The following is a 57,484-nucleotide window of genomic DNA, read 5'->3' as shown; positions in this document are numbered from 1 at the left end:
AGACGTGGTCGAGGATCTGGACCTTGCTCACCACCTGGCCCGCGTTCGACAGGAGGTAGGCCAGGAGCTTGAACTCGGTTGGCGACAGGGCGATGTACTGCCCTGCGCGGTATACCTCGTGGGCGCCCTCGTCGAGTTCGAGGTCGGCGTAGCGCAACACGCTGTGCACCGCCTGCCATTCGGCGGCCGGCGCCGTGCGACGCAGAATGGCCTCGATGCGCAGCAGCACCTCCTCGATGTTGAAGGGTTTGGCAACGTAGTCGTCCCCGCCGGCGCTGAGGCCGGTGATGCGATCGTTGGTGCCGGTGCGGGCGGTCAGGAACAGGATCGGACAGTCGTTGCCTGCCGCCCGCAGTCTGCGGGTCACCTCGAAGCCGTCCAGGTCGGGCAGCATCACGTCCAGCAGCACCAGATGCGGCTCCAGCCGTTCGACCTCCAGGAGGGCCGCCTGTCCGGTGTCGGTGCTGCTCACCTCGTATCCGGTCAGGCGAAGCGTTGCCTCCAGCAGGGTGCGAATGCTGGGCTCGTCCTCGACCACGAGGAGCCGATGTCGCGGCCGCGCGGCTGCGAGCTGCTCGGTCATGCGTCTGCTGGTCCGTTCTGCCGTGTCGCGACCGTCGTTCGGGCGTCGGTTACTTGGCGGCGCAGTCGTAGAGCACGTTGCCTCCCACGGATCCCATCGCACCGCCGCCGTTGTTCTGTGACGACGTGCCGGAGGTGCCGCCGTATGCCGACGCCGGAACCTTGGTGCAGTGGTCGGCGATCCAGTCGGAGCGCTGCTTGGTGTATCCGCCGGACAGGCCCGGCATGCCGCCGCCGTTCGTGTCGGAGCCCAGGATGTAGCGTAGTTCGCCGTCCTTGGTCCACTTCTCCAACTGGGCCACCGACGGCGCGTTGTCGCTGTTGGTGAAGCCGCCCATGCCGATGACGGTCTCGTCGGTGCCCAGGATGAAGGCGCTGGCGCTGAGGGCGCCGCCCTCGACGGCGAGCTTGATGCGTGCGTCGGGTGCGTGCTCGACGGCGTACTGGATGATCTTGCGCTGGTCGGCGGTGAGTTCCCCATTACCGAAGCCGCCGCCCCCTCCAGGGGCCCTTCCCGAGCCGGCGCCCGGGAACGAGGGTGTGCCGCGGTCGTTCGAGCCCGTTTCCCCGGGTGCACCGGGCATGCCGTTCGCTCCCCCTGTGGGCATGCCGGAAGGCACTCCGCCGGACGGAGGTTCAGCAGTCTGTCCCGAAGAGGCGCCGCCGCCGGGGAGGCCCGGCATGTTCGACGGCATTCCGGACGGCATGCCCGAGGGAAGGTCTCCACCGTTCGAGCCCTGCCGGGGAATGCCACCGCCTCCGCCGAAGCCGAGCGACTGCGGACCGGCCATCGGGTTGGAGCCCCCCATGCTGGTCGAGCCGGGTACGGTCACCGCCCACGCTCCCGGCGCCAGCAGAACCGATGCGACCGCGGCACAACCGGCGGCCGTCAGCAGTCGGCCACGGCGCCGTGACAGCACCAGCAGGACGACCGCGGCGCAACCGACCAGCAGCACGGGCCACACCAGCCAGCCGTTCCAGTCGGGCGCACGGCGGACCAGCTTCACGGCCCAGGCCACGCTCACCACGACCGCCGCCACGCCGACCAGAGGCGCCCAGCGCAGGCCGGCGCGGTGGACGCGGACGAGGGCTGCCGTCAGTCCGCCGCACAGGGCGGCGATCGCCGGGGCGAGCTGAGTGGTGTAGTAGGGATGGAAGATGCCCTTCTGGGTCGAGAACACGGCCCCGCAGACCACCAGCCAGGTCCCCCACAGCAGCCAGCCGGAGGCCGGCAGCACGGCGGAGTCGGACACCGTGCCGCGCCGACGCAGTACCGCGCCGACGGCGGCGACGACCAGAGCCAGCGCGCAGACCGGAAGCAACCAACTGATCTGGCCGCCCACTTGCGCGTCGAACAATCGGCGCAGGCCGGGTTGACCGCCGAATCCGCCGGCGAACCCGCCGCCTGATCCGCCCATCCCCTGGGGCGTTCCGTCGCTGGAGCCGAAGACCCTTCCCAGCCCGTTGTAGCCGATCACGAGGTCCCAGGCCGAGCCGTCCTTGCTGCCGCCGATGTAGGGGCGGTCGCCCGGCCACAGGGCGACCATGGCGACCCACCACAGAGAGGACGCCGCCAGGATGGCTCCCGCGCCCAGCAGACGCCGCACTCGCGGTATCCAGGGGCCGCTTCCTCCCACGAGCCAGGCGACGGCGAACGCAGGAATGACCATCCAGGCGGCGAGCATTTTGGTGAGGAATCCGCACCCGATCAGAAAGCCGCTCGCGCACAGCCACCAGGTCGCGGCCCGGCCCTCGGCCTGCAGCGCACGGGTGAGCGCGTACGCCGCCGACACCAGCAACAGGACCAGCAGGGTGTCCGGGTTGTTGTCCCGGTTGATGGCTACGGTGATGGGCGTCAGGGTGAGCACCAGAGCCGCGACCAGCGCCGCCCCCTCCCCCGCCCAGCGGCGCACGGTGCGGTGCAGCACCAGCACCCCGGCCACACCTTCGAGAACCTGCGGAAGGATCAGCGCCCAGCCGTGCATCCCGAAGATCTTGCTGCTGATCACCTGCGGCCACAGCGCGGCCGGGGGCTTGTCGACCGTGACCACGCCGGCCGGGTCGAAGGAGCCGAAGAGGAAGTTGGTCCAGCTCTTCCCCATCGACTTCACGGCTGCCGAGTAGTAGCTGTTGCCCCACCCCAGGGAGCCCAGTGCCCAGCCGTACAGGACGGCCGCGAGCACGAGGACGGCTCCCAGCGCCGCGGGTGCCGCCCAGGCGGGGAGCGAGCGGACGGACGTGCTCGAGCGGCTCCCGTCGTGTGCCGATGCCGCCGGTGCGGGCCTGATGTGCGCGGAGTTGCTCATGTCGGGATTCGCTCTCATCAACGGGTACGGCTACGGGGGTCGGCGAAGACGGCCATCCGCAGCACGGCGAAGCGCACGCAGGTGACCGCGACGGATGCCGTGGCGAGGACCGCGGTCTCCGCGGCCGGTGAGGCACCGGGATCGAGCCACTTGAACCACAGCACCGCCGCGGAGGTGACCAGATAGCCGAGGACGAACAGACCCCCGGCACCGAGGTGCGCACGTGCGGGCGAGGTGGTGGAGTACCGGAAGGTGAGGCGGCGGTTCGCCTCGGTATTGAGGACGGTAAGGGCGAACAGCGAGATCAGGTTGGCGACAGCCGGAGACCACCAACCGCGCAACAGCCAGTACAGCAAGGCCTGTCCGACCGTGGAGACGACACCGATCGCGAGGAAGCAGCCGACCTCCCACGACAGCACACCCCGTCGTGTGGAGGGGGCGAGGACGGCGTCGGGGTGTTCGGCGGCCGGCTCGGGACGCGTCCGCACCTCGACCCGGGCGGCACCGGACGCCTTGAGCCTCGCCATCCGCCACAGGCCCCGCAGGTCTTCCCTGGCGGTGCTCACCACATCCACCCGGGTGTCGACGTCCTCGACCCAGTCGACCGGGACCTCGTGGATACGCAGTCCGTTGTGCTCGGCGAGCAGGAGCAGTTCGGTGTCGAAGAACCATGCGTCGTCGCGGGTCACTTCCAGCAGTGGCCGGAGCACGTCCGTGCGGGCCGCCTTGAATCCGCACTGGGCGTCGGTGAAGCGGACTCCGTGGGTGAGCCGGATGATGCCGTTGTAGGAGCGGGAGATGAACTCGCGGCGCGGCCCGCGCACCGTGCGTGCGCCGGGGGCCAGCCGGGAGCCGATCGCGAGGTCCGAGTGGCCGCTGGCCAGGGGCGCGACCAGCGGGAGCAGTCCGTCGAGGCCGGTGGAGAGGTCCACGTCCATGTACGCCACGATGTCCGCGTCGCTGGCGCCCCAGACGGTGCGCAGCGCGAGTCCGCGCCCCTTGCGGTCCAGGTGGACGACGCCGACGCCGGGCAGCTCGTCCGCGAGGCGGCGGGCGGTGGCGAGGGTTTCGTCCGTGCTGGCGTTGTCGGCGACGGTGATCCGCCAGGGGAAGGGGAAGCCCTGGGACAGGCGGGCGTGGAGCGTGCGCAGACACCCGGGCAGGGCTCGTTCCTCGTTGTAGACCGGAACGACGATGTCCACCGTCGCGGTGCCGGCGTGTGGGAGAAGCGAACGTTCTACGGGCTGGAAGGGGGCGGGACGCTCCACGCGGGCGGCGAGTTGGGTGAGGTGGGGGGTGGGAGTCATGGCTTCCTCAGGCATGAGGGGACGGCAGACTGCGGCTCACAGGCCCTGGTCCAGGGCCGCGGCCTCACTGTTGCCGTCTCGCCTGTGGGGGTCGGGGGAGAATACCGAGAACTGACGGGGAGTCAGATCAATGGCTGAAAGTGCTCCCATTTCGCCGGGACCACGGCCGCACCAGGGTGTTCCGCAGCACCCGCACGCACCAGGCCCCCGAAGCGGCGGAGGGCGGGAGACAGCCCGGGGCCGCCTCCCGCCCCGACCGGCGGCACGCCCGCCGGGTCGGCGTCACCGAGCAGAGTGCCGAGGAACGACATCCGTGAGGCGCCGACGAGCCCCGGGAAGCCCGGATCCCGCACAGCGCCGAGTCGTGTTCCGGTCGTTAGGCAAAACCGAGTCACGACCAGCGAGGCGCGCCGGACGGGCGTCTTGGGCGCGGCCGGGCGGGCTCCTCCTGGGGGGAGCGTCACGTGAGGCTCCCTTCCTTGCCGCGGCCACGCCCGGCAGGTCCATCACCACGTCGGCCATCCGCTCGGCGGTCGGGACAACCGCGAACTCGCCGCCCTGCACCAGAACGACCCCGGTGTAGCCCTGGTGAGCGCGACAGTCGTACGACGGGAACTGCGCCCGCTGGAGCGGGCTGGGTGCGCGGCGGACGCCATCGCCGCCGGCGACTTCGCCCAGCGGCTGGCCGAGGCCTCCTCCTCGCCGACCACCGAGGTCGGACGCCTCGCCGAGGCGTTGAACGGGATGCTCGACCAGATCCAGGAGGCGCTCGCCGCCCGCGAGCGGTCCGAGGACCGGATGCGGCGGTTCGTGGCGGATGCTTCGCACGAACTGCGCCCGCCGCTCCAATCCCTGTGCGGATACGCCGAGTTGTACCAGAGCGGCGCCCTGCCAGACCGGGCTGCGGTGAACGAGGCGGTGGAGCGCATCTCGCCGAGATCCATCGCATGACGCGGCTGGTCGAGTCGCTGCTCATGCTCGCCCGCTTCGACGAGGAGGACGAGGCGGATCTGGAGCTGGTGGAACTGAGCCGGCTCGTACGCGACTGCTGCCTCGACGCCGCGGCCGTCGAGCCGTCACGTCCTGCCGAGGGCGCGCATCGAGCCGGACGTGACGGTCCTCGGGGACGCGACCCAGCTCCGGAGTCTGCTCGGCAAGCTGCTGCGCAACGTCCGCATGCCCACTCCTGCGGACGTGCCCTGCCACATCTCTCTGGGCACGACGGGAGTCGCTGCAGACCGCCGACAACACAGAGTCACGGCCCTGGCAGCCCCGTGATCGGTTTCTCGGAAATCTTGGAAGAGCCAGAGTTCGGCCGTCGCCGAGAGGCAAAGCCCAGTGCGTCCCAATGGTCTGGCAGTCAAACCCCAAAGGGCTGTTGGTTGAGGACCGCCGGAGCCGATGGACGCTACCGCACCGACGCGATGGCCTGGGCACCTCGAGAGCGACGCCTGTGACGGCGGCCATCACTACCGCCCGAGGGGAGCAAATCGCATCGATCTACCTGATGGCGGAGGAAGGGGACGGAGGGCTAGACTCGCGCAACCTACGCCATGGGGGTGGCCGGTATGCGACGGTGGGCCGAGTTCGTTCTGCGGCATCGCAAGGCGATTGTGGGGTTTTGGGGCCTGGTGCTGATCGCAGGCGTGTTGCTGGCCGGACGGACGACGGATCGGATGACGATCGACTTCTCGCTGCCCGGCCAGCCTGGCACTGTGACGGCGCACAAGATCGAGCACGCCTTCGGCAGCGGCGGCGACACCAGCCCGTACCTGGTCTCGGTCACGCTCCCGGCCGGGCAAACGATCTCCGGTCACGAGGCCGACGTCGGCCGGGTGTTCACGGCAGTCGGCGACGCGGTCCCGAATGTGCGGGTGATCGACGAGGCGAACACCGGTGACAAGGCCTTCCGGACCAAAGACGACCGCACCGCCTATGCGCTGGTGTTCTACCGATTCAACCCGTCACCGAGTCAGAAGCTGTTGACCGAGCCGATCCGCTCCGCGGCCGAGAAGGCCACGTCCTCCGGCGCGACGGTCGGAGTGACGGGTGAGGACGTTCTGGCCTCCGGAGGCGATGACAGTGGAGGGCCGGGAGTGCTCGGCGAGACTCTCCTCGGTGCCGTCGGCGCCCTCGCCGTGCTCGCCTTCGTCTTCGCCTCCTTCCTCGCCCTGCTGCCGCTGGTGGTAGCAGCGGTGTCGATCCTTGCGACCTTCGTGATGCTGCTGCCGCTCACCTACGCCACCGACGTGTCGTTCATCGTGCAGTTCCTGGTCGCCCTCATCGGACTGGGTGTGGCCATCGACTACTCGCTGCTGTTCGTCACCCGCTGGCGCGAGGAGCGCGACCACGGCCGGGACAACCACGAAGCGGTCGTGGTCGCGATGGAACGGGCCGGGCATGCGGTGGTGTTCAGCGGCGTGACGGTGGCCATCGGCCTGCTCGCCCTGGTCGTCCTCCCGGTGCCGTTCATGCGCAGCATGGGCTACGGCGGGGCGCTCATCCCGCTGGCGAGCGTGCTGACGACGCTGACCCTCACGCCGGCGATTCTGGGCGGCATCGGACCGCGGGTCGACTGGCCCAAGATCCGTCACGAGAACCGGGCAAGCCGCGCCTGGAGCCGGTGGACCGCCGCCGTGGTGCGGCACCGCTGGATCGCGGCCGGCGTCGCGCTCGCCGCGCTGGCGGCCCTGATCGGGGTCTTTTTCGGTGTCAAGATCGGCCTCGCCTCCTCGGAATCACTGGCCAAGAACGGCCCGGCGTACGAGACCCTGACCACGTTGGAACGTGGCGGTGTCCCGACCGGTGTGCTGACCCCGATGGAGGTCCTGGTCCGCACCGACCAGGCGCAGCCCGTTGCCGCCGAGCTGGCCAAGGTCGACGGTGTGAAGCGGGCGCTCGTGCCCTCCGGGCCGGCCGGCAACCGGGGCGGACAGAGCATCGTCGTGGTCATCCCGGACGACGAGACCGTGAACTCGCAGAGCATTGGCGTGGTCAAGCGGGTCAAGCACGCCACGGACGACCTTCCCGGGGTCGTCGGCGTCGCCGGCATCGGGGCGGCCCAGATCGACTTCATGCACGCCGTCTACGGCAACTTCCCGCTGATGCTCACGATCATCACGCTGCTGACGTACGTGCTGCTGGTGCGCGCCTTCCGCTCGCTGCTACTGCCCCTCAAGGCGGTGCTGCTCAACCTGATCTCGCTCGCCGCGACACTCGGCCTGATGGTGATCTTCTGGCAGGACGGTCACGGCTCCAACGCGATCTTCGGCATCGAGGCCACCGGCGCCATCACGTTCTGGATCCCCCTCATGGTCTTCGCATTCCTGTTCGGCCTGTCGATGGACTACGAGGTGTTCATCCTGTCCCGCATCCGCGAGGAGTACGACACCCCGCGATCGACCAACGCCGCCGTCATCGAGGGTGTCGGCCGTACGGGCCGGCTCGTCACCAGCGCAGCGCTGATCCTCTTCCTCGCCTTCGCCGCGCTCGCTTCCGGCCCCGGCACCGACCTCAAGACCCTGGCCACCGGCCTCGGCTTCGGCATCCTCCTGGACGCGACCATCGTGCGGATGCTGCTCGTACCCTCGCTCGTCTCATTGTTCGGCTCGTGGAACTGGTACCTCCCGGGCTGGGCAGCCCGTCCCCTGCGCGTCCAACCGTCCCACCCCCACCCAGAACAGGCACAGCCCGCCTCGAAGACACCCGTGGGCTGACCCATCAGCCCCCGGATCACCGACCGGACCTTGCCATGCAACGGCGGATCGCAGCCACCCTGGCAGTACACCCGGCACAATGCCCGCACGGCACCCGCAGCTCGCGTCTGCCTGCTCGAAGACATCCGCAGAAGGGACGACCATCGCCCTTGCCGCATTGCATGAGTGCGGTGATGCCCGCGGCCGTGCCGCCTGCCACGCCCGCACACACGACGACAGCCCCCACGTCCGGTCCCGCACCGTCAGTACCACAACGCAGCCGGCTCACCGACCGACCGGCCGGCCCGCCCAAGCAGCCCGCCCCCTCCACGCCGGAAATCTGCCCCACCACACCGCAGCCAAGGACAGCATCCACCACCCCGGCAACTCGACAGTTGAGGCCCTCGGCGCGAGCGGTGGCGCCCCTTCGGGCCAGGTGCGGGCACCGATCTCCTCCTCGAGCAGGGCCCAGAAGCTGTCCGCGGCGGCGTCCTCGAAGCATCATCCGGTGCGTCCGCAGCTCTGCCGCAGGCCCAACTCCCATATCCGGGCGAGAAATTAGGCCGACATGCATGCGCTTCCGCAATCGCTGTGGACCACGCAGCAGGGCTTCAGGTGGCCGCGACCATGGACCAAGCCCAGGGCGTCCAGGACTGTCGTGGGCAAGGGGCCCGACCGGTTCAACTGCTTCGTGCGTGCTGCTACCGGATTTCGACGGAGCACGAGGCGCCGGGGAACTCCCATCCGTCGGTGCCTTCGCCTATGTCCTCCACGATGACGTCGTCGACGAAGTGGTCCTCGAACTCGTCGTCCCGCCGTTCATGATCGCGATTGTGGTGCCCCTCGTGACTCTGCCGCTGAAAGTGATCCACAACCCCTTGCACGGCAGCTGAGCCCAGCACCCGTGCGAACACTATGACCGCAATGATCACGGCCGTAGCTTTGCCTCCTGCTCATCCTTAGCATCCTCCGCGCAGCGCAACGGTGCGCCGTGTGAGGACAAGGAGTCGCGCCTTGGACAGTCTGAGAACGCTTGCGCACATCCCCCGATGGCTGCGCTCCGGTACGCAGCGTCGGGTGGGGCTGGCCGCCTGCATTGCCACGGTCGCGGTCGGCGCCCTCACGAGCGCGCCGACCGCTCACGCCGACCCGGACAATCCGGTGATCACCGCCTGCCCGGCAAGCCTGTCAGGAACGGCCACGTGCTACACCGGCCAGGACAGCAACGCCGCGTACTACGCCATCGCCATCCCCAAGACGTGGAACGGCTCGCTCGTCGTGCATGCGCACGGCGGCCCCGACCTCGGCGACGGCTCGGACCCCCAACGCAGCATCGGAGACCTGGACCGCTGGGCGGTGATGGTGAAGGAGGGTTATGCCTGGGCCGGTTCGTCGTATCGCCGCGGCGGCTACGGAACTCGGATGGCCGCCAAGGACACCGAGAACGTGCGGCGCCTGTTCGTGAAGGAGTTCGGCACGCCGAAACGAACGTACGTGCATGGACAGTCCTGGGGCGGAGACGTCGCCGCCAAGGTGGTTGAAATGTACGGTTCGAAGCACGGACCGTACGACGGCGCTCTGCTGACAAGCGGTGTCCTGGCGGGCGGGTCGCGCGGCTACGACTACCGCGTCGACCTGCGTGTGGTTTACCAGTACTACTGCCACAACCATCCCCGCCCGACGGAACCGCAGTACCCGCTGTGGGAGGGCCTGCGTGCCGACTCGACGATGACCACCACCGGGCTGCGCGCCCGGCTGCAGGAATGCACCGGATACGCATCGGCCCCGCAGGATCGAACCGCGCTGCAGCAGCGCAATCTCGACGACATCCTGGCCGTGACCGGGATTCCGGAACGCACCCTGGAGTCTCATCTGCGGTTCGCGACGTTCACGTTCCGCGACATCGTGACCAACCGCCTCGGCGGCCGCAACCCGTTCAGCAACGAGGGCGTGTGGTACTCCGGCTCGCACGACGACAAGGCCCTCAACGCCGGCGTCGAGCGATTCACTGCCGATCCGACCGCCGTGCGCGATCTGTCCTACGACAGCGACCTCACCGGGAAGGTGTCGATCCCCATTCTGACGATGCACGCGATCGACGACCCGACGGCGTTCGTGGAACACGAGGCGGCCTACCGCGCCACCCTCGAAGGTGCGCACCGGGACCGGTACCTCGTGCAGACTTTCACCGGGGAGAGCGAGCACAGTGAGTTGAGCAACGCCGAATACGCCAACTCGATCACAACACTTGACCGGTGGGTGCGTACCGGCAGGAAGCCCACCCCGCAGACGATCGCAGCATCTTGCCCGGCGTTCGACCGCACATACGGCACCGGCTGCTTCTACAACCCGGACTTCCGCCCGACCCCCTACGCCTCACGAGTCAACCCTCGGCCGGGCGGCCTGAAATGGCCTGCCATGACCGCTGCCCAGGAAAAGACCTGGAGCCGGATCGACGGCGTCGGCATCGCTCCCTGAGGACCACCCCACTGGGTCGTGTGCTGTTGGCCAGCAAACTGGGCCCCACTCGGACGCGAGTCTCGCCACGGGACGTGGGTGCGTGGTCTCAGTTCGCCGGGTGGCCAGCGGGTTCGGTCCTCCTCGGGGAACTCCTCGTTCCCGTGGCTGCGGGCCAGCGGTCAGGTCGAGGGTCTCTCCCGCGTCGGCCTGGATCGTGGACGGGTAGGAGATCTCCTCGCAGTCGCCCTCACCCCTGCCGACGAGGACCGTGGCGATCCGGCGGGCCTTGGCATCGGTGGAGGACCCAGGTGAACCATGTTTCACGCTGGATGGACGCGATCTTGTCGAGGGGCACAGTTCACTGGGCAGTTGCCCCGCCATCGATGGGCAGCGCCGCGCCGGTGATGAAGGAGGCTTCGTCGCTGAGCAGGAAGGCGACGAGTCCGGCGATCTCGTCGGGGGTGGCGACGCGGCCGGTGGGGTTGGGTGCGTCGAGTTCAGTGATGGGTTGGTGTGGGGAGGCGCCGAGCAGCCGGCGGTACAGCGGCGTGTCGACGTTGCCAGTCACCAGGGTGTTGACCCGCACGCCTCGGTCGGCGCATTCCAGCGCCGCGGATCTGCTCAGGCCGACGACGCCGTGCTTGGCGGCGCTGTAGGGACCCAGACCTGGTACGGCAGCCACCCCGGCTGTCGAAGCATTGGTGACGATGGACCCGCCGCCGCTTGCGACGATCGCGGGGATCTGGTGCTTGAGGCCGTAGAACGCGGTTGTCAGGTTCAGCTCCAACTCCTCGTGCCAGGCCCGGCCCGAGACCTGGTCGAGCGGTCCCGGGGCGACGACACCGCCGGCGTTGTTGACCGCGCCGTGGAGATGACCGAACGTGGCGCAAGCGGCATGCACGGCAGCGGCCACATCGTCCTCCACGGTCGCGTCACAGGTGACGAACAGTGCTTCACCACCGCCGGCCCGGACCTCCGTGACGAGGTGTTCGCCGAGTTCAGTGCGCCTCCCGGCCGCGACGACCGCCGCACCCTCCGCCGCAACGCGCCGCGTCACCATGGCGCCGATCCCGGAGGTGGCGCCGATAACCAGCACGACCTTGCCGACCAGACGAGCCCGCTCCGGTGTCTCACGCTGCATCAGCACGCCCTCCGGGCAATGAACGGCGAAGGCAGGACGGGTGATCCGAACACCGGCGACGACAACCGGGGCGCCGAGTCGACGGGGTACCTGTCAGCCTAGAAGAGATCTGGCGTCGTAGGCGTCACATCATCGAGGAACGCGCTCACCATCGGCACCAGTACGGCTGACTCCCAGAAGATGCCGACATGCGTCGTCGGCAGAATCACCAAGCGCGCGGCCGGACCCCCTGCCCGCGACAATGCCGCGGTCGCATCGCCACCGCCGCGCAGCCTGAACATCGCCGGCGTATGCTCCGGCCTCACGTCATCCGTATCACCGGCGATGACCATCGTCTTCGCAGAGATCGATCGCATCTCCTCGTCGCTGATGTACTGGTCGTTGTTACCGAAGACCCTCATCTTCTCGAGGTAGACCGCCAACGCCGTGGCGTCCGGCGTGTGCGCCAAGAACGCCTTCTCGACGGGCGTACCGGCCCACGGCGTGCTGTTCTCCGAATTCTCGGCGCTCTCCACCACCGCCGGATACCAGCCGTCCCTGCGGTAGGCGGCCACAGCGTGACCAGTTTGTTGACCAGCGTCGGATGCCGGAGCGCGAGCTGCAGCGCGACCCCACCGCCTTGTGAGTAGCCCATCACGTCCGCACACTCGACCCTCAGCGCGCGCAGCAATCTCGCGGCATCGTCGGCGAAATGCGGCTAGGACAGCTCGCGCGGCGCGTCCGGCGTGCGGCCGTGCCCCTGCTGATGGAAGACGATCACGGTGCGCGTGCCCGCGAAGGCAGACACCCATGGCTCCATCAAGTCGGTGGCCATGTGCGCGCCAGAGATGAGCAGCAAAGGAGCCGTTCTCGACGTGCCGAGCTCCCCATACACCTCGTGGTAGAGGCTCAGACCGTTGATCGGCAGGTGACCACTGCGCGAAGGCTTCTACGCTTGTCCTGACTCAACTCAGTCATACGGTCACCTGGTGGCCGGCCCGGCGAAGCACTCCGACGGCTTCCTCGAGCCGGTCGGCCGGGACGAGCACGAGGTCTCCGTCGTAGCTCGCGGCGGTCCAGACCGGGAGCCCGCTGGCGGCGAGCGGCGCGACGATGGCGCTGAGCATCCCCGTCACCTCCGGGTCGTGCGCGTCATCGCCGTTCCACAGCGCCACCCATCCGCCCTCGGCCATGTCGTCGCGCAGCATCGCCGCACCTCCGTCCGGACCCAGCACCAGCGCGAGCAGGTCGGAGTCGGCGGCGACCGTGCGGACGTCGGACACCCGCCCGAGAACGAAACGGCCCTCGAGCACGCGTAGGTTCTGAGTTCGAGTCGCCGGCATCGAGGTCATGCGCCGCAGGCGCGGCTCACCCGGTGACGTAGGACCAGAATCCGCGCGATTACCTCGGCCGTCGCCGTCATGAGCATTCACCAGTCCTCCTATCGCGGGATACCAATCCCGAGCGCCGGCACCACCGGACGACACAGACGGGAGCCGCCACAATCGAACCAATCTGTACTCATGATCACCAGATGCCCGGACCGAGCGTCACCCTCGACACCGAGTTCCTGACTGCCACCAGCGCCGGCGATCCGCTCGATCAGTGCGGACGCCAGCGGCACGGAGCCGATCGAGACGACGGCGCGGGGCCTCACGGCGGATCCGGAGCAGGGCTATGAGGGCCTGGAGCAGTCCGCCCAGCCCCATGGTGACGGCGCCGATCGCCAGCGGTCCGACGGCCGGGGCGAACGTGGCGGCGGTGCCCGTGGTACCCCACAGCAGGGAGGCAAGCAGGACACGCACCGAGCCGGCTCCCACGGAGGCGGCCTGCGCGTGCACGTGCAACCGGCCGAGGACAAGCGGGGTGTGGAGCGGCCCCAGGGCCACAGCGGCATTCGACCGTCTTGTAGTGCCACCTTCGTGAGACTGCACGGCAGCGCCACCTGAACGCCGTCAGCCTCCTGGTGCTGTCCGGCCCCGACGCCGATCGCCACCTCGGCGACTTCATCGACAGCCAGTACGCCGACAAGACCGGCGCCCTGGTCTTCGCCTGCCTGCTACACCTGGCCGGCGACTGCAGCGGCGCCCGCTCCTGGTGGCGCTTCGCCGCCTGCGTCGGCCACCTGGTCGCCGAGTACTGCCTCTTCCTCGAGCACGTCCACAGCGGCGAGTACTACGACGCCGACTACTGGCGCGGCCAGCTGCTGCGCCACCACTTCGAACCCACCTACATGTGCGGCGACCGCGCCGACGCCCCCCCCAGCTCATCGGCCAGGTCCACCCGCACATCACCCGCTCCCACCACCCCGAGATCGGCACCGTCCCCCTCCCCGCCCGCCGCTGGTCCAGGACCTGCGCCACCTCACCACCCTGCTGTAGCACCACATCGCCCGGGTGACTGCCGGGTGACGTGGTCGGCGCACGTGTCCCGGTTCACACGGCGGGTGGCGGCAACAGCGGAACAACCAGAGGTGGTTGATGGTTCATCAGTATGTGACCGCGGAGGGGACTGTGTCCCCGGGCCTCACCTATAGCCCATGGGGACGATCGTCCGGCTGAAGCCCCATGGAGCCTTGCGCCGAGAGGCGACCGCCCTCCGCACGTCACCGCCTTACGGCCCCGGCTGGCCTCCCCCGTCCAGCCGGGGCTTTTGCGCCCTGACGACCGGCGCGGGCCCACAGGGGGGCGCCCCGGCCGCTCGGCGCACCGGCCTACGCCTCTCGGCGCCGGCTCGATGCTGGCGGCAGCGCGGCTGGACCATTCCGGCGCGCGATGCCGGCGGGGCATCGCCGATACTGGGGGCGTGGAGTACGTGTCCAGAATGCCACGACCGCCGCTGGACGGGCTGATCGACGACCTCTACTACCTGGAGGGTGCGCCGCCGTACGCCCGGCTGACGCTGCCGCCGAGCCCGGCGGCGCTGCTCATCGTCAACCTCGGGGCGCCGTTCCGCATCCGCGCCGGCACCGATATCGAGACGGCCGAGTACGCCGACGGCTGCGTGGTCACCACGCCCACCCGCGCCTTCGAGTTCGGCTATCCGCCGGGGACCCGGTCAGTCGGCGTGCACGTCAAGCCGTGGGGTCTGGCACCGTTCCTGCCGATGCCCGCGGCCGAGCTGTGTGACCGGCCGGTGACGATAGAGCAGGTTTGGGGCCGGCGCGCCATTCTGAGCTTCGGGACCGGCTGGCCACGGCGGACGGACCGCGCCAGATGCTGACGCTGCTCGAGGAGGAGCTACTGCGACGGCTGCGCGACACCGCCGGCCTGGGGCTGGTCCGCCACACGAGCGGCGTCATCGCGGCGACCAGCGGGGCGGTGGCGATCGACGAACTGAGGGTGGCAGCCGGTGTCAGCAGCACTCATCTGACACAGCGGTTCAAAGAGCTCATCGGCGTCACGCCGAAGCGGCTGGCCCGCAATTACCGCTTCGCCACCACCGTGCTCTCGATCAACCCCGCCGAACCGATCGACTGGGCCGACCTCGCCAGTAGCGCGGGCTACTTCGACCAGGCCCACTTCGGCCACGAGTTCCGGGAGTTCACCGGGCTCACGCCGACCCGGTACGTCGAGGTCCGGCGGCAGTTCCTGCGCGAACATCCCGGCCACGTGCTGGACAACTGGCCGCTGCCGGCCGATTGATTTCTTACAACAGCGACAGCTCACGACACGCTAATTTGGGGGCACCCCAAGGCAAGGGAGAGGCCCGTGGGCAAGGTGGTCATGTACAGCTCGGTGTCGGTGGACGGCTTCGTCGCGGACGAGAACGACCAGCCCGGACCGCTGTTCGACTGGTTGTCCACCGGTGATGTCCCGTTGGACGAGAGCGGCGTGCTGAAGGTGTCGCAGACGTCCTATGACTACATCCGGCCGTACTGGGACCAGATCGGGGTGACCATCTGCGGCCGCCACGTCTTCGACCTGACGGACGGCTGGGGCGGGACGCCTCCGAGCGGGATCGACCACGTGGTCGTCGTGACGCACCGGCCGCAGCCCGAGGGCTGGGACCCCAAGGCGCCGTTTCACTTCGTCGACGGCGTCGAGGCAGCCGTGGCCAAGGCGCAGGAGCTTGCGGGCGACCGCATCGTCGAGGTCGCCGCCGGCGACGTCGGCGGCCAGGCGCTTGCCGCGGGCCTGGTCGACGAGGTGCGCATGGACGTCGTACCCGTCGTACTCGGCTCCGGCAAGCGCTACTTCGGGTCGGTCCACGCGCAGCACCTGTTGGAGGATCCTGACGTGGTGATTCAGAGCAACCGGGTGCTTCACCTGCGCTATCGGGTGCGCCGTTGACCGATCTGAGCGGGGTACGCGAAGCACTGCGAACGGTGACACAAGATCGGGCCTCCGGCTGCGTTTGCGCATCGCTGTCCCTGGCCGCTCAGCCGCCCGCCGTCCGGGACCGGGCCGAGCGGGGCAACCGGCGCCTGCATCAGCGGTGGAAGCGATTCGACGCCCGTGACAAGCGGCCCACTATCGCTGCCGTGGCCGTCGCCCGCGAACTGGCCGGATGGTGCTGGAGCCTTGCCTTCATGGACGAGCCGTCCTGACCGCACGGCCCGACAAACAGCCGGTGGGAGACCGGCGTTGGACAGACAGCGCGAGGAGGACCCGCGGCACAGCAATGAGCAGTCTCGTCCACAGCCGACGTGGCCACGCTCGACCCTAGACCCGCGGAGCACTCCCGACGCACACCCGGTCATGCGGTACCCAACCCGCACATATCAGCCTGACCGCGCGTCGACCGACACGCCTCCCCGCCCTCCACCGCGCAGAAGACGTCCTCACCCCACGCATCCTGGCCACCCCACCCGAGCGGATCGTGCTGGTCGTCGGCACGCAGATCAACGGCGCTCCGCACATCGGCACCTCACTCGTGCAGTCCCTGGCCTTCGCCACGGCCGCCCGTCTACGCGACCGCTTCGGCCTGCCCACCGAGGTCCTTTTCAGCGCCCTCGACAACGCCCCCTACGAGCTGACCACTGACCCGGCAAGCGGTCACCGCTACCAGCGCGCCTACGCCCAGGCCCTCGGCGACCAGTCCCTGACCGATCTCGTCGGCGCCCTGTACCAACCCTTGTTCACGGCGCTGTCCCGGCGCCTGGGCATCCCGTACCGCGTCGAGACCTACACCCAGCAGCAGCCGGCGAACACTTCCGCCACACCTGGCTGCGGCTCCTGCCGCGCATGGACGCCGCCCGCTGGTGGCTCGCTCCCTCCACCGGCTCCCCGCACCTCCGTATCCCCTGCCCACGGGCGGGCTGCGGCTGGGCCGAGAAACACGCCGAACGCACCCGCGTCTACCTCACCGACCGGGAAATCGCCAAGGTCGCCGCCGTCTGCCTCCACCACGGCCCCTACCGCTCCACCGTCACGCCCACCGCCGGCGCCTACCTCGACCTGGCCACCCTCTACCGCAACCTCGTCAAGGAACTCGCCCTCACCGGCACGCCGACCGGCGGCACCCTGCACATCATGGTCAAGGGCGGCGACTGGGTCTTCGGCTCCCTCCTCGTCGACGAGGCCCTCGAAGCGGTTGGCCTCACCCGGACCCAGCTCCCCGCCCGCCTGTTCTGCCCGCAGGTGGTCACCGACACCGGTGCGAAGCTGTCCAAGTCCCTTATCCGCGAAGGCCACGCCCCCTTGCCCAAGGGGGCCGCCGGCTGGATGCTCGACGTCCGGCAGTGGCCCGGCAGCGTCACCGACTACGCCGACCAACTGCTGGCCATAGCCAAGACCTTGCTGTCCGATCCCCGGCACTTCTTCCGCTCGTACTCCGCGGCCGAGATCGGTCGCCTGATCACCGCACCGGCCCCCAGGAGCATCCCCGCCGCATGAACGACAACACCGCCCGCGTCCGCGAACTCAACCTGTATCGCCAGTACTTCGACCTCGTCGCCGCGGGCACCAAAACCATTGAGGTGCGGGTGAAATACCCGCACCTCGCCGACCTCACCGCCGGAGACATCATCCGCTTCCGGATCAAGGGAACCGACGAGACCTGCGAGGTCAAGGTCAAACGGGTCACCGAACATCCCGACTTCGAAGCCCTGCTCGACGACGAAGGGCCGGAGGCCATCAACCCGACCGCCACCCGCGACGAGCAACTGGCCAAAATCCGAGCGATCTACCCGCCGGAGAAGGAAGCCCTCGGCACCCTGGCCATCCAAATCGAGCTCCACAACTGAACCCACACCCGAGGATCGAGCTCAGCGGTAGTCGGGGTTGGGTGCGTCGAAGCGACAGCCCGCCTCCCACTCGGAGCGCTGGTTGCCGTGGGCGGGGATGCCCTTGGCGTGCTTGAGCATGGCCGCCAGGTGCATCAGGTTCCAGGTCATGAAGGTGGTGTTGCGGTTGGTGAAGTCGTTCTCCGGTCCGCCCGAGCCCGGGTCCAGATACGACGGCCCGGGGCCCGCCGGGCCGATCCAGCCGGCGTCTGCCTGGGGCGGGATCGTGTAGCCGAGGTGCTGGAGGCTGTAGAGGATGTTCATCGCGCAATGCTTCACACCGTCCTCGTTGCCAGTGATCAGACAGCCCCCGACACGGCCGTAATAGGCGTACTGTCCCTCGGAGTTGAGCAGGCCCGAGCAGCTGTAGAGCCGTTCGATGACCTTCTTCGTCACCGAGCTGTTGTCACCCAGCCAGATGGGCCCGGCGAGCACGAGGATGTCGGCGGCCATCACCTGCTCGTACAGCCCGGGCCACTCGTCCGCAGCGAACCCGTGCTCGGTCATGTCCGGATAGATCCCGGGGGCGATGTCGTGGTCGACGGCCCGGACCTCGAACGTGGTGACCCCGCGCGACATCATGATCGCCGCGCTCTTGTCGATCAGCCCCTGAGTGTGGCTGACCTGGGGCGACGGTTTCAGCGTGCAGTTGACGAACAGGGCGGTGAGGTCGTCGAAGCGGTAGCTGTCGTCGGTGACATTCACGGCGGCTCCTTGGCGCGACAGGGCGGTTCGTCCGGGCGCGGACGGGCTCAGCCGCAGCTTCTCGCGTGGATCTCTCCGTGTCGCGCGTTGCTCCTCGTACGTCACCATTCCGACCCATGTCATGTGCTCTCCGGTATCGAGAGCCGACTCACCTTTTCCCCTCACGTCCCACGCCCACCCTGGTCATAGTCAGCCGCGAGCAGCTCGGGAAGTGCCTTGTCCAATGTCCCGGCGATGACAGCACCCGTGCCGCGTCGCTCATGAGGTTGATCGTGACCTGGCTATCGCTCATGCACCCCCCTACAGCTCGGCCGTCACCCTCGACCGTACGAACCTTTATGCCTCTTGGGTTGCAGCGCATGGATCGGGCGGTGGCCGCCCGCACGTCCGCTGAACAGCGCGACCAGAGATCAAGTTCGGGCCTTACCGAGGCTGTGTGCCTTCCGCCGGCCTGCTGTCGGTCAGGCCGCACATCGACGGATCAGAGGCTGAGGTGGCCGACGCCCTCCCGGATGGCGATCTCCGTGCCGAACGGTTTGGAGAGTCGTTGCAGGCGTCGCAGGATGCGCTCTGCGGTCGGTGGGTCGGCGAGCCGCGGGATGCCGCGGTCGGCATCGCGCGGGCCGTCCCAGTGCAGTTCGATCGGATGCAGTTCCACGGCCCGGAGGGTGCCGTCGTGGTCGAAGCAGCTGACCGCCACTACGGACTCGTACCAGATCTGCTCGCCGAAGACACCGTGAACCCGTTTGCGTTCCAGGAACTCGGCCTCGGTCTCGTGCCCTCGACTGCCGTCCTTGTCGTAGGCGCCCTGGGTCAGCGGCTGCTGAGTGTTCTCCATGAAGACGAAGTTGCCGAGGGAGTAGAAGATCGGGCGGCATCGGTACACCTCGATGCCGCGGAGCTGGTGGGGGCCGTGGCCGAGGAACGCGTCGGCGCCGTTGTCGATCGCCTCGCGGGCGATGAGCGGAAGGAAGTCGGGGGGTTCCTGGCTGTAGTTGCCCGGCTCGTGCGTGTGCATCGTGGCGATCGTGAAGTCGGAGGTCTGTTTGGCCTGTCGGACGGTGTGCAGCACCTGGCGGCGGTCCGACTCGTGCACGGAGAAGCGGAACTCCACGGCGTCGGCGTGGGGCTCGGGACCGGGTTTGGCCGCGTAGCGGGTGCCGAAGAGGGTGACGGTGTCGTCCCTGCGGTCGGCCTCGAGGACGGAGGCGCGGACCGAGCCGGGCGGCAACGCGTCGCGGATCAGGGCGAGTTCGCGCAGGCGCTGGGCCGGGACGAGCACATGCCGGGTGGTGCGCAGGGCGCTGACGCCGGGGCGGCCGGGGACGCGGCCGAGGGGGTCGGCGGCCCGGGACATGGGCTCGAAGCGGGAGGCTACGGAGACCAGGGAGACACGGCCGGCGCGGGTGGTGAGGAAGCGTGGTGAACGCGCGTCGGCGAGGGTGTCGCCGGTGCCGGCGTGGACGATGCCCGCCTCGGTGAGCAGCCGGTCGGTGGAGCGCATGCCGGCCACGCCCCAGTCGGTGGTGTGGTTGTTGGCCCTGGCCATCAGGTCGAACCCGATCCGGCGGAGATCCGCGGGCACCCGCGCGCTGCTGATCAGCCAGGATCCGCCGGACTCGGCTTCGGGCCAGCCGTCGAACTCCGTCAGGTCGACGGCCGTGCTCTCGAAGTTGCCGAAGGTCACGTCCGCCGACCGCAGAAGTTCCAGCAGGCGGGGCGAGCGGGCTTCCAGGAGCGCGGCGAGCGCGTCGTCCACGACCAGGTCACCGACGGCGGCCAGGGTGAAGCCGTCACGCACATTGGCCTGGCGCCAGGAGGGTGACAGCTTTCCGTCGGTCATGCGTGGCGTCCTTCGGGCTTCGGGCAGAGCACGGACAGCGTCAGCCAGGAACGGCCGCCCGTGTGGACACGGTTGGTGGCGACGACCTTGCGCCGCTCGCCGACCTCCGTACCGCCGGTGTTGGAATTGACGTCGAAACGCGGGAAGTTGCTGGAGCTGACGTCGAGCCGCAGCCGGTGGCCGGCCAGGAACAGGTTCGCCGTGTCCGGCGCCTCCACCGTGATCTCGTACGTCTCCCCAGGCGTCATCAGTTCCGGATGGCTGAAGGAGTTGCGGTAGCGGCAGCGCAGGATGCCGTCGGTGAGGTTCATCGCGAAACCCTGCGGATAGTCCTCGCTCGGCGGATGGACGTCGATGAGCTTGACCGTGAAGTCGGTGTCGCGGGCGGTGGACGACACCGTGAGGTGCACGCTGACCGGTCCGGCGACCGCCAGGTCCTCGGTCAGTGGCGGGGTCTGGAACACCAGCACGTCGGGTCTGCTGTCGAGGGGCAGGTGCGGCTCGGTCACGCCGAAGAACCGGTCGTCGGGGTGCTGGTGGAAGGCGCCGCCGCTCATCACCGGTTCGCCGGAGGTGACCTGGCCGCCGAGGGTCGGCACCGGGTCGCGGGGATCGAAGTCGTATTCCAGGAAGGAGCCTTGGGCGTCGCACGTGTCGGAGGCCGTCGCGAGCGTTCCCGCGGCGCCGAGGACGAGGGTGAGGTTCGCGCTCTCCTCGGGCGGCCAGGAGGTCGCCGTGCACCAGCGGCCGCCGTGATCGAGCCGCCCCTCGGCGGTGCGCCGGCCGGAGCCACCGCCCATGAGGAAGTAGCGCACCACGGGCGGCGGTTCCGCCATACCCGCCGGCCCGAGGTGTGCGTCGAACCAGCTCAGCCGCATCGCCGCGTAGTGCTCGGCGAGGCTGCCGTCCAGGCGGGCCTGCGGGCCGAAGTCGACGTCGCCGGCGAAGCTTCGGCTGCGCCCGCCGTGGGTCCACGGGCCGAGCACCAGATAGGCCGGGCTGTGCTTCTTCCGGCCGAGTTCGTGGAAGTTCTCGGTGGCGGTGCGGACGTAGGGGTCGTACCAGCTGGACATGTGCAGGCTCGGCACGTCCGGGAAGTCGTCGTAGAAGCCGCGGGCGTAGATGCCCGGCTGCTGCCAGTACGGGCCGAACGCGCCGTTCTCCCACTGTTCGAGGAGGTAGTCCTCGTACTCCGGGACGAAGCGGAGCGGGCTCGCCCCGCGCCGCCACGGCATGCGGGCGAACCAGGCGCTCAGGTCCTCCGACTCCAGCGAGGCGCGCAGGACCGGATCGGTGCGCACCGTCTCGCTCACCTTGGCCCGGTGGAACGCCCAGGTGGCCTGCTTGAGTTCGAAGGCCCCGCCCATCCGGGTGCCTGCCTCATAGGCGCTGGCGAAGCCGCCGGAGTCGAGGAACATCGCGGCCAGGTGCGGTGCGCCCAGCGAGGCGAGAGCGGCCTGGGCGTGCGCGGAGTAGGAGACGCCCATGGTCGCGACCCGGCCGTCGCACCAGGGCTGTTGGGCGATCCACTCGACGGTGTCGTAGCCGTCGGTGGCCTCGTTCAGGTACTTGACGAAGGTGCCCTCGGAGTCGCCCCTGCCCCGGCAGTCCTGGCGTACGATCCGGTACCCGCCCCGGGTGAACACCTCGGCCGCGGTCTCGGGCGCCGGGGGGTTCTCGCCGCCGAGGGCGCCGTCGGAGGTGCGTGCGGCACGGCGGCCGTACGGCGTGCGCTCCAGGATGACCGGCCCTGGTCCCGGGTCGGGCCGGTCGGCGTAGACGTCCGCGACGAGCACGACGCCGTCCCGCACCGTCGTCCGCAACACCCGCCGCCAGCACGCCCGCCCACCGGGCAGCGGTACCCGCTGCCACTCGTCGTCGCTTGTGGGCATCACTTGGCTCCGGGGAACTGGGACTTCAACGCGGGCCATGCGGCGAGGAGTTCGGGCTGCGGCTGGGTGTTGAAGTACTTGCGGTACAGCTTGGCGTAGGTGCCGTCCGCGACCATGGCGCCGATCTCCTTGTCGAGGGCCTTGAGGAAAGCGGTGTGCTTCTTGGGCACCGCCATCGAGGTCGGGTGGTCCACCGGCGCGGACACCGCCTGGCGTAGGCCCTTGTACTGCTTCATGAACTCCGTGGCATCCGGACCTCCGACCAGGAAGGCGTCGATACTGCCGTTGAGCAGCTGGCTCACGGCCGCGTTCTGGGCCTGGAAGCGGACCGGCTGCGCCTTGGGTATCCGGGTGGGCAGTTGAGCCTCCTGCGAGGATCCGGTCACCACGCCGACGCGCTTGCCGTTGAAGCCATCGAAGGTGGAGATCTTGCTCTTCGAGGTCGTCAGGACGGTCACGGTGCTCCAGAACAGCGGCTTGGTGAAGTCGACGCTCTTCTGCCGCTCGGCGGTGACCCCGAGCCCGGAGGAGGCCAGGTCGTACTGACCGGCGGTCAGGCCGGCCAGCGATCCGGTGACGGACGTCGACTTGTAGTCGACCTTGAGTCCGAGACGCTTCGCGGCCTCGTCGGTGACGTCGACGATGAAACCGGCGGGCTTGCCCGAGTCCTCGGCGTAGGCGAAGGGTGGCTGGCCGGTCTGGGTGGCGGATCTGATGGTGCCGGCCTCGATCAGACCGTATGGGTTCGCTGCCTTGCCGGTGTCCGCGCTGCCGCTGCCCCCGCAGCCGGCGAGCGGGAGGACGAGACCGGAGAGGGCGGCGAGGGCGAGCAGTCTGCGACGGCCGAGAACATTACGGGACGATACGGACATGGAAGGGTCTCCTTGGCGAGGGGTGGATGGTACGGGGGTGGGCGGTACGGGGATGGGCGGTACGGGGGCGGGGCTCGGAGAAGCGGCGCTTCAGAGGACGCGGGCGAGGAACTCGCCCAGGCGGGCCGTCTCAGGGTCTTCCAGGGTCTGACGGGCGGGGCCCGACTCGGCGATGCGACCCTCGTCCATGAAGATCACCCGGTCCGCGACCTCACGGGCGAAGCCGATCTCGTGGGTGACGGCGATCATCGTCATGCCGGACGTGGCGAGCAGCCGCATGACGTCGAGCACGTCCTTGACGAGCTCGGGGTCCAGCGCGGAGGTGGCCTCGTCGAACAGCATGACCTCGGGCTCCATCGCCAGTGCGCGTGCGATCGCCACCCGCTGCTGCTGACCGCCCGAGAGCTGACTCGGCCGGGAGTGGGCCAGGCCCGCGAGGCCGAGCCGATCCAGCTGGGTCATGGCGGCGGTGTCGGCCGCCTCCCTGCCCATCCTGCGGACCTTGCGGAGGGCCACGGTCACGTTGTGCAGGACACTCAGGTGCGGGAACAGGTTGAAGTGCTGGAAGACCATGCCCACCCGGGTGCGGATCGCGTCGACGTCCACACCGGGACCGGTGATCAGGTCGCCGCCCAGGCGGATCTCGCCCGCCGTCGGCGGCTCCAGCAGGTTCATACACTTCAGGAGGGTGGACTTGCCCGAACCGGACCGGCCGATGACACACACGGTCTCGCCCGCGGCGACATCGAGATCCACACCACGCAGGACCTCCACCTCGCCATAGCGCTTGTGCAGGTCGCGCACGGCGACCGCCGCCGCGGTGGCCGTCCCCGCCTGGTCGGTAAGGGAGTTCTTCTCGGACAGCGTCTTGGCCATGGTTCAGACCTCCATCACGGACGGGGCGGGCGTGCCCACAGCCGGAGTTGCCGCGGGTTTGTTCGTCTTCCGCCCGCCGGTGCGCAGGCGCAGGTCCAGCCGGTTGACCAGGAAGGTGAGCGGGATCGTGAGCATCAGATAGCAGGCACCGGCGGCCACGAGCGCGGAGGAGTTGTACGTCGCCGCCTGCCGCTCCTGCGCGATGAAGTAGAGCTCGCGCTGCCCGAGGCCGAGCCCGAGCAGATACACCAGCGCGCTCTCCTTGATGTCGATGATGAACTGGCCGGCCAGCGCGGGCAGCACGTTCCGTACGCCCTGCGGAACGACGATCACCCGCATCGCGGTGAGATAGGACATGCCCAGGCTGCGGGCCGCGCTGAGCTGCCCGGCCGGAACGGCCTGGATGCCGGACCGGAAGATCTCCGCCAGGTAGGCCGCCGATATGAGGCCGATGGCGAGGACCGCGTACCCGAGCGGATCCCGGCCGAACGGCCGGATCCCGGCCGACGGCAGGCCCAGGCCGACCAGGCTGACGGTCACGATCGCCGGAAGACCGCGGAACACGTCGACGTAGATCCGTGCAGGCAGCCGCACCCACCGGCGGTGCGACAACAGCAGCATCGCGAGCAGCACGCCGAGCACGACACCGAAGACGATCGCCAGCCCGGCGATCAGCAGGGTGTTGCGCAGGCCCTCGGTCAGCAGGACGGGGAACGCCTTGAGTAGTTCGTCGGGGTTGAAGAACGTCTGCAGAAAAAGGTGCATCGGCCGGAGCCTCTCGCTGCTCGGACTGCTCGGAGCGGAATCGACGACTGCTCTGAGCGGCGGGAATTGGACGCAGCCTAGGTCGGCCAACCGACAGCGGCGGCAATGCTTACCGCACACGCGACAATCATCCGCTGTACGCTGCGCCGCATGGCCGTGGTCATCACCTTGCAGGGCGCGGTTCCGGCGGACGTGGCCGTCGGCCTCTCACCGCTGGCCGAGCTGATGGCATGCCTCCACTCGATCGCCGAGCCCGAGCACCACCTCGACGTACGCCCGTGGCTGGAACGCGTACGCACCGATCTGTCTCCGGAGTCCCAGAGCCTGATCGCGGTCTACGCGCCCCTGTGGACCCGGCGCCGCTGCCGTCTGCTGATGCCCCTGGAACCACCCTTGGGACGGACGTTGGAGCAGGAACTCGACCGTCTGGAGGCGCTCCCGCTGGACGACTTCGTGCTGGGCGTCGCCCCGAGTGTGCACGGCGGCGTCTTCGACACCCGCGACCTGCTCACCGACGAAGCGGTCCGCGACGCCTACACGGTCTCCAGCGAACGGCGCTCGTTCAGCCGCGGTGAGTTGGCCCGTAGCCTGCTCCAGGCCCCGGAGCGGATGCGAACAGGGCTGCTGGAGCTGCTGCGGCGCTGCGCCGCCGAGTTCTTCGACGCCGAATGGGCGCGGGTACAGCACCGGCTGGAGAGTGAATGCACCCGCCTGCGGGCCCGGGTCCAGGCACTGCCGCTCCCCGAGGCACTGGCCTCACTCAGCCCGAACGCCGTCGTCCGCAACAACCCGCCGGCTGTCGTCTACGACAAGCTGCAGTCGCTACGGGCCGACCTGCGCGGCCGTCGCTGCCTGCTCGTACCGTCCGCGCACTCCCGACCGCATCTGATCGTCAAGGACGATCCGCCGTACCCGCTCGTCGTGCACTTCCCCGTCGAGAACACGGCTCAAGTGGAACGGGCCACGCTGGCACAGGTACGGCTCAGACTGGCGATCCTCTCCGACCCCGCCCGACTGTCGCTGTGCCGGCACCTGGTGAACGAACCGATCACCACGTCCGACCTGGCCGTACGGACCGGGATGACCCTGCCCCAGGTCTCCCGGCACCTCGGACGGCTGCGCGAGGTGGGCCTGCTGACCTCCCGGAGGGACGGCCGACAGATCTACCACCGGTTGGACACCGACCGCCTCATGCATCTGGGCGTGGACGTGCTGACCTCGATCATCCGCTGAAGGCCGGTGCCGACGAACGGCCGCACGGTTTCGTCTTCGCACACCGGCCGGTTGGGGCATGCGAGACGGCGACGAATCGTCGATGCCGGGCCAGACCAACCCGGCATCGTCGGCCGCTCCTACTCCTGTATCGCATTTCCCCAGGTCAGCGAAGTGGTGGAATTGAGGAACTGACGTCCATTCATTGCTGCACCCCGAAAATACTTGCCGTGCACTGCACCAACGAGCACGGGCGAGGCCGTGGTCCTGCGCCGCCTGCTCGGCTTACTGTCCCAGTAAGGAGAGTCAAGAAAGCTCCGGCCCCTCGCTTGCGCCGAATTCGACAATGACGCTTCCAGACTGTTTGATCCCGGTGAGCACTACGTTTCTGTTCGGGCGGATCCGGAGCTGGTGCAGGGGGTCCGGGACGAGGCGCAGGACGGGATCGGAGTCCGCCGCGAGTCCGGACACCACGACGAGGAAGAACTCGGCTCCCGAGGTGGCCCGTTCGCATTCCTTCGCGGTGAGGGTCACCGTGTCCTGTTCGGGTCCGTAGGTCGTCTTCAGTTCGTAGAACCGATCGAGCCCGTCCACGGCGTTGGCGCCCACGCCGTGCCGGTGCCGCAGATCGCGCAACCATTCCGGCTCCTGCTCCGTGCCCAGAACCTTGCGCAGGAGGTCCAGAGCCACCATCTCCTGGCGGTCGATGTTGGGCGCAGGGGGCACCGGACGCGGGGCGGACAGGGCCGGTGCGTGTGCGGGCGGGGTGAGGTGGGCTCTGGCGGGTGGCCCTCCGCCGACCCCTGACACACCGCCAGCGGACGACGACGCCTGGGTGGTCCGGCGGACGCCGGTGATGCGGAGAGGTGCCGGATCGGCGAACTCTCGCGGTGTCGGGAGCGGTACGACCAGGGCCGGGCGGACAGTCACCGGCGGCAGGGGTGCCGGCGCGGACGGCCGGGCGCCTTCCTTGTTCTGGGCCGTCTTGACTTCGGTCTCCACTGCGGGAGCGATGCGAGTGGTTGCGCGAGTCGCTGGGCACGCTCGGCATCCGTCGCAGCTTGGCTCTGTGCGACCCGCTCCTCGGCCAGCTCGAGCCGCACCGCCTCTCGTCCGCGTTCCGCCTCGTCGTAGGCGGCCGCCCAGGAGTTGGCGACCTGGCGCCGGTCTTCGGTGAAGCGAGTCACGATGGCCCGGCCCGCCTCCGACGGCCGCCTCAACAGCTCGCGGTCCACCGTCCACAGCGTGCGGGCGTCCCAGTCGAGAGCAGTACGCACCGGCCCCTGAGCCGATTCCCCGCCGGGGAGGGTGACCATGCACTCCAGAGACGAAGTGATCCGCACCTCGAGCTCGGCCAGGTTCTCCCAGGGGCAATCGAGCGATCCCGCAACGGCGAGGGCGTTGCGCTGGAGGTCCTCGAGGAGCAGATCCAGCGCATCACGCACCAGGTCGGTCGCTTCCTTGTCGACGGGCGCGTCCTCCGCGGGACGGAAGGTGATGTCCGCCGCTCCCAACTCGGTCACCCGCAAGGGTCCGAGGAGCGCCCTGAACTGTTCGAGTTCCGCGCCCGGCAGCCACATAGGGATCTGGGAGCCCAATGCCTCGGCCAACGTCGCGTCAGCCGCGTATACCGGACGCTTGCTGGTCCACCCCTGGCTCGTGCGCAACGGCAGTCTCCCCACGAGGGAGGCTGTCACCCTCTCTGGCCGTTCGCCCGCTGTTCCGGCGAGCATCTGCAGGGGCTCACGCATCACGGTCTCGGCCTCGGCGTCGACCGGCGCCAGCACGTCCCGCCTCTCCCTCCCCTCACGCGTCACATCCCTGACAACTCGTACCGCGTCTTCCGCACCTGCCTCCGGAACTCCGAGGGTCTCCCAGAGGACGTCGCTGCCCTTGAAGGACGGGGCGAAGGCGGCCCACTGGCCGAAAACCGGGAGGCCACGGAAGCAGGCGCCCGGCCGGCGCCAGCCCAGAGTGGTGAGAACCAGTCCGCGGTCCTGCCCGAAAGCACGCACAACATCGGCGGTCACCCGTGCTGCGTCCTTGCCCCGGTGGGTGGCCAATTGCTCGGCGAGCGCCCGGTACAAGAGCTGCGCCGCCGGATGGACCGCGGCACCGGCCTCCCGGTCACGCAGTCGGCACAGTGCTTCCAAGAGGTCGGCCATGCCCGGCTCGCCGGTAACGCCCAGAGCGACCAGTACCTCTCCTTGCCTGCCCACCGCCCGCTGGAGGTCGGGGTGCAGGAATCCGGCACTGTCCGCGCCGTAGACGGCGACAGTACTGGTCGTACGCTCGCGCAGGCCGCAGGGAGCAGCCGGCTCGCCGTCCTGGTTGTCCAGCCAAGCCGTGGTCTTCAGCTGCCACAGCCAGAAGCCGTCCGTCTCCCCACAGGAGTTCCACGTCTGGTAGTCCGAGACGGCGCGAACCCTATGGTGCTCGGACAAGGCACCCCAGGAGCGTCCCAGCACCCGCAACAGCGCGGCAGCCCGCCGACGTCGTACCGTCCCGTCCTTCTCCGCGGCGATGTCACAGACGACGGCCATCAGGTCAGGGCTGTCGTGATCCTCCAAGGTGTAGGTGGCCGACCGGTTCTGGAGGTCCTTCCGGCGCTCCACCGGGCCGCCCTGGATCCGGGCCGGCAGACCCTCGTTCGGGTAGGAAGCCGTGAAGCGATGTTCGGCTCCGGGGTGCGGCCGGAGCCGAGGTCCCTTCTCGGCACCGAGCAGATGGAAGAAGGCCCGGGCGCCCAGGCCCGTCCCCGCCCCGGGCAGGACCTGGGCATAGCGGGGGCGCAGCCAGGTCAGGCCGCTGGCCGCACCTGAGGCGGTGTCGAAGCTGTCCTCCCGGTCAACACTGTCCAGCTGGGCGGCACACCACGTCGCAAACCCGACCTGCCAAGGACGAAAAAACGCTCAGCCATGCCGACCGACCCTGGTGATGAGTTTTCGCGCCCGCACCCGTCACACCTACGACGGGACACGACGAGGCGGAAGGATGACGTGATGAGTGCGGACACGCGGCTGGAGGAGCTGGGCGGGAGCGGTCTGGGCGAGTTCGACGAGCGGGCGTTCTCGGGGCTGGCGGAGCGGCACCGGCGGGAGCTGCATGTGCACTGCTACCGGATGCTCGGGTCGTTCGAGGACGCCGAGGACACCGTGCAGGAGACGTTCCTCCGTGCCTGGCGGCGGCGGGAGACCTTCGAGGGGCGGTCGTCGTTCCGGGCCTGGCTGTACCGGATCGCCACCAACGCTTGCCTGGACCTGCTCGCCAAACGCCGCCCGGAGCCTGCGACCGGCGGCGAGGTGCTGTGGCTGCAGCCCTACCCGGACCGGCTGCTCGACGAGCTGCCGGCAGGCGACGCGGACGAGCCGGAGGCCGTCGCCGTCGCGCGGGAGACGATCGAGCTGGCGTACCTGGTCGCAGTCCAGCACCTCGCGCCGCGCCCGCGGGCGGTGCTGATCCTGCGGGACGTGCTCGGCTGGCCGGCGAAGGGCGTCGCGGAGCTCCTCGGGGAATCCGTCAACTCCGTGAACAGCGCACTGCAGCGAGCCCGCGCCGGCATGCGGGAGCACCTGCCCGCCGAGCGGCAGGACTGGACCGGCGGCGAGGAGGACGCCGGGACGCGCGAGCTGGTGCGCCGCTATACCGACGCCAGCGTGGCCACGGACGTCGACAGGCTCGCCGCACTGCTGCGGGACGACGTCCGCTGCTCGATGCCGCCCACGCCGGGCCTGTATGTAGGCCGCGACGCGGTGGTCAACTACTGGGTCGAGAGCGGCTTCGAGGGTATGAAGGGCCTGCACGCCGTCCTCACCTCCGTGAACCGGCAGCCCGCCGTCGCCTTCTACCACTGGCAGAAGCGGGAGGGCGCGTACCTGCCGCTGACGATCGACGTCCTGCGCATCACCGGTGGGGCGATCACCGAGATCCTCACGTTCCACGACGACCAGTTCCCGCGACTCGAGCTGCCGGAGCGCCTGCCGGCAGACGGCACGGAATAGTCCCGATGGGGACGCTCTCGCTCCCCGGTGGCGCGCGTGTCGCGGTGGTCGCCGCGGAATGGCGCGACGCGTTCGGCGTCGTCACCCGCGGGCGGGTGCAGCTGGAGCTGCGCGACGGCGAGCCCGGGCCAGTCCTCGGACGCGGCGCCGGGTTCTGGCTCCGCGGCACCGGCGTCCGCGCCCTGCGGAACCCCGGTCGTCGCACGGCGAGGGTGCGCATCGTCACCCCAGGACCACGACCGTCATATGCCAGTCAACACACCCGTACGCCAGTTACCGAATCTCCTGCATGCCGGCCACCATGCAGGCGAAGCCGGTGCCATGCGAACCGGCAGACCGCGTCATTCCGAAGGAATGCGAAACTCGAATTCGGGACGGTCCCACGGCACGGCGGGCGGGTTCGCAAACACGGTCCCGGTCCGCACCGCACCAACGCGGTGGTAGAAGTCCTCGGCGGGACGATGCGACACGACGTTGACACGGTCGAGCCCGGCGGCACGGGCCTCGGACTGCATGTGCGCGACAAGCAGCCGCCCAATACCCCGTCCTTGCGCTTCATCGGCGACGAACAGCAGGTCGAGCTCCGGTGGCTCGAGGACGAGCGAGTAGAACCCGAGGACCCGGTCTCCATGCTCGTCAGCGCCGACGGCCACAAAAGCGCGGTGGGCCTCGATGTAATCAGGACCGACCCGGTAGCCCGCGACTGCGGCTGCGTACTTACCCTCGTATGCGCCTGAGCCACGCACGAGCCGCGTGAGCCGTTTGGCATCCCGCGCGACGGCCCTCCGTATCGTGATCGGCTGGCTGATCGGGGAGGTGCGTGAACTCATCGGGAGAGTATTTCGCACCGGGGAGTGCCTTCGTGCGGCGGGTCGGCTGCTCGGGCAGGCGTTCCTGCACCGCTCCCGGGAACCGCTCGCCCAGGCCCCGATCGGCCACGTCACTGCCGCCGAATCGGCCGCCCGCCAGCAGCAACTGGACGCCCGAACCGATGCGGAGGAGCTGGGGCACGGCATGGTCGACGGCTGCTCTCCCTTGGCCTGCCGTGGCGAAGCCGAGCCGGTACAGGAAAGTTCCGAGCCAGCCTCGTGAGGCGGATCATCCTCGACCTGTTCGCCGGCCCCGGCTGGAACCACGCCCTCACAGTCCTCGGGGCCCGGGACATCGGCATGGAGTAGAACGGCTGGGCCTACAAAACCCGAACTCGAGTTGTTCAGTTGACGATCCAGACCGATGTCGCGCGCTATACCGTATGGATCTTCTCCAGTCGGATTCCCGGGCTGACCACCTCCCCCGCCGTGCCGGGCGTGGTCGATGGCGGGCAAGCGTCTTGGCCTGGTCGACCAGCCGCTCGTCCGCCAGGCGTCTCCGATCTCGCCGCCGGCCGTATGGAGGTCCGCCGGTGCACTACGCCGAGCAGGCCCTGCTCGGCGCCCTCCTGTCCGAACCGCAGCGCCTCACTGGCCTGACTGTTCGGCGGCCCAGACGCGTTCTCCACACCGGCGGACACCGCGGTGTCCGCCGGTATTCGTGCCCTGTCGACCCCTGATCCGGCCGACCCCACCGATCACGCCGCCGTGTTCGCACAGCCTGCCCGGTCCGCCTCTGGCCCGGCCGAGCGCACCGAACACAGCGCCTGGCTCGGCAAGGTGCTCCGGTCGGTTCCCGACGGACTCCGCCGTATCACCCGCCATCACACAGCTGTCACCAACTGGGCGGACTCTCCCGGACCTGAAGGCCCTGACCTGCGACTTCGTGCCCGAGATGGAAAGGCTGGACGCCGATGGACGGGCGTTACGACCTGTGCCAGGTGGGACCGTCACAGATCAAGGACAGTGGTCACCACCCCGCGTGGCCGGTCTCTCTGTCCGTGGCCGGATACAGATGCGTCGGAAGCATGGGCCCCTCCGGGGCGGCATGGGTGCCCGCCCCTGCCGACGGGCCGGGCATCAGTCCGGTGCAGCCCCCACTCCAGCGGGCGAGCGAGCCCGGCGCTACCGCATCGACGACGCCCTCATGGCCGGGCTCACCAGGGCCTTCGCCACGGCCGACGCCCGCCACGACCTGCCGCAGGTGACGGATTGTCACCGGTCACCTGACGCGGCCGCGCCACCGGTGGAAGAGCGTCTCGCCCGGTCCCGCACCGAGCTGGATCGGCACGCCGGCGAGCACGGTGCCGACGTCGATCGTCTGCCCGGGCCGCAGCACGGTGAAGCCCCGGCGCGTGTAGTACGGCCCGAGCCCGCGCGGTGTCTCGAACCCGCCGAACAGCAGCATGTAGTCGAGCTGCCAGTACAGCTGTACGCACCGCTTCAACAACGCGGCCCCGATCCCGCGCCCCCGGGCGTCCTCACTCACCGCGACCGCTTTGATCTTCGCGTACTTGACCATCGAGAGCAGGGCGTGCTGGTCGTGGCCCGGCAGCCGGGCGACCGTCGAGATGACCGTGCCGGACGGCACGCCCAGCAGCGCACCGACGACCTGGCCCTCCCGGTCCTGCGCGACCAGCGGCAGCGACATCGCGGCCGCCGCCGACTGCATCTCGCCGGCCGCCGCCGCCCGGACGAGAGGCTCGACCAGACTCGCGCCCGCGAGCCCGTCCAACAGCCACGTCCCGCACCGCCCTTCGGCAAGCGCCTCAAGATGGCCCGTCTCCAGGCCGTCCGCCGCCGTCTTCAGCAGCGCGGTGACCGCACCGGCCTCCTCCGGCACCGCGTACCGAATCCGCACCCCCGGCCCGGGTAAGCCGTCCATCACCTTCCGCTTCGTCACCCGCACCAACCCAGTCGACGACGGCCGCTTCTTCGCCTTCTTCACCATCCCCGAAAGCTACCCACCGCCCGAACAGCCAGCACCCCAAGCAAGCACCGCCAGACCGGGCGAACGGTGATGGGGCCTGATGAAAAAGATCCCCACCCCTTGCCTGGGCTTGGGACAGACCTGCTCGCTGAGATTCCCCACCCACCCGTTGCCGTCACGCACACCCCCCTCATGCGGTCCTGACCGGTGCGGCACAATCGCGGTCAACTGGGCAGGCAACGGTGAGGGTGGGAACGTGGGGCGTTTTGGCTCGCAAAGCCGACGTAAGGGCATACCGAACGAGCCGGCGCTGCTGGCTGCGGCTGCTGAGAATCCCGGTGGCAGCGTCGCCGAGATCGACCCGACGTATATCGACGACCCGAACGGCTACGTACCTCCCGAGGCAATCCGCGGCGCGTGGTTGGTGGACAGCAGCGGGAAACTGACAGGTGAGTACCAGGAGAATCCCCGTCACGGGGTGCCACAGGACGACTTCAGCAAGCTCACGGATCCTGATCACTGGCTTGGCTGGCTCGGCGATGATCCCGCGACCGCCGTCCGGCAGGGCATCGAAGAGTCCTTGCGCGCCCAGGTGGCAGACGCAGTGGTCGAGTGGGTCAAGATCCTTGAAACGCCTCGGTTTCTCACGGGTGGGCGTCGACATTCTGAGGACGAGCAGGTCATGTTGGTCACCCGCGCAGCACTCGCCGCGCCGTTTGCGTTGTCCGTGCGCACCACGCAGCACGGGCGTTCCAGCCTCCTGGGGGTGTTCTCCTGGGCGGCGGTGAACCTCTCACCGCCCGGAGTCCGCAAGGACCGGCACTGGTTTGACCTGGGCGTCGGGCTGGACTGGGCCGCTGAACGGCTTCAAGAACGGATCTACGAGATTGGCAGTGAGGACGACACCGCCGAGCGGTAGAGCTGCAATGCCACGCCATACGGGCTATCAGAACGCATACATGACGCCGTTGTCGATGGTCAGTCAATTGGTTGGTCTCGTACATGGGCGACGCCGTCCACCAGGAGCGGGCGCGGGTGCAGGCCGGGAACAACACGAAGGACGAGCACGTACAGGTCTGAACCCTGGCCTACAGGGACCGAGATGATCTCGCGCACCCAGGGCGGTTCGATCTTGGCGTGGCAGTGCTCAGCCACCGAGTCGATCGTCATCTCCTTGACACCCCGGACGACCCGGGTTTTGTCGGTGACGCCGATCAGCAGGGGACCACCGTAGGTGTTGGCCAGCTCCGCAACCCCCGGGCGACGGTATCGGCCATCTGTTCCTTGTACTCGACCGTCGGCGCCTCGGGGCCGACCTGACGCACCAGGGCGCCAGGGCGCGGAGCTGCTGCTCCAGCCGCTCTTCGACGCTGATGTGCATCCCCCTTCCTTCGTCGTACATCTGGGCGAGGCGGGACAGTGCGCGGGATACGTGGCCCCGCACCGAGCTGGGCCGTACGCCCATGACGTCAGCGACGTGCTCCTAGGGCAGGTCGAACAGGCAGCGCAGCACCAGGGTTTCACGCTGCTGTTTCGGTAACGCGCGCGGGCTGCGCAGGAGGTCGAGCCGCTCGTCGCAGGAGATGGTGGGGTGCCCACGGGGTCGGGTGGAGTCTCAATGGCCGAGTCAAGCGCGAGGCTGGTCTCGAGGGCAGCAGGGGGACGAGTGTTCGTCAGTCGGTGATCCGGTAGTGGAGGGCTTGCCGGCCCGTCGCTTCTGCGAGCTGGCGGGCCATGTCGCAGACGAGCTGGTCGGCGGCCTCTGGGGTGGGGGCGTCCTCGACATCGACGTACCAAGTACCGAGTAGCTCCCACGACGCGCTGACGGTCGTTCGGCCCGTACGAAACACGAGCAGGTCCGAGTCCTCCAGGATCTCACTTGATGACCGAGTCAGGCCGCTGCGCTGGTTGTTGGCGGGGTGGTGGTGCAGGCGCGGTTGTCCCGTAGCAGAGCCCCCTGCTGCGGACCTTCTTGAGGCTTCTCGAGCAGATGAGGCCGCAGGCGAGAGAGACGACGGCATCGCGCAGGTCGAGGCGTCGTTCCCAGCGCACGGCCGTGGCGCTTGGAGTGGTGCAAGAGCGAGAGGGCCTGCTCAACGGCGTGGCGGAGCTTGCCCAGGCCCTTGATGTTGGGGGCGCCCCTTGCGGGAGATCACCGGCAGGATGCGGCGCTTGCGCAGTCCGCGCCGGTTGGGGTTGCTGTCGTAGCCCTTGTCGCCGAGGAGTACATCGGGGCGCATGCGTGGGCGGCCGGGGTTTCCGGCGACGGGCGGGACGCCGTCAACCAGAAGCAGGGTCTGGGTGACGTCGTTGACGTTGGCCACGGTGGTGACGACTTTGACCCGCGTGCCCTTCCCGTCGCAGATCAGGTGGTGTTCGCTGCCCGCCTTCCCGCGGTCGACCGGTGACAGCCAGCGGGCCGATTACCGGCGCAGTCAGGCCGAGGATGAGCCACGCCTCGATCATGTTGTCCCTGCTTTTCGGCTCGGCGCCGGGAACATCACCTCGGCGAGCGAGCGATGGGCACTGGACGGCGGCCAAACCAATGCGAACAGGGCATGTCCGTCGACTCCCTGGCATGGTCCAATCGGTCGAACGGTCGACAGTGAGTGGGGACGTATGGAGCACGCCGCCGGAGAGGGGCCGAGACCGGGCGCCCTGGGACCGGATCCCCGCAGGGCTGCCGGTCTCCGGGTCGGTGTCCTTGGTGAATTGACCGTGACGCACGACGGACGGGCCCTGAGCCTGGGCGGGCCCCGGCCACGTGCGGTGTTCGCGCTGCTGGTGCTGGCACGGGGCGCCGTGGTCACGGGCGACCGGCTGATCGACGTCGTGTGGGGCGAGGAGCCGCCGCCGAGCGCGGTCGGTGCTCTGCAGGCGTACGTCTCGCGGCTGCGACGGCAACTGGAACCGGCCCGGCCGGCCGGTACCCGCAGCAGTGTCATCGTGCGGGAAGGCGCCGGTTACGCGATCCGTCTCGCCGCGGACGAGGTCGACGCCTGGCGGTTCGAAGCGCTGCTCCAGCAGGCCGGGCAGTCCGTGCTGCCGACGGAGAGGGTGCTCCTGCTCACCGAGGCGCTCGCTCTCTGGCGAGGTCCGGCCTTCGCCGGGTTCGCGGACGGGCCGTGGGCGCGGACGGAGGCGGCGCGCCTGGGAGAACTGCGTGAGGTGGTACGGGAACGGCTACTGGCCGCCCGCCTGGAGTGCGGGGAGCGCACCGAGGCGCTGCTCACCGAAGCCGAGGACCTCGTCGCCGAACAACCCCTGCGCGAGGAACGCTGGTCCCTGCTGGCCCTCGCCCACTACCGCGCCCATGGCCAGGCCGAAGCCCTTTCCGTACTCCGCCGCGCACGGCGCACCCTCGCCGACCGGCTGGGCATCGACCCCGGCCCCGCCCTGCGCAGCGTCGAGGCCGAGGTCCTGTCCCACGCGCCGCGTCTCGACGCACCCCTGCCGTCTGCTCCGCCCACGTCCGCACCCGCGGCTGTGCCCGCCTTCGTGTTCGGCCAACTCATCGAGCGGGAAAGGGAGTTGGCCGAGCTGCGGCAATGTCTGTCGGACGTGGTCGCGGGCCACGGCGGGCTGGTGTGTGTGCAGGGCCCTGCGGGAATCGGCCGGAGCGCACTGCTGACAGAGGCGGGGCGGCTGGGCAGGGAATGGGGCGTACGGGTGCTGGACCTCGGTGACGGTCCGGAGGGCTGCGCGAAGGCGGAGGCTTCCGCCGGAACCCGCCCGTACGATCCCCACGACGTGGTACGCCGGTTGCTCGGCGAGACGGTCGCCGGGCACGACGGCACGCTACCGGCCGCTGCCACCCCGGTGTTCGACGGGCAGGCCGCCGACGGGCCCGACAGCTTCCACGTCCTGCACGGGCTCTACCGGATCGTCGAGCGCCTGGTCACCGACGGCCACCCCGCACGGCGACCCCTGCTCCTCCTCGTGGACGACCTGCAGTTGTGCGATACGGCATCCCTGCGTTTCCTGGCCTATCTGTTGCCGCGTATCCAGACCCTGCCGGTCCTCGTCGTCACCGCACTGCGCGCCGGGGAGCCTGCTGCCCGGCGCGAGAACGAGCGGGTGCTGGCCGACATCGTGCAGGACCCGACGGTGGTGCACATCCGGCCCGGGCCGTTGAGTGCGGCGGGCGCCGCCCGGCTGGTGCGCCGGCTGCTTGGCGCCGCGGTGGACGGCGAGGTCGAACGTGCCTGTCACCGGGTGTCGGCCGGGCTGCCGCTGCTGCTGACACATGTGCTCGGGGCGCTGGAGACGGCGGGGGCGGGGGCGGACCTGCGCGCCGTGGAGGAGTCGGGCGTCCGTGCCGTCTCCGACCTCGTGCTCACCGTGCTGGACCGGTTGCCGTCCGCGGCCACGGCCGTCGTACGGGCGGTAGCGGTTCTCGACGGCGGCAGCGGTGACGGTGGGGCCTCGCTGCCGACGGTCGCCGCCTTCACGGAACTGTCCGAGCAGGACGTGGCCACGGCGACGGCGGCTCTCGTACGGGCCGAAGTGGTCCGTGACCAGTACCCGTTGACTTTCGTCCATCCCCTGGCCGGCGAGGCCGTGCTGCGGACGGTTTCGCCGCGTGAGCGTCCGGCCCTGCACGAGAGGGCGGCACGGCTCCTCGACCGTGCCGGTGCGGCTGAGGAGCGGACCGCCTCGCATCTGCTCCTGGTCCCCTATCGGGGCGACCCCTGGGTGGTCGGCGTCCTGCGCACCGCCGCGGCTCGCGCGAGCGCCGCCGGCGCGAACGACGCGGCCGCCACCCTGCTCACCCGCGCGCTGCTCGAGCCGCCCGCGCGGGACGTGCGGCCCGAGGTGCTGCTGGAACTGGGGCGGGCCGAAGCCGTCGTAGACGGGCCTGCGGCGGCCCGTCACCTGCGGGAGGCGTACGAGATGTCGCCCCTGCGGGTCGGCGCCGCGCGTCTGCTCGCGCAGACGCTGATCTACACCGGAAAACCAGGTGAGGCGGCCGAGTTCGCGGCCCGGGCGGCGGCGGAGCTGCCCACCGGGCGGGCCGCCGCGGACGATACGGCCGACGAGCGGCAGGGGCTGCTGGCTCTGGCGCGGCTCGGCGCCTTCGCGCACGGGCTGTACACCGTGGGCACCAGCGGCCCCGGCGTCGCGGCGCCGCCTCCCATCGGGGACGGGCCCGGCGCCCGCATGCTCGCCGCCGAGGCGGCGAGGGACGCCACCGTGTGGGGGCTCGACCGCGCCGCGGCCGTCGCCTCGGCCCGGTTCGCGCTCACCGACCGGGTACTGCTGCGCAGCGGAAAGGTGCTCTCGTGGTGCACGGCGGGCGTCGTGCTGCACCTGGCCGACGAGGACGTCAGGCTGCTGTGGGAGGAGACGCTGACGTACGCCGGGCAGCGGGGGTCACTGATCGGGACGCTGTCGGCGCACCTGTGGAACGGGTTCACGCAGTGGCGACACGGCGAGTTGCCCCAGGCCCGCCGGTCGCTCGAGACCGCGCTCGAACAGTTCGGCGCGTGGGGGGTCACGCCCGGTGCCCCGCAGTGTCGCGCGTTTTTGACCGGGGTGCTGCTGGACCTCGGGGACACCGTCGGTGCGCGTGCCTGTCTGGAGCGGATGAGGGCGCGGGCCGCGGGCGCGGAGGGGGCGCGGCTCCGCGAGGAGAGTGAGGCGCGGGTGCTGATCGCCGAGGGCCGGTATGCGGAGGCGTTGGCCGTGCTCGACGGCGTACGGCATCTCCAGCCGGCCGTGGCGAACCCGGTGTGGTGGGACGGGGAACTGCTGCGGGTACGGGCGCTGACCGGGCTGGGTGAGCGGGAGCGGGCCGAGAAGTTGGCGCGGGAACAGCTGCTGATGGCCCGTAGGTGGGGCGCGCCCGGCACCGTCGGCCGGGTGCTGCGGCTGCTGGGCGAGGCACGCGGGCCCGACGGCGGACCCGAACTCCGGGAGGCGCTCGCCCTGCTGGCCGACGGCCGGGCCCGTCTCGAGCATGCGCGTGCCCAGCAGTCCCTGCAGGCCTTGACCTGCGGTGACACCACTCAGGACGCCGTCGGACGCCGATTCCCCCCTGTGTGACCGGCGTACGACGGGCCGTCGGACGAGCATCCGGCGGCCGACTTGCGATCGGCTTGCAAGCGGTTCGCAAGACCGGTGGAGCATCATCCAGGCCGCAACCGAATCAGATGTACCACGCGTCAGACACACCACGCAGAACGAACGGGGGCGGCCCGGGGGACGGGCCGGGGGGCGAAAGACATGAGCGAAGCGATACGCGCCGGGGACCAGGACCAGTGGGCGGTCCCCGGCTACACACAGATCAAGGAACTGGGTTCCGGGGCGAGCGGCCGGGTGGTCCTGGCCACGCACGACACGACCGGCACCCAGGTGGCGATCAAGTACCTCGCCGAACAGCTCCGTGACGACCCCGCCTTCCGCGAGATCTTCCGCGCCGAGGCCCGGCTGCTGGGCGAGCTCCACTCCCCCCATGTCGTCGAGCTGTACGAGTACGTCGAGAGCCCGCGCGGCGCCGCCATCGTCATGGAGCTCGTGGACGGCGTACCCCTGCGCAAGCTGCTCCGAGAGCACGGCGCCACGACCCCCGAGGCCGCACTCGTCGTCCTCAAGGGCTCACTGCTCGGCCTCGCGGCCGCCCACACGGCGGGGGTAGTGCACCGCGACTACAAGCCGGACAACGTCCTGGTCGCCGCCGACGGCTCCTCCAAGCTCGTGGACTTCGGCATCGCCGTGCCGAGCGGGGTGGCCGCCAACGCCTCGGGCACCCCGACCTACATGGCGCCCGAGCAGTGGACCGGCGGGGAGGCCGGACCGGCGACCGACGTGTACGCGGCGACCGCGACCTTCTTCGAGTGCCTGACCGGCATGAAGCCCTACCCCGGCCAGACACTGGCCGAGCTGGCGATCCAGCACATCGAGGCGCCGATCCCGGACGAGCTGGCTCCCGAGCCGGTGCGCCCGCTGATCCGCAGGGGTCTGGCCAAGACGCCCGAGGAGCGCCCGGAGAGCGCGGCGGCGTTCGTCGAGGAGCTCGAGGCCGTCGCCACGACCGCGTACGGCGAGGAGTGGGAGGAGCGCGGCCGACGCGAACTCGCCGCGCTCGCCGCGCTGTTGCTCCTCCTCTTCCCGCTGGCGGACGGTACCGCCTCGGGTACGACGGCCCTGGCCACGACCACGCTCGGGCCGGGCGCCCGTCGGCTGCCCGGCCGGAAGGCGAAGGTGCTGGCCGGACTGGCGGCCGGGGTTGTGCTGGTGATCGGCGGTGTCGCGGTGACGGCGGTCGCCACGGGCGGGGGTGCCGGGCACCGCACGACGAACGGGGCCGGGTCCGGTCCGGGGTCGGACGGATCCGCCGACGGGACCGGTCCGAGCGGATCGGCCGACTCCCCGGACGGGAGCCCCTCGGCGTCGGACGGCTCCTCGTCGCCGTCGGGGACCGGATCGCCCTCCGCGTCGGCGTCCGGGGACGACGGCGCCTCGCCCGACGGGGACGGACCGTCCGGCGGGTCCGCGTCCGGTGGGACGGGCGGCACGGGCGGCGGATCGTCCGGCGCTGGAGGTACGACCACGACGGGCGGCGGCACGAGCACCACGGGCGGCGGCACGGGAACCACCGGTGGCAGCACCTCCGGCGGCGGCACGACGACCAGCGGCGGCGGCACGACGACGGGAGGAGGCACCTCCGCACCCGCGCCCACCCTCGACGTGAAGTCCGTACAGATCAACGCGGTCGGCCCGACCTCGGCCGCCTGCACCATCGTGGCCTCCGTCAGCGTGACGACCGACGGCGCCGCCGACGGCACGCTCTACCTCAACTGGTACGTCAGCGACTCGCCCGGCGCCGTCGGAACCGTCGTGGCCACCGATCCGGTCGCGCTGCCCGAGGGGAAGACACAGATCGCGGGCCGCTACACCCACGCCTTCGCCATCCCGACGCGTTACGACTACCTCGGCGTCCAGGTCACCACGGACCCCGCCGCCGATTCGGGCAACGGCTCCTTCCAGTCCACCGCCGCACCCGTCGATTGCGACCCGCCCCGATGAACACACCTTCCGACGACCCCCGACTGCGGTTCGCCCGTACCGATCCGGCGCTCCGCCCCGACGACCTCGATCTCACCGCCACCCTCCCACCGGCGGATCCGTCCGCGACGCTCCACCTCCCGCCTTCGGAAGGGGCCGAGGGGGAGACCCGTTTCGGGCCCGGGGTGCCCGGTGCGGCGGGCACGGCCGACGACCGCGCGACGGGCATCTGGCGGGGCACGCTCACCCCGGCCCCGGCGTCGGGGGCGAGCGTCCGGCGCCGTCGGCCGTGGTGGCGGCGCGAGCTGCGGTTCCTGCTGGTGGTGGTCGCCGTCGTCGTGGCCGTCCTGGTGGGCATGCGCTCCTGCGCGGCCGAGTCACCGCTCGACGTGCTGGACGCCTCGGTCACCGCGCCAAAGGTCGGCCACTGTGCGAAGACGGTCCTCGTCACCGGCGTCCTGAAGACCGACGGGCACCCCGGCACCGTCGACTACCGCTGGAAGCGCAGCGACGGCACGGCCTCCGAAGTCCTCCACCAGAAGGTCGGCAGGAACGTCGAGCGCTCCGAGGTCGTCCTGCGCTGGAGCTTCGACGGCCGCGGCACGATGAAGGCCACCGCCACCCTCGAAGTTCTCGCACCGAACCGGCTGACGGCCTCGGCCAGCTTCACGTACGACTGCTCCTGACCACCGGTTTCACGTGCTCCGTTTCCCGTCCACGGCGGACATGGCGGCCACGAGACCCGTCGCCCCGCACTCCGACGCGATGGACCGCCCCCGGCTCAGCAGGGCGGCGGCCTCCTCCTCCGGCGCGTGCCCGGCGAGCGCGTACAGTGCGCGGGCGTACTCCAGGCGCGCCGGACCGGGCGCCAGCAGGGCGACCGCCTCGCGCAGTTCGGGCTCTCCCTCGGGCCCGCGGAGCTCTCCGGCGATCCGCAGCACCCGCCCCAGTGTGCTGGGCGCTCCCCAGCCTTGGGCGACCTTCAGCTGCTCCTCGGCCAGGGCCAGCGCCTCGGTCCGCCGATCGGCGCCCGCGAGCGCCTGCACGCGCAGCAGCGACCACGGCCACCACGCCGGGTTGGCCACGGCGGGCTGGAGGTGCCGTACGTCGTCGAGGGCGGCGAGCGCCTCCTCATACCGCCCCTCCGCGTTCAGCACCCGCGCCTCGCTCTCCCCCAGCAGCCGCCGGCCCTCCGCGCCCCGGATCCAGCCGCGCATCCGCTCCAGGCAGGCGCGGGCAGCGGCGGTGTCGCCCAGATCCAGCAGGGCGGCGGTCAGGAAGGTGCGGCCCTGCGGGGCGCCCGGTGCCAGGCCCCAGATCTCCGACTGCCCGACCGCCGTCTCCAGTGAGCGCCGTGCCGCGTCCAGGGCCCCGTGGTTCCACTGGGTGAAGCCGCGCCACAGATGCGTGGCGAGGACGGAGAACAGCGAGCCGCGTTCCACGGCGCGGGCCACCGCTGCGTCCCAGAGCTCGCCCACCTCCTCGTCGGCGAGATGCAGCACGATGCCGGCGGTGTACCAGAGCATCTCCTCCCCGGCCGCCTGGAGCACTCCGTCGGCGACGGCGAAGCGGGCCAGCTCGACGGCCCGGGTCCGGTCGCTGCCGTCCGACGCGGCCTCCCGGGAGAGGTTGGCGGCGAGCATCCGGGCGCCGGGGCCTTCGCCCTCGACGACCGGGTCCTCGACGGTCCGCCACAGCTTCGGGTCCAGGCCGTGCATGAACCCGCTGATGCGCTCCAGCGCCAGCAGCCCCTGCCGTTCGTCGCTCAGCTCGGCGGGCAGTTCCGCCGCCGCCCGGCGGGCGAACTCGGTCGCCTGGCCGTGGCCGCCGGCGAAGACCAGGATCCGGGCGAGCAGCAGGGCGGCCGCGGCCTTGCGGCCCGGGTCGGCGAGGGTGTCGTACGCCTGGCGCAGATGTTCCACGGCGGCCGGGCCGTTGCCGAGCGTCTCGGCGCGGCCGAGTCCGAGCAGCACCTCGGGGCGGGTTTCGGCAGCGGGCGGTTCGTCGAGCGCGCGGGTGAGGTACGTGGCGGCGGCGTCGGGGGCACCCCGGCCCGCCGCCTCCCGCGCCGCCGCGCAGAGGATGTCCACGACGTGCGGGTCGCCCCGGTGCGGGGCGAGCAACAGCTGAGCCGCCGTCCGCTCGGGCGGCGCGCCGGCGGCCGACAGCGCACCGGCCGCCCGCTCGTGGCACAACTGCCGCTCTCCGGGAGGCAATTCGCGGTAGATGGCCTCCCCGACGAGGGGGTGCACAAAGGCGTACGGGTGGCCCTCGCGCAGGATCTCGGCCTGTACGAGCGGCACGATCGCCGCTGCCGCCTCCGCCTCCGGCCGCTGTATGAGCGCCGCCACCTCGGCGAGCGTCGCCGCCCCGTCCCCCAGCACGGCCACCGCCTGCGCCGCGGCCCGTGCCCCCTCGGGCAGCCGCGCGAGGCGGCCCAGGACCAGCCCGGACACCGCCCGCGCCCCGGTTTCCGCGACCTCCCCTCTGTGCGCGGCATCGGGCCGTGTCCCGCGCGAGTGCAGGGCCCGCAACAACTGCCGCAGCAGCAGCGGGTTCCCGGCCGTGGCGCGATGGCAGGCCGCGGTGAACTCCTCGTGCGGCTCCTCGCCGAGCGTCTGCCGCACGAGACCGGCGACCCCGGCCGCCGTCAGCGGTGTGGGCCTGATCCGCACCACCGAGGCGTCCGTCGTCAACGTTCCCGGCAGCTCCTCGCCCTGCTGGGGCTCCCCCGTCCGCAGCGTGGCGGCGATGAGCACCGGCAGCCCCTCCAGCCGACCCGCGAGATACGCCAGGAACCGCACCGAGCCGCTGTCGCACCACTGCAGATCGTCCACGGCCAGCACCAGCGGACCTGCCGCGACCACCAGCTTCCTCGTCAGCTCGTACAGCCCGTTCAGTACCGCGAAACTCTGCGGCTGCTGCCCCCGCACGGCTCCGAAGACCGCCCCCGCCGCGACGGCGGCCCCACTGAGGAGCGATTCCTCGCCGGCGCTCACCATCCGCTCGAACAACTGGCGTACGGCCCCGTAGCCGTAGTCCTTCTCCCGCTGGCTGCCCCTCGCGGTCAGGGTCCGTACCCCCTGCCCGGCCGCCGCCTCGGACATCTCGCTGAGCAGGCGGCTCTTGCCGATGCCGGCCGGACCCTCGATGAGCACCACGTGGGGTCTGCCGTCCAGAGCCGAGCGCAGGCTGTCGTGCAGTTCGGCGATCTGGAGGGCGCGGTCCACGAGCATGTCGGTCCGCGGGGCGCGGTACGGCACCGGTCCCGCCGGTCCTGTTCCGGGCGGGGCGGACGTGCCGGCCGACGCGGAGGCGGTGGCCGGCACCCGACGGGCAGGAGCGTCGAGGTCGGGCGACTGGGCCAGGATCCCCGCCTCCAGGTCGCGCAGGGCTGCCCCCGGGGTGGCACCGGGTCCGGCGGGCAGCAGCTGCCTCGCGCGGCGGAGCGCGTCGAGGGCGTCGGCCTGGCGGTGCGCGCGGTAGAGGGCGAGGGCGAGAAGACGCCAGCGTTCCTCGCGAAGGGCGTCCTGGGAAACCAGGGCTTCGAGCTCCGGCACGAGGACGGCGTCCTCGCCCCGGGCGAGGCGGGCGGCGAGCAGCCGTTCGCGGGCCAGTTCGCGCAGTTCGGCGAGGCGGGCCGACTCCTGGCGGGCCCATGGCTCGTCGGCGTACTCCGCGTAGGCCGGGCCCCGCCACAGCGCGAGCCCGGACTCCAGGACGGACACGGCCTCGGACGGCCTGCCCTCGTCGGTGTGCACGGCGGCGGACCGCAGCGCCTCCTCGAACCGCCAGGCGTCCACCGCGTCGGCCGGCAGCCGCAGCGCGTACCCCGCCTGCTCGCTGACGATGACGCCCCCGCGCGCCCTCGCCTCCCGCTCCGGTTCCAGACAGCGCCGTAGATGGGAGACATGGGCCTGCAGCGAGGCGGCGGCGCGCTGCGGCGGCCTGCCACCCCAGACCCCTTCGACCAGCCGGTCCCGGGTGACCGCCGAGCCCCGGGCGGCGATCAGCAGGGCGAGGACAGCACGCTGCCGTCGCCCGCCCAGCTCCAGCGGGCGTGCCCGGAACGTGGCCCCGACCCCGCCGAGCACCGTCATGCGCAGTTCGTGTAGCGACACACAGCGCATCAAACCAGAACATCAATTCGCCAACGCCGCACGTGCTGCACGGACTGGTGCGCTCTCTTTGATCGCCACCTTCGCATGCCGCGGGCGCGGCACAATCCCTCCGCTCACCGAGACACGGCCAATGCACAACTAAGCGGGTTTTGCGCATTCGCTGAGCAACAACGCACCCTCGCGATGAGAATCCCCGCCGCCTATGAGCTCGCCCCCGCTCGCCCTGGCTATCTGCACGGGCTCGACGGCGTCCGGGCGATGGCCGTCGTGCTCGTCGTCGTGTACCACGTCGGCCCCCTCTTGGCTGCCCGGCGGCTTTCTGGGTGTCGACGTGTTTTTCGTCCTCAGCGGGTACCGGACTCGCCGCCGCCCTCGGCATGGACCCGCAGGCCACGCTCATCTACCTTGCTGATCACATCGCCCCAGGACGCCTGCCCGACCAGCACCAGTAGAGGAATCTGCATGCGGCACCTCATCCCCTCATTCGCTCTCGCTGCCCTCCGGCGCGGACAGCAGATCGAGCAGTTCCTCGGCAGGGTCGAACGCGATGGTCAACCAGGGCTTCGCTGGATCGCCCTCAGCCCCGGCTCCTCCGGCGTGACGATCTATTTGAGTGATGTCGAAGACGTCGGCACCGACAACTTCCTCGATATCACCGAGTTCCCGCCCTTGGACCCCGAGGAGGAGAGGTGGGGACGGAAAATCACCGTCCTGCCCACCCCCGAGGAGGCCTTGCACCAGGCCCAGCGTGACCTCGCCGCAGAACCCCAACGCTGGGTCAACCAGGGAATCGTCTGTGACGAGTACCAGGACTTCCGCAGGATGAACCCGTGATGTTTCGGCGCCGCCTGGCACGACTTCACCGGAACATGTGGGCTTTGCCGCAGGACTCGTGGGGGGCGATGGCGACGCTAAGCCCCCGCGGCGGTCGAGTTCCTTGTGACGGGCGATCACCGGTGCGGCCGATCAGGTGCACGGCCCGGAGCGCTCCAGACGGAAGAAAAGCCGCCCTCGTGCGGAACAAGTCACTCCACCCGTCCGTACTATCTCCACATCAAGTCCTTCCCAGCTTCATGGGCTACTTTTCTGCGCAGCGCACACGGGCCACTTCCCAGGCTCACCACGGTCGCCACAAGCCCCTCGGCCGTGAACTCATGGAAAGGCCAGCCTCATGTCCGAGCACACCAGCGCTTCCACTGAACTGACGTCGCAGTACGCCGCCCAGGTGACCGGCGACCTCGAACGCAACCTCAAAGAGCAAGAACGCGTCAGCGGCGAAATCGCCACGCTGCAGCACCAGTTGGCCACTTTGCAGCACGACCACACCGTACTGGTGAACATGCAACAGGCCCTCGGTATCACCCCCACTGCCGCCCAGCCCACAGCCGCGCCCGACCAAGCCACCGAGCCCGCTCCTCGCAGGAAAGGCGCCTCCCGCACGAGCACGAAATCGCCGGCCAAAAAGGCCGCCGCAGCACCCGGCCGCGCACGGGCCCGCAAGCCGGCCACCGGGCAGTCCCAAGCCGTCACCTCAACACCGACTCAGACCAGCCTGATCGAACTGATCCGCCACCACCTCACTGAACACGACGAGCCACGCTCCTCCGGCGAAATCGCCGCCGCCCTCGGCCAGGCCCATCCCGAACGCGGCATCAAAACCACCGTCGTGCGCACTACCCTCGAAAACCTTGTCGCCAAAGGCCAGGCCCAACGCACCAAGCAGGGCAGGTCCGTCTACTACACCGCCCCTGACACACCCCAGCCCACACCCACCACCACGAGCGAGCCCCAGCCGCAGGACGCTGAGGCGGCAAAGTCTGAGGAAAAGTAGGAGCCGTCTCGCGCCTGCACGCCGGGCAGGGCAGCACGCGCGCCGAAGCGACTCGCAGCAATGCCGGCCTTGTGTGAACCAACATTGCCTGCGAGCGCTATGTCCGGAGCAGGTCTTCCTCGGCCGCTCCGGGGGGTGCCGGACCATGGCCCCGTGATCGCCGGATTGAGGTCAACTCATGTAGTCCTTCGCGTCCATCGAACGCTGGAGAGAACACGAGGGTCCGATTAGCGGGCCGCCAGGAGTTCGAGTGTGTCGATCACCCGGTTCGAAAAACCCCACTCGTTGTCGTACCAGGCGACCACCTTCACGTGGCGGCCGTCGACGCGGGTGAGGGCCGAGTCGAAGATCGACGAGGCGGGGTTGCCCGTGATGTCGGAGGACACCAGCGGGTCGTCGGAGTACTCGAGGATGCCCGCGAGCGGTCCCTGCGCCGCGGTGCGGTACGCCGCCAGCACGTCCTCGCGCGTCACGTCCCGGGTGACGGTCGTGTTGAGTTCGACGATGGAGCCCACCGGAACCGGTACGCGGATCGAGTCGCCCGACAGCTTGCCGTCCAGGCCCGGCAGGACCAGGCCGATCGCCTTGGCGGCGCCTGTGGTGGTCGGGACGATGTTGATGCCGGCGGCGCGGGCGCGGCGCGCATCGCGGTGCGGGCCGTCCTGGAGGTTCTGCTCCTGCGTGTAGGCGTGCACCGTCGTCATGAAGCCGTGCTCGATGCCGGCGAGGTCGTCGAGGACCGCCGCCAGGGGCGCGAGGGCGTTGGTCGTGCAGGAGGCGTTCGAGACGATGGTGTGCAGGTCCGCGTCGTACGCGTCGGTGTTGACGCCGTAGGCGAGCGTGACATCGGCGCCGTCGGACGGCGCGCTCACCAGGACCTTCCGCGCGCCCGCGTCGAGGTGGGCGCGGGCGGCCTTGGCCGACGTGAAGCGGCCGGTGGCCTCCAGCACGAGGTCGACGCCGAGTTCGGCCCACGGCAGCTGTGCCGGTTCGCGCTCGGCCAGCACCTTGATGCGGTGGCCGTCGACGACAAGGGTGTCCCCGTCGACGGTCACCGGGCGGCCGAGCCGGCCGGCCGTGCTGTCGTACGCGAGGAGGCGGGCGAGCGTGGCGGGCTCGGTGAGGTCGTTCACGGCGACGACCTCGATGTCGCTGTCACGCTCCAGGAGTGCGCGCAGCACATTGCGTCCGATGCGGCCGAATCCGTTGATGGCGATGCGAGTCATAAGAGGTGTCCCTTCGTCCCTTCGGTTCGCCACCCAGACTCGCTCTCGGCCTCCGCCGGTGACAGTGGCGTGATTGCCATGGTTCAAAAGGATCGCGCCACGGGTGGGCGGGACTACTCGCCCTGGGTGAAGGTGCGCCGGTATTCGCTCGGTGTGGTGCCGAGGATGCGGTGGAAATGCAGCCGTAGATTCGCGCCCGTGCCCAGGCCGACGTCCGCGGCGATCTGCTCGACGCTGCGCTCCGAGCGCTCGAGCAGTTCCCGGGCCAGGTCGATGCGGGCGCGCATGACCCACTGCATCGGCGTGTAGCCGGTCTCCTCGACGAAGCGGCGCGAGAACGTGCGCGGGGAGACCGCCGCCTGCTGCGCCAGTGTTTCCAGGGTGAGGGGCTCGTCGAGTCGGTGCAGCGCCCACTCGCGGGTGGCGGCGAACCGCTCGCCGAGCGGCTCGGGCACGCTGCGCGGCACGTACTGTGCCTGGCCGCCGCTGCGGTAGGGGGCTGCGACCAGACGCCGGGCCGCGTGGTTCGACGCGGCCACTCCGAGGTCGCCGCGCACGATGTGCAGGCACAGGTCGATGCCCGACGCGGCGCCGGCCGATGTCAGCACGCTGCCCTCGTCGACGAACAGCACGTTCTCGTCGACCTGGACGAGCGGGTGTTTCGCCGCCAGCGCGCGCGTGTAATGCCAGTGCGTCGTGGCCCGCTTGCCGTCCAGCAGGCCGGTGGCCGCGAGTGCGAAGGCGCCCGTCGAGATGGCGGCCAGCCGTGCGCCCCGTCCGTGCGCGGCGACCAACGCGTCCACGACCGTCTGCGGCGGGTCCTCCCGGTCCGGGAACCGGTAGCCGGGGATGAACACGATGTCCGCCCAGGCGAGCGCGTCGAGGCCGTCCGCGACGTGGTAGGACAGGCCGTCGCCGCCGGTCACCAGACCGGGTGCCGCGCCGCACAGCCGTACCTCGTACGGCATGCTCGCGCGCGTCGTGAACACCTGCGCCGGGATGCCGACGTCCAGCGGTTTGGCACCTTCAAGGACGAGGACGGCGACACGACGCAGGCGGGGAGCTGACACGAAGACACAGTATGCGGACCTGCACGCCTACCGGTTCGCTGCCCAACGCTCGCGCTTCAGTGGCTCTGGGTCTTCGCCTTGCGGGACCGCAGTGGCACGGAGCGGCGCGAGACGGTGGTGGCGCCTGCCGCCGCGCGGGCCGGAGCGTCCGGGAGGGTGAAGGCGAAGACGGCGGTCGCCGCCGCGATGGCGGCCAGGGCCAGGTAGGCGTGTTGGTAGGCGGCGATGGGTGGGTTCGCGGCGGCGGCCGCGGGGGTGTTCAGGACCAGGGCCGTGGTCACGATGGCCGGGGCGAGGGCGCCGCCGGTCTGGCGTACGACGGTGTTGAGCGTGGAGGCCTGGGCCAGGTCCTTGCGGGTGATGGTGGCGAGCGAGGCCACGGTCGTCGGCATGAAGACACCGCCCATGGCGACGCCGAGCAGGAACATGTAGGCGCGGAAGGTCCACAGGCTCGTGTGTTCGTCGCAGGTGGCGAACAGGAGGAGGACCAGGCTGACGCCGGCCAGGCCGCAGCCGACGATGACGCGGGGACCGACACGGGCGTAGAGGATTCCGGCGATTTGGACGGTCAGCAGGACGCCGAAGGCCTCGGGGAAGGTGCTGAGGCCGGATTCCAGGGCGGTGCGGCCCTGTCCCTGCTGCAGGAAGAGCGGGCCGAGGAACATGGCGCCGAGGATGGGCACCAGACCGACCAGATTGATCAGGTTGGTGTCCCTGAACAGCCGGTTGGCGAACAGGCGCAGCTTCAAGAGCGGTTCACTGGTGCGTAGTTGGTGGGTGACGGCCGCGGTGAGCAGGGTCGCGCCGAGGGCGAGGGCGGTGAGGACGACGGTGGAGGACCAGCCGCGGTTGGGGCCTTCGCAGACGCCGAACATCGTGGTTCCCATGGCCGCCGCGCACAGCAGCAGGCCTGCCACGTCGAAGCGGGGCGGCCGGTGGCCGCGGTGCCCCGCCAGGAACAGCGTCCCGAACAGCACGGCGGGCAGGCCCACCGGCAGGTTGACGTAGAACACCCCGCGCCAGGACAGGTGGTCGACCAGCAGGCCGCCGAGGATGGGTGCGGCGGCTGGGGCGATCTGCTGCGGGATGATCATGTAACGGGAGATGCGCACCTGTTCGGCGGAGCTGAAGGTGGCATACAGCAGGGCGGCCGAGGCCGGGAAGAGCACGCCTGCGGACAGCCCCTGGACCGCGCGGAAGGCGACGAGTTGGGACAGGCCCACCGCCGCGCCGCACAGCAGTGACGAGGTGAGGAAGGCGACGAGTGCGATGAGCAGCACGCGTTTGGCGCCGAAGCGTTCGACCAGCCAGGCGGACGCCGGGATGGCCATGGCCAGGCAGACCGGGTAGACCACGACCACCCCGTCCAGGGCGGCTGTCGTGAGCCGGAACTGGTCGGCGATCGAGGGAAGCGCCACCGTGGTGATCGCCCCGTCGACGATCGCGATGAACGTCACGCTGACGCACATCACGGGGACGACCAGGCGCTGGCTGAAGCGGAAGGAGGGGACGGACAGGCGGAGACGAGGAGGGAGCGACAACACATGCTGAGCATACTCACTATGTGCGTGCTCATAGAATTGGGTTTTCGGCGGAACGGGGAGCGGCATGGCAGTACAAGGCAGCAGCGACGTCCTGGTCGACGAGCTCTACGAGACGACCCAACAACTGCGCAAGTTCGTAGAGGCCCGGCTGCGCACCGGCGGAGCCTCCGTCGCCCGCCTGCGCGCAATGCGGATGCTCGCACGAGCCCAACAGCCGCTGCGCATGCGGGACTTGAGCGAGATGACGGGGGTCGCGGCACGGACCACGACCAGCATCGTCGACGCCCTGGAACGCGACGGCCTGGTCGAGCGGGTACGCCACCCACACGACCGCCGGGCGTTCCTGCTGCGCCTGACCGACCAGGGAGTGCGGTGCCACCGCGAGGCGGAGGAGGTGGACAGCCTCGCGCTCGCAGAGGCCACAGCCGGGCTCGGCAAGGAGGACCGCGAACAATTGCGGGCCCTGCTCGCCCGCATCCGCACCGCCACCTCCTGACCGCGGCGCTGAGACCGCCGCCCGGGCGTCAGCGCCTGCGGCCGCTCCGCACGGACCAGCCGGTGCCGACGCCGGCCAGGTGCAGGGCCAGGGCGGTGAGGCCGAGGAGCATCACGTTCGTCGAAGTGAAGGTGTCGTTCGTCGAGATGTCCGCCGCGTTGATCAGGAAGGCGAGAAAGAACAGGATTGCCGAGACGATCGCCAGCATGAGGTGCGTCCCTTCGGTCGGCCGAGCCCCGCGTACAGTCCGGATGCCCCGGACTGGCCGGGACACACAGACACCTCCTCGCCGACACCGCCCTATGCGGACATGCGAGTTCAGGCGTCCTCCACGGCCGCCGTCACCGGGGTGCCGATCTCGACCGTGCGGCTGACCGTGCACAGCCGGTCGTGGGAGGTCTTGACCGCCCGGGGAAGAATGGCCCGCGCACGGTCCGCGCCTTCGCCGTCCGGGAAGGCGACGGAGAAGGAGACCTTGAGGTCGGTCATCCGGTTGCCGAGCTCGTCATTGATCTTGTCGCCGGTCACCGTGACGGAGAACCGGGTGGGCTCCGCGTGACGGCTGGTGGCGATGTCCACGTCCACCGCCGTGCAGCCGCCCAGCGCCGCGAGCAACAACTCCACCGGGGTGAACTCGGCCTCCGTCTGCGGGTCGGAACCGGTGCCGAAGGCGATCGTGCCGCCGCGGGGGTTCGTCGCGATGAAGTGGCCGGTGGCGGTTCGCTCGACGGTGACGGAGCGCAGGGAGTTTTCGGTCATACGACGACCCTAGTGCCGTGGGGCGAGGGGGCCGGGGAGGTCTGCCTGGGCGGACAGGCGGGCTGAGGCGACAGCCGGGCCCCGGCTGCGGCTGCGGCTGCGGCTGTGCGCAAGGCAACCGGACCGCAGACCGCCGGGGGCTCGTGGCCACTGGCTGCCACGAGCCCCCGGCGTTCAATGGGCGTGCGCGTCGAAAAGTTCCCGGCGGCTGCCAGTACATCTCACGGTCAGGAAGCAGACCCGGCGTCGCACACCGCTCAGGTCAGGTGATCCAGCTGCCGCTTGCGCAACCGCTGGTGAACACCCACTGGTGGGAGGAGATGCTGTCGTTGATGCTGGTGTTGGTCCGACCGCTGCCCGGCTTGAAGTAGTAGTCGTCGGTCAGCTTGTCCGCGTAGAGCTCGCCGGCGGCGAGGCAGCCGTAGCCGTCCTTGTCCCGGTACCCGGAGTTGAGGTAGAAGGCGACCACGTCCTCGATTCCGGCGCCGCTGACGCCCGCGTTCATCACCGAGGACGCACGGTCGTTGTCGCTGCCGGTGAAGGCTCCGCTGCCGTCGGCCCAGTTCGCATCATCGCCGGTGGTCGAGCCCAGGAGTGTGCCCTTGCAGTTCACATCGGCCCATGCGTAGACCCTGCCGGTACGGCCGGGCCAGTCGTCGTCGCAGCCGCCCGCCTGCGCGGTCACCTCCCCCGCCTGAGCCGTCGTGGCCGGCACCGTCAGCCCGACGGCCGCCAGGCCTAGGGACGCGACGGCTATACCTAACTTGCGCATATTTCCTCCTGGTTGAACGCCTTGTTCGAGGCGTGCCGATCCGCGGCACGTCACCGCGGACGTCCGTGAATTGGTGAACTGGGCAGAGAAGTGACCGACATGCGGCCGGCGACTGGGACGGTGGGGTCAGGGGCGGGGCCCGACGAGCTTCTGAGCGCGGGCCAGGGCCTGCCATTGGAGGCGCCGGTGTGTGGCGAGTTCGTCCCCGTAGCGGTCGGTCAGCTTCTGGATGTAGTGGGCCTCGCGAGCCCGGCCGATGGACTTGAGCGAGGTTGTACGGGCGCAGTCGGCATCGGCCACCGCAATGTCTTTCTCGGCCTTGAACGCCTTCTCGAATGCCTTCCCGGTCCGGCCCTGGGTCCCTTCCCGGGCGGCCTCCTGGGCCTGACCAGGGTCGTCGTACGGATAGCTCGCCTGGCGCATGCAGTCCGACCAGCGCCGCAGTGCATTCCGGAAAAGCTGGTCACGCATCATTTCGGGCACGTACAGGAGGCGGAGGTTGTCGGCGACCTTGTCCGCGCGGAACCAGGTCTTGAGATCACCGTAGAGCCGTTCCTCAGCCTCCCCGGTGCAGCCGCCCGCCTTGCGGCGGATGGTGCCGCCGCCGGGCACTTCGGCGGTGAGAACCGGCGTGTCGGGGCCCCCGTCCAGGGCCTTGTCGTATTCGCGGCCCTGCTCGCCCGAGAGCGAACGTCGGTAGGCGCCATTGGGATTGTGCAGCCTCGCCCACGTGGCCTTCGCGTCGAGACGGCTGCCGTAGCCGTGCTCGCGCGCCCAGGCGACGTCGTCCTGGACATAGCCGACCGGGCGGCTCTCCTCCAGGGTGAGCGGATGCCACTCCCAGTAGTCGAAGCCCTGCCGGTTCATGCAGCGCTTGACCAGTCGCTGCTCGGCGTCGGAGACCCGCAGGTCCTCGGCGCGCGTGAGGTCCCGGGCCGGAACCGGCGCCGCCGGGCTGCGGTGCGGTACCCCGCAGCCGGTCAGCGTGACGCCGGCGAGAAGTGCGGCCATGGCGAGAGTTGAGGGAATGCGTCGCACGGGATCGGTTAGCCCCCGTCGACGTGGCCGTTCCCTTCGAAATGGCCGCTGCCGTCGAAGTGGCCGCTCGCTTCGGAATTCTCGTGGTAACCGGCCAGTTCGGATGTCCCGTGCCGGTTGTCAGTAGATGCTGCACCGGTCCCGACGATCAGACCGCCGAGGATCAGTGCGCCAACCGTGGCGTCGGTAGCCAGCCTTGTGCGAATCACCTGTATTACCCCCGCTGTTGATGTCCGGTGGTCCCTGACTCGTGATGCCCGTGCTGCTCCTGGAGTTGACGGCGCGTGCCGATGAAGCCGACAGGCGCGGTGGGTCTTGCCGTCCCTTCCACGCCCACTGCCGGGTGTGGGAGTGAGGATGGACAGCCGGGCGCTGTCGGACGGGCTGCGCGTCGTCTGCACGGCGCCGAAGTCGCTGATGCAGACCTGCGCTCTGAATCCGCTCTCCGCCCGCGGGACGACGGGCAAGTCGTAGGGCACCCAGAGCTTCGAGTTCGCCTCGCGCAAGAAAGCGAACCGCTCCCCCGCCGCCACCTCGGCCGTGCTGATCACGTCCATGACCCACCACCCTGTTGTCGCTGCGGCATCGGAGACCAGGCATCGCCTCGTGCGATTCCTGTTGCATGCCGTCCAGTCTGGAGCTGGAGAGCAGAGCGCCAGGAGTGCCAAGTGACCTGCCTTTGCAGGCAGTTGTCATCACTCGGCATGACATCTGTCACTCGTTGACCCGGCGAAGGGGGCGGATCCGATGGCGCCAAGACACGTGCGCCCCCGCCGAAAACCACTTGAGGTGTGCAGCATGCGCTGGCACGGTTGCCCCTCGTGCCTGCAACAGACGCGCCCGAAGACCGAGAACCTGAACCACCTGACAGCGACGCATCACCGGTCACTGGCACCGGCCTCACGTCCGGGCAGCCGCTCCGCTCCCCCGCCTTCCGGTGGTTTCTGAGCGGCCAGTCGATCTCCATGGCCGGCAGTGCCATGTCGCCGGTCGCCCTGGCCTTCGGCGTCCTGGAGGTCACCCACAGCGCGGCCTGGCTGTCCGTGGTCACTACTGCGGCCTTGGTCCCGATGGTCGCGGCGCTCCTGCTCGGCGGCGGTATCGCCGACCGGTACCGGCGCGACACGGTGCTGTGTCTCACGAGCCTGGGCGCCGGTCTCACGCAGGCCGGTGTCGCGTTCGTCCTCCTGGCCCACCTGCAGCCGGCGCTCCTGCTGCCGCTGTCCGCCCTCAACGGCGTCTTTCAAGGACTGACCAAGCCCGCGTTGCGTGGCATCGTCTCGAATCTGGCGGCGGGGCGCGGCATCCAGCAGGCCAGTTCCCTCCTGGCGTCCGTCCGCAACACCGCCCGGATTCTGGGCCCGGCCGGGGCCGGACTGTTGACCGCCTCCGTCGGAGGCGGCTGGGCGATCGCCGCGGACGCCGTGTCCTTCCTCCTGGCGGCCGCGTGCTTCGCCCGGATGTCGCTCCCGGACCCGCCACCGCGCGCCCACGACAGCGGCTCTACGATGCTCGGCGAACTGCGGGAGGGCTGGGCCTACTTCAGCTCCCAGCCGTGGATCTGGACGGTGACCTCGGCCTTTGCCGTCTTCAACGCACTCAACATGGGCGTATGGCAGATCCTGGGGCCGGTCATCGCGAACGGCACGATCGGAGCGGACGGTTGGGGCCTCGTGCTCGGCGCCCGCGGCGTCGGAGCGCTGCTCGCCAGTGTGCTGATGGTGAAGCTGACGGTACGTCAACCCATGGCGCCGGCGCTGTCCTTGATGGCACTGTCCGCCGTCCCGTTGATCTTGCTCGGTATCGGGGTGAACACCGTCTGGCTGGCTGCCGCCGCGTTCGTGTCGGGAGTGGCCTCCGAGTTCTTCACCGTCGTATGGGAGACCGTGTGCAACACCCACATCCCGGAGCGGCTGCTCTCCCGGGTCGGCGCCCACGACGAGTTCTGGTCCTTCGTGCCCATCCCCATCGGCCAGCTGTCCACGCCGGTCCTCGTCGCGGCGTTCGGGACAGCGGCGGTCGCCGTCACCGGCGGTGGAGTGGCGGCGGTGGCGATGCTGGTGCCGTTACTGGTGCCGTCGCTTCGGCGGATCGAGGTCAATCGGCACGGCACTTGAAACGGGCCGGCCCCGGTCCTGTACACCGCCCTTGGCCGACTGGGCCAAGCGCCGCTGGCGCTGCGACGAGCTGGCGTGCCGGCGTCGCTCGTTCACCGAGTCGGTCCCGCCAGTACCGCCACGTAAGCGGCTAACCACACGATCAGGTGGATCGGTGCGCCTTCAGTGCGCGGACGGCGTGCGCGCGGCGTGTGCGGAACACGGCCTGCACCCTTGGGTCGTTGCGCGGCAGCTTGGTGCCTCCGGAGAGGATCGCTCCGGGCACTTCGTAGCGATAGACGACGTCGTCGCTGGCCTCCTTGACGCTCACGGCCGGGTTGGCCAGTACCGCGTGCACACCGGGGTAGTGGCTCTTCAACTCGACAGCGAGGTAGTCGAGTTGGGCGTCCATGTTGAACAGCACCGCGGCGCCGAGGACTTGTCCGTCGAAGTCGTGTGTGAACAGTCCCGCCCTGCGTGCGTGGCTCGTCCACTGGGCCAGGCCGACGCCGGGCAGCTTGGGTCCCTTCCGGGTGGTGGGATTCCGCCGCATGATTTCCTCGGGCGAGAAATCGTGCAGGGTGCCCGAGAAGTCCCTGGCCCGCGTCGGGGTGGCCGCCGAGCTGCCCTCGATGCGGCTGGGCAGTACGCCGGACTCCGCCCACAAGTTGCCTACGATGCCTGCGGCTCCGTTCACCGGGTAGCCGTACCGCTCCGCCAGGATCCCGACGGCGTACGCGAGCCGCGCCAATGCGCCCACTTTGGTCCAGTCGACGTCCGGAGAGTCCCCGGCCGGACCGATCGCCCGGATCTCCACCACCCCGTCGGCCTCGGTCCAGAACAGAGAGCCGCCCTGGAAGTCGCGGGCGCGGCCCTCACCGTCGGCGTACTCGTCCGTCAGCGGAAACCCCCAGCCGCCCTCGGGTCCGCCGAGCACGTCCACCCAGTGGCCCGCGATCGCCCCGTGCACTGCGTGCGGGCCGAAGACCGGGTGAGCGCAGACGACGGCATCCCTGTGCCGCCGATACGCGCCCTTGCCGGTGTAGTTCACGTCGCCGACAGCCTCGCCGACATCGAAGCCGTCCGCCGCCAAGTCCGCCACCTGGCGGTCGAGTTGCGCTACGGCATCGAAGTTCTTGTCCTGCATGCATTCCCCCGTGTCGCACTGCCGGGCATCACGAACGACCCGGCACAGGCGATCCCTGTCCCGTATTCGCCGCCTCGCCTGCCCGGCCTGCCGGATCTGCCCGGACCTCAACGGTCCCCTGGGGAAAGCTCTTTGCACCAGGCGTGCGACGCCGTTCCGACGAACTTCGCATCAGATGGGCTGACCCGGTCCGTCAGATGGCCCAGCCCAACTCCACCGGGGCGTTGGGAACTGGGCGGTCGGTGGACGCCGGCCTGGCGGCTGAGTTGCTTCGACGAAAGGGGCGTCCGCCCGGTGCTGCCCCGCCGGGCGTCCTCCTGCTCCGCGAACCCTGCCCGATCACCGGCCAGTTGGGGCATAGGCCGGCTTGCGGACCATGAACACATCCACCGAGTCCTCGGTCTCGAGCGTGAACCCGTGGCGCTCGTACAGCCGTCGGGCCGGGCTGCCCTGCAGCACGTTCAGCCGGACAGGCGTCTCGCTGCGGTCACACTGCTCCAGCAGCTCGCGCAATACGCCCGAACCGATGCCGCTGCCGTCAACTTGACCCGGCCCTAAAGGACCGGGCTTGGAGGTAGCGCCCAACTGGCTGCTGGGTTGACTCCTCCGTCCAGACACCCTTATCGGGTGGCAGGGACGCGTGACTCACGCCCCGCGTTCCACACGATCTCGCCACGGGTGGCGATGTTGTGGGAAGCATTCCGGTCGGCGTGGGC

The 57,484-nt window shown here is 70.0% G+C and carries 49 protein-coding genes and 2 pseudogenes (1 of these 51 cut by a window edge); 21 read left to right on the top strand and 30 right to left on the bottom strand.

Going from position 1 to position 57,484, the window contains the following annotated elements; translation table 11 throughout:
- The 3 genes in view from ACFY1L_RS49920 to ACFY1L_RS49910 are tightly spaced (at most 49 nt apart) and all read right to left on the bottom strand, a layout consistent with a single transcriptional unit that may run on beyond the window.
- On the bottom strand, positions 1–583 hold the 5' portion of the coding sequence (locus ACFY1L_RS49920) for a response regulator transcription factor (RefSeq protein WP_388841570.1). 161 nt of this gene lie to the left of the window's left edge; 583 of the gene's 744 nt are visible here — the first part of the coding sequence; the start codon lies at positions 581–583; its stop codon lies beyond the left edge, outside the window.
- Positions 584–632: 49 nt separating this feature from the next.
- Positions 633–2,888 (bottom strand): glycosyltransferase family 39 protein, encoded by a 2,256-nt coding sequence (locus ACFY1L_RS49915; RefSeq protein ID WP_388841567.1) that lies wholly within the window; start codon positions 2,886–2,888, stop codon positions 633–635.
- 17 nt (positions 2,889–2,905) lie between these two features.
- Positions 2,906–4,195: a glycosyltransferase gene (locus tag ACFY1L_RS49910; protein WP_388841564.1), complete on the bottom strand. Its 1,290-nt coding sequence runs from the start codon at positions 4,193–4,195 to the stop codon at positions 2,906–2,908.
- 588 nt (positions 4,196–4,783) lie between these two features.
- On the opposite strand from ACFY1L_RS49910, the gene ACFY1L_RS49905 reads away from it, so the two are divergent.
- From ACFY1L_RS49905 to ACFY1L_RS49890, 4 genes are all read left to right on the top strand, one after another.
- Positions 4,784–5,146 carry a HAMP domain-containing protein gene (locus ACFY1L_RS49905; protein ID WP_388841561.1) on the top strand — a complete coding sequence of 121 codons (363 nt, stop codon included), beginning with the start codon at positions 4,784–4,786 and terminating at the stop codon, positions 5,144–5,146.
- Positions 5,147–5,763: 617 nt separating this feature from the next.
- A complete protein-coding gene (locus tag ACFY1L_RS49900; RefSeq protein ID WP_388841558.1) occupies positions 5,764–7,911 on the top strand; it encodes an MMPL family transporter in 2,148 nt (715 codons plus the stop codon).
- 674 nt (positions 7,912–8,585) lie between these two features.
- Complete coding sequence (locus ACFY1L_RS49895) at positions 8,586–8,783, top strand: hypothetical protein (protein ID WP_388841555.1); 198 nt, start codon at positions 8,586–8,588, stop codon at positions 8,781–8,783.
- Between the two features lie 130 nt (positions 8,784–8,913).
- Positions 8,914–10,368 (top strand): hypothetical protein, encoded by a 1,455-nt coding sequence (locus ACFY1L_RS49890; RefSeq protein ID WP_388841872.1) that lies wholly within the window; start codon positions 8,914–8,916, stop codon positions 10,366–10,368.
- A gap of 340 nt (positions 10,369–10,708) precedes the next feature.
- Here ACFY1L_RS49890 and ACFY1L_RS49885 read toward each other — a convergent pair whose 3' ends face one another.
- From ACFY1L_RS49885 to ACFY1L_RS49875, 3 genes are all read right to left on the bottom strand, one after another.
- The gene (locus tag ACFY1L_RS49885; protein WP_388841552.1) at positions 10,709–11,491 is read right to left on the bottom strand and encodes an SDR family NAD(P)-dependent oxidoreductase; all 783 of its coding nucleotides are present in this window, start codon (positions 11,489–11,491) and stop codon (positions 10,709–10,711) included.
- A gap of 98 nt (positions 11,492–11,589) precedes the next feature.
- Positions 11,590–12,045 (bottom strand): hypothetical protein, encoded by a 456-nt coding sequence (locus ACFY1L_RS49880; protein ID WP_388841893.1) that lies wholly within the window; start codon positions 12,043–12,045, stop codon positions 11,590–11,592.
- Positions 12,046–12,444: 399 nt separating this feature from the next.
- Entirely contained in the window at positions 12,445–12,783 is a 339-nt protein-coding gene (locus ACFY1L_RS49875; protein WP_388841549.1) for an ACT domain-containing protein, read from the bottom strand.
- Positions 12,784–14,293: 1,510 nt separating this feature from the next.
- On the opposite strand from ACFY1L_RS49875, the gene ACFY1L_RS49870 reads away from it, so the two are divergent.
- The 6 genes and pseudogenes from ACFY1L_RS49870 to ACFY1L_RS49845 all read left to right on the top strand — a co-directional run bounded on the left by ACFY1L_RS49870 (position 14,294) and on the right by ACFY1L_RS49845 (position 17,657).
- The gene (locus tag ACFY1L_RS49870; RefSeq protein ID WP_388841547.1) at positions 14,294–14,692 is read left to right on the top strand and encodes a DUF6597 domain-containing transcriptional factor; all 399 of its coding nucleotides are present in this window, start codon (positions 14,294–14,296) and stop codon (positions 14,690–14,692) included.
- Positions 14,686–15,114 carry a helix-turn-helix domain-containing protein gene (locus ACFY1L_RS49865; protein WP_388841544.1) on the top strand — a complete coding sequence of 143 codons (429 nt, stop codon included), beginning with the start codon at positions 14,686–14,688 and terminating at the stop codon, positions 15,112–15,114. The genes ACFY1L_RS49870 and ACFY1L_RS49865 overlap by 7 nt, the downstream gene beginning before the upstream one ends.
- A 66-nt stretch (positions 15,115–15,180) precedes the next feature.
- Positions 15,181–15,762: a dihydrofolate reductase family protein gene (locus tag ACFY1L_RS49860; protein ID WP_388841541.1), complete on the top strand. Its 582-nt coding sequence runs from the start codon at positions 15,181–15,183 to the stop codon at positions 15,760–15,762.
- On the top strand, positions 15,759–16,019 hold the full coding sequence (locus ACFY1L_RS49855) for a hypothetical protein (RefSeq protein WP_388841538.1): 261 nt from the start codon (positions 15,759–15,761) through the stop codon (positions 16,017–16,019). The genes ACFY1L_RS49860 and ACFY1L_RS49855 overlap by 4 nt, the downstream gene beginning before the upstream one ends.
- 173 nt (positions 16,020–16,192) lie before the next feature.
- A pseudogene (locus tag ACFY1L_RS49850) lies at positions 16,193–17,307 on the top strand (hypothetical protein).
- The gene (locus ACFY1L_RS49845; RefSeq protein WP_388841535.1) at positions 17,304–17,657 is read left to right on the top strand and encodes an ASCH domain-containing protein; all 354 of its coding nucleotides are present in this window, start codon (positions 17,304–17,306) and stop codon (positions 17,655–17,657) included. The pseudogene ACFY1L_RS49850 and the gene ACFY1L_RS49845 overlap by 4 nt, the downstream one beginning before the upstream one ends.
- A 21-nt stretch (positions 17,658–17,678) precedes the next feature.
- On the opposite strand, the gene ACFY1L_RS49840 is transcribed toward ACFY1L_RS49845, so the two are convergent.
- From ACFY1L_RS49840 to ACFY1L_RS49815, 6 genes are all read right to left on the bottom strand, one after another.
- Positions 17,679–18,401: a flavodoxin family protein gene (locus ACFY1L_RS49840; RefSeq protein WP_388841532.1), complete on the bottom strand. Its 723-nt coding sequence runs from the start codon at positions 18,399–18,401 to the stop codon at positions 17,679–17,681.
- Between the two features lie 481 nt (positions 18,402–18,882).
- A complete protein-coding gene (locus tag ACFY1L_RS49835; RefSeq protein WP_388841529.1) occupies positions 18,883–20,244 on the bottom strand; it encodes a CapA family protein in 1,362 nt (453 codons plus the stop codon).
- Entirely contained in the window at positions 20,241–22,136 is a 1,896-nt protein-coding gene (locus ACFY1L_RS49830) for a CocE/NonD family hydrolase (protein WP_388841526.1), read from the bottom strand. The genes ACFY1L_RS49835 and ACFY1L_RS49830 overlap by 4 nt, the downstream gene beginning before the upstream one ends.
- On the bottom strand, positions 22,136–23,008 hold the full coding sequence (locus tag ACFY1L_RS49825; protein WP_388841523.1) for a substrate-binding periplasmic protein: 873 nt from the start codon (positions 23,006–23,008) through the stop codon (positions 22,136–22,138). Before ACFY1L_RS49825 ends, ACFY1L_RS49830 begins: the two co-directional genes overlap by 1 nt.
- A 90-nt stretch (positions 23,009–23,098) precedes the next feature.
- Entirely contained in the window at positions 23,099–23,884 is a 786-nt protein-coding gene (locus ACFY1L_RS49820) for an amino acid ABC transporter ATP-binding protein (RefSeq protein WP_388841520.1), read from the bottom strand.
- Positions 23,885–23,887: 3 nt separating this feature from the next.
- Positions 23,888–24,649, bottom strand: coding sequence for an amino acid ABC transporter permease (locus tag ACFY1L_RS49815; RefSeq protein ID WP_388841517.1), 762 nt, complete (start codon positions 24,647–24,649; stop codon positions 23,888–23,890).
- Between the two features lie 150 nt (positions 24,650–24,799).
- Here ACFY1L_RS49815 and ACFY1L_RS49810 point away from each other — a divergent pair, with 150 nt between their 5' ends.
- On the top strand, positions 24,800–25,882 hold the full coding sequence (locus ACFY1L_RS49810; RefSeq protein ID WP_388841515.1) for a DUF5937 family protein: 1,083 nt from the start codon (positions 24,800–24,802) through the stop codon (positions 25,880–25,882).
- A 285-nt stretch (positions 25,883–26,167) separates the two neighbouring features.
- Here the strand turns inward: ACFY1L_RS49810 and ACFY1L_RS49805 are convergent, their stop codons facing one another.
- Entirely contained in the window at positions 26,168–26,554 is a 387-nt protein-coding gene (locus ACFY1L_RS49805; protein WP_388841512.1) for a hypothetical protein, read from the bottom strand.
- A 233-nt stretch (positions 26,555–26,787) separates the two neighbouring features.
- Complete coding sequence (locus ACFY1L_RS49800; RefSeq protein ID WP_388841509.1) at positions 26,788–28,476, bottom strand: hypothetical protein; 1,689 nt, start codon at positions 28,474–28,476, stop codon at positions 26,788–26,790.
- A gap of 387 nt (positions 28,477–28,863) precedes the next feature.
- Between ACFY1L_RS49800 and ACFY1L_RS49795 the strand changes: the two genes are divergently transcribed.
- Complete coding sequence (locus ACFY1L_RS49795; RefSeq protein WP_388841506.1) at positions 28,864–29,862, top strand: RNA polymerase subunit sigma-70; 999 nt, start codon at positions 28,864–28,866, stop codon at positions 29,860–29,862.
- A gap of 341 nt (positions 29,863–30,203) precedes the next feature.
- Here ACFY1L_RS49795 and ACFY1L_RS49790 read toward each other — a convergent pair whose 3' ends face one another.
- Positions 30,204–30,692, bottom strand: coding sequence for a GNAT family N-acetyltransferase (locus tag ACFY1L_RS49790; RefSeq protein WP_388841503.1), 489 nt, complete (start codon positions 30,690–30,692; stop codon positions 30,204–30,206).
- On the opposite strand from ACFY1L_RS49790, the gene ACFY1L_RS49785 reads away from it, so the two are divergent.
- Positions 30,679–30,954, top strand: a complete 276-nt coding sequence (locus tag ACFY1L_RS49785; protein WP_388841500.1) for a hypothetical protein — start codon at positions 30,679–30,681, stop codon at positions 30,952–30,954. The two genes, ACFY1L_RS49790 and ACFY1L_RS49785, sit on opposite strands and share 14 nt — an antisense overlap.
- Positions 30,955–31,953: 999 nt before the next feature.
- Here ACFY1L_RS49785 and ACFY1L_RS49780 read toward each other — a convergent pair.
- Positions 31,954–32,682 carry a GNAT family N-acetyltransferase gene (locus ACFY1L_RS49780; RefSeq protein ID WP_388841497.1) on the bottom strand — a complete coding sequence of 243 codons (729 nt, stop codon included), beginning with the start codon at positions 32,680–32,682 and terminating at the stop codon, positions 31,954–31,956.
- Between the two features lie 235 nt (positions 32,683–32,917).
- Here ACFY1L_RS49780 and ACFY1L_RS49775 point away from each other — a divergent pair, with 235 nt between their 5' ends.
- A complete protein-coding gene (locus ACFY1L_RS49775; protein WP_388841495.1) occupies positions 32,918–33,580 on the top strand; it encodes a hypothetical protein in 663 nt (220 codons plus the stop codon).
- Between the two features lie 59 nt (positions 33,581–33,639).
- Here ACFY1L_RS49775 and ACFY1L_RS49770 read toward each other — a convergent pair whose 3' ends face one another.
- The 3 genes from ACFY1L_RS49770 to ACFY1L_RS49760 all read right to left on the bottom strand — a co-directional run bounded on the left by ACFY1L_RS49770 (position 33,640) and on the right by ACFY1L_RS49760 (position 35,072).
- Positions 33,640–34,185, bottom strand: coding sequence for an ATP-binding protein (locus ACFY1L_RS49770; protein WP_388841493.1), 546 nt, complete (start codon positions 34,183–34,185; stop codon positions 33,640–33,642).
- A gap of 149 nt (positions 34,186–34,334) precedes the next feature.
- Positions 34,335–34,511 (bottom strand): hypothetical protein, encoded by a 177-nt coding sequence (locus tag ACFY1L_RS49765; protein WP_388841491.1) that lies wholly within the window; start codon positions 34,509–34,511, stop codon positions 34,335–34,337.
- Between the two features lie 243 nt (positions 34,512–34,754).
- Complete coding sequence (locus ACFY1L_RS49760; RefSeq protein ID WP_388841869.1) at positions 34,755–35,072, bottom strand: transposase; 318 nt, start codon at positions 35,070–35,072, stop codon at positions 34,755–34,757.
- A gap of 307 nt (positions 35,073–35,379) precedes the next feature.
- Here ACFY1L_RS49760 and ACFY1L_RS49755 point away from each other — a divergent pair, with 307 nt between their 5' ends.
- The 3 genes from ACFY1L_RS49755 (at position 35,380) to ACFY1L_RS49745 (ending at position 41,354) form a co-directional block, all read left to right on the top strand.
- The gene (locus ACFY1L_RS49755) at positions 35,380–38,706 is read left to right on the top strand and encodes a BTAD domain-containing putative transcriptional regulator (protein WP_388841488.1); all 3,327 of its coding nucleotides are present in this window, start codon (positions 35,380–35,382) and stop codon (positions 38,704–38,706) included.
- 180 nt (positions 38,707–38,886) lie between these two features.
- Positions 38,887–40,689 carry a serine/threonine-protein kinase gene (locus ACFY1L_RS49750; protein WP_388841485.1) on the top strand — a complete coding sequence of 601 codons (1,803 nt, stop codon included), beginning with the start codon at positions 38,887–38,889 and terminating at the stop codon, positions 40,687–40,689.
- Positions 40,686–41,354 carry a hypothetical protein gene (locus ACFY1L_RS49745; protein WP_388841482.1) on the top strand — a complete coding sequence of 223 codons (669 nt, stop codon included), beginning with the start codon at positions 40,686–40,688 and terminating at the stop codon, positions 41,352–41,354. The genes ACFY1L_RS49750 and ACFY1L_RS49745 overlap by 4 nt, the downstream gene beginning before the upstream one ends.
- A gap of 9 nt (positions 41,355–41,363) precedes the next feature.
- On the opposite strand, the gene ACFY1L_RS49740 is transcribed toward ACFY1L_RS49745, so the two are convergent.
- Positions 41,364–44,789: a BTAD domain-containing putative transcriptional regulator gene (locus ACFY1L_RS49740; protein WP_388841480.1), complete on the bottom strand. Its 3,426-nt coding sequence runs from the start codon at positions 44,787–44,789 to the stop codon at positions 41,364–41,366.
- A 462-nt stretch (positions 44,790–45,251) separates the two neighbouring features.
- Here ACFY1L_RS49740 and ACFY1L_RS49735 point away from each other — a divergent pair, with 462 nt between their 5' ends.
- Together ACFY1L_RS49735 and ACFY1L_RS49730 are read left to right on the top strand one after the other, a co-directional pair.
- Complete coding sequence (locus ACFY1L_RS49735; protein WP_388841476.1) at positions 45,252–45,623, top strand: hypothetical protein; 372 nt, start codon at positions 45,252–45,254, stop codon at positions 45,621–45,623.
- 337 nt (positions 45,624–45,960) lie between these two features.
- On the top strand, positions 45,961–46,620 hold the full coding sequence (locus ACFY1L_RS49730; protein WP_388841473.1) for a BlaI/MecI/CopY family transcriptional regulator: 660 nt from the start codon (positions 45,961–45,963) through the stop codon (positions 46,618–46,620).
- 227 nt (positions 46,621–46,847) lie between these two features.
- On the opposite strand, the gene gap is transcribed toward ACFY1L_RS49730, so the two are convergent.
- From gap to ACFY1L_RS49715, 3 genes are all read right to left on the bottom strand, one after another.
- The gene (gene gap / locus ACFY1L_RS49725; RefSeq protein WP_388841470.1) at positions 46,848–47,846 is read right to left on the bottom strand and encodes a type I glyceraldehyde-3-phosphate dehydrogenase; all 999 of its coding nucleotides are present in this window, start codon (positions 47,844–47,846) and stop codon (positions 46,848–46,850) included.
- Positions 47,847–47,959: 113 nt separating this feature from the next.
- Positions 47,960–48,916, bottom strand: a complete 957-nt coding sequence (locus ACFY1L_RS49720; protein WP_388841467.1) for a GlxA family transcriptional regulator — start codon at positions 48,914–48,916, stop codon at positions 47,960–47,962.
- A 56-nt stretch (positions 48,917–48,972) separates the two neighbouring features.
- A complete protein-coding gene (locus tag ACFY1L_RS49715; protein WP_388841867.1) occupies positions 48,973–50,385 on the bottom strand; it encodes a DHA2 family efflux MFS transporter permease subunit in 1,413 nt (470 codons plus the stop codon).
- Between the two features lie 139 nt (positions 50,386–50,524).
- On the opposite strand from ACFY1L_RS49715, the gene ACFY1L_RS49710 reads away from it, so the two are divergent.
- On the top strand, positions 50,525–50,956 hold the full coding sequence (locus tag ACFY1L_RS49710) for a MarR family winged helix-turn-helix transcriptional regulator (protein WP_388841464.1): 432 nt from the start codon (positions 50,525–50,527) through the stop codon (positions 50,954–50,956).
- 28 nt (positions 50,957–50,984) lie between these two features.
- On the opposite strand, the gene ACFY1L_RS49705 is transcribed toward ACFY1L_RS49710, so the two are convergent.
- The 5 genes from ACFY1L_RS49705 to ACFY1L_RS49685 all read right to left on the bottom strand — a co-directional run bounded on the left by ACFY1L_RS49705 (position 50,985) and on the right by ACFY1L_RS49685 (position 54,082).
- Positions 50,985–51,164, bottom strand: coding sequence for a hypothetical protein (locus ACFY1L_RS49705; RefSeq protein ID WP_388841462.1), 180 nt, complete (start codon positions 51,162–51,164; stop codon positions 50,985–50,987).
- Positions 51,165–51,274: 110 nt separating this feature from the next.
- Entirely contained in the window at positions 51,275–51,715 is a 441-nt protein-coding gene (locus tag ACFY1L_RS49700; RefSeq protein WP_388841459.1) for an OsmC family protein, read from the bottom strand.
- A 262-nt stretch (positions 51,716–51,977) separates the two neighbouring features.
- Complete coding sequence (locus ACFY1L_RS49695) at positions 51,978–52,487, bottom strand: hypothetical protein (protein WP_388841456.1); 510 nt, start codon at positions 52,485–52,487, stop codon at positions 51,978–51,980.
- 126 nt (positions 52,488–52,613) lie between these two features.
- Complete coding sequence (locus ACFY1L_RS49690; RefSeq protein WP_388841452.1) at positions 52,614–53,498, bottom strand: hypothetical protein; 885 nt, start codon at positions 53,496–53,498, stop codon at positions 52,614–52,616.
- 35 nt (positions 53,499–53,533) lie between these two features.
- On the bottom strand, positions 53,534–54,082 hold the full coding sequence (locus ACFY1L_RS49685; protein ID WP_388841449.1) for a hypothetical protein: 549 nt from the start codon (positions 54,080–54,082) through the stop codon (positions 53,534–53,536).
- 234 nt (positions 54,083–54,316) lie between these two features.
- Between ACFY1L_RS49685 and ACFY1L_RS49680 the strand changes: the two genes are divergently transcribed.
- On the top strand, positions 54,317–55,642 hold the full coding sequence (locus ACFY1L_RS49680) for an MFS transporter (RefSeq protein ID WP_388841446.1): 1,326 nt from the start codon (positions 54,317–54,319) through the stop codon (positions 55,640–55,642).
- Between the two features lie 142 nt (positions 55,643–55,784).
- On the opposite strand, the gene ACFY1L_RS49675 is transcribed toward ACFY1L_RS49680, so the two are convergent.
- On the bottom strand, positions 55,785–56,768 hold the full coding sequence (locus ACFY1L_RS49675) for a phage tail tip lysozyme (RefSeq protein WP_388841444.1): 984 nt from the start codon (positions 56,766–56,768) through the stop codon (positions 55,785–55,787).
- A 339-nt stretch (positions 56,769–57,107) separates the two neighbouring features.
- Positions 57,108–57,314, bottom strand: a pseudogene (locus ACFY1L_RS49670) (GNAT family N-acetyltransferase); the annotation flags it as partial.
- Between the last annotated feature and the right edge of the window lie 170 nt (positions 57,315–57,484).

It is taken from the genome of Streptomyces sp. NPDC001663 (genome assembly GCF_042893105.1).
In the GTDB taxonomy this organism is placed as follows: domain Bacteria; phylum Actinomycetota; class Actinomycetes; order Streptomycetales; family Streptomycetaceae; genus Streptomyces.
Note: the sequence above shows the minus strand (reverse complement) of the source record. Positions and strands in the feature narration are given on the sequence as shown.

Coding starts and splice junctions, on each gene's coding strand:
- ACFY1L_RS49830 (WP_388841526.1), bottom strand. CDS start 22,136: ATGCCCACAAGCGACGACGAGTGGCAGCGGGTACCGCTGCCCGGTGGG.
- ACFY1L_RS49870 (WP_388841547.1), top strand. CDS start 14,294: ATGCCACGACCGCCGCTGGACGGGCTGATCGACGACCTCTACTACCTG.
- ACFY1L_RS49915 (WP_388841567.1), bottom strand. CDS start 2,888: ATGAGCAACTCCGCGCACATCAGGCCCGCACCGGCGGCATCGGCACAC.
- ACFY1L_RS49705 (WP_388841462.1), bottom strand. CDS start 51,164: ATGCTGGCGATCGTCTCGGCAATCCTGTTCTTTCTCGCCTTCCTGATC.
- ACFY1L_RS49885 (WP_388841552.1), bottom strand. CDS start 11,491: ATGCAGCGTGAGACACCGGAGCGGGCTCGTCTGGTCGGCAAGGTCGTG.
- ACFY1L_RS49695 (WP_388841456.1), bottom strand. CDS start 52,487: ATGCGCAAGTTAGGTATAGCCGTCGCGTCCCTAGGCCTGGCGGCCGTC.
- ACFY1L_RS49735 (WP_388841476.1), top strand. CDS start 45,252: ATGCGGCACCTCATCCCCTCATTCGCTCTCGCTGCCCTCCGGCGCGGA.
- gap (WP_388841470.1), bottom strand. CDS start 47,846: ATGACTCGCATCGCCATCAACGGATTCGGCCGCATCGGACGCAATGTG.
- ACFY1L_RS49805 (WP_388841512.1), bottom strand. CDS start 26,554: ATGGTGGCTCTGGACCTCCTGCGCAAGGTTCTGGGCACGGAGCAGGAG.
- ACFY1L_RS49715 (WP_388841867.1), bottom strand. CDS start 50,385: ATGTGCGTCAGCGTGACGTTCATCGCGATCGTCGACGGGGCGATCACC.
- ACFY1L_RS49900 (WP_388841558.1), top strand. CDS start 5,764: ATGCGACGGTGGGCCGAGTTCGTTCTGCGGCATCGCAAGGCGATTGTG.
- ACFY1L_RS49730 (WP_388841473.1), top strand. CDS start 45,961: ATGTCCGAGCACACCAGCGCTTCCACTGAACTGACGTCGCAGTACGCC.
- ACFY1L_RS49810 (WP_388841515.1), top strand. CDS start 24,800: ATGGCCGTGGTCATCACCTTGCAGGGCGCGGTTCCGGCGGACGTGGCC.
- ACFY1L_RS49910 (WP_388841564.1), bottom strand. CDS start 4,195: ATGACTCCCACCCCCCACCTCACCCAACTCGCCGCCCGCGTGGAGCGT.
- ACFY1L_RS49745 (WP_388841482.1), top strand. CDS start 40,686: ATGAACACACCTTCCGACGACCCCCGACTGCGGTTCGCCCGTACCGAT.
- ACFY1L_RS49750 (WP_388841485.1), top strand. CDS start 38,887: ATGAGCGAAGCGATACGCGCCGGGGACCAGGACCAGTGGGCGGTCCCC.
- ACFY1L_RS49700 (WP_388841459.1), bottom strand. CDS start 51,715: ATGACCGAAAACTCCCTGCGCTCCGTCACCGTCGAGCGAACCGCCACC.
- ACFY1L_RS49710 (WP_388841464.1), top strand. CDS start 50,525: ATGGCAGTACAAGGCAGCAGCGACGTCCTGGTCGACGAGCTCTACGAG.
- ACFY1L_RS49815 (WP_388841517.1), bottom strand. CDS start 24,649: ATGCACCTTTTTCTGCAGACGTTCTTCAACCCCGACGAACTACTCAAG.
- ACFY1L_RS49675 (WP_388841444.1), bottom strand. CDS start 56,768: ATGCAGGACAAGAACTTCGATGCCGTAGCGCAACTCGACCGCCAGGTG.
- ACFY1L_RS49685 (WP_388841449.1), bottom strand. CDS start 54,082: ATGGACGTGATCAGCACGGCCGAGGTGGCGGCGGGGGAGCGGTTCGCT.
- ACFY1L_RS49825 (WP_388841523.1), bottom strand. CDS start 23,008: ATGTCCGTATCGTCCCGTAATGTTCTCGGCCGTCGCAGACTGCTCGCC.
- ACFY1L_RS49820 (WP_388841520.1), bottom strand. CDS start 23,884: ATGGCCAAGACGCTGTCCGAGAAGAACTCCCTTACCGACCAGGCGGGG.
- ACFY1L_RS49865 (WP_388841544.1), top strand. CDS start 14,686: ATGCTGACGCTGCTCGAGGAGGAGCTACTGCGACGGCTGCGCGACACC.
- ACFY1L_RS49795 (WP_388841506.1), top strand. CDS start 28,864: ATGAGTGCGGACACGCGGCTGGAGGAGCTGGGCGGGAGCGGTCTGGGC.
- ACFY1L_RS49845 (WP_388841535.1), top strand. CDS start 17,304: ATGAACGACAACACCGCCCGCGTCCGCGAACTCAACCTGTATCGCCAG.
- ACFY1L_RS49780 (WP_388841497.1), bottom strand. CDS start 32,682: ATGGTGAAGAAGGCGAAGAAGCGGCCGTCGTCGACTGGGTTGGTGCGG.
- ACFY1L_RS49690 (WP_388841452.1), bottom strand. CDS start 53,498: ATGGCCGCACTTCTCGCCGGCGTCACGCTGACCGGCTGCGGGGTACCG.
- ACFY1L_RS49835 (WP_388841529.1), bottom strand. CDS start 20,244: ATGACCGACGGAAAGCTGTCACCCTCCTGGCGCCAGGCCAATGTGCGT.
- ACFY1L_RS49790 (WP_388841503.1), bottom strand. CDS start 30,692: ATGAGTTCACGCACCTCCCCGATCAGCCAGCCGATCACGATACGGAGG.